The sequence below is a fragment of the Sphingomonas bacterium genome (assembly GCF_028289855.1).
In the GTDB taxonomy this organism is placed as follows: domain Bacteria; phylum Pseudomonadota; class Alphaproteobacteria; order Sphingomonadales; family Sphingomonadaceae; genus Sphingomonas.
This window is the reverse complement of the sequence record NZ_JAQGKZ010000008.1, coordinates 1-45,052: the sequence shown is the minus strand read 5'-3', so window position 1 is coordinate 45,052 and position 45,052 is coordinate 1. Positions and strand designations below refer to the sequence as shown.

Sequence of the window (45,052 nt, the reverse complement as noted above, 5' to 3'; positions counted from 1 at the left end):
GGTGCGCGCGCCGGCGCGCGACGCCGCGAGTGCGTTCGCGGAGGTGTCCAGCCCGGCGGTCGAGATGAACCCGCCCTTCGCCAGCGACGCGCGGCGTCGATAATCGCGTTCCTGGGTGCCGGCATCCGATTGGGCGCGGCTGATCGATGCCTCCGCCTGCGCCAGCGATGCCTGCGCCAGCGCGACCTGCGCGCGGGTTTGCGCGACCCGCGCCCGAAGCCGCGTGGGATCGATCTCGGCGAGCACTTGCCCCTTGGTCACCGGCGAATTGAAATCGACGAAGACGCGCGTGATCTGCCCCGACACTTCGGCGCCGACCTTGATCGTGTTCAGCGCGCGCAGCTTGCCCGACGCGGTGACGCGGCGCACGACTTCGCCCTTGTCGACGGCTTGCGTGACATATTCATAAGTCTTTGGCGTCGGGCGCAGCGCCGACCAGAGCAGCAGCGCGGTGACGAGGCCGATAAAGATCGACCACCGCGGATGGCGCCCGACCCAGCCCCGTATTCTTTGCACCATCACCGATCCCCGCCTCGCGCACATGTCGTAACCGGGCAGGACCAGCTCTCCTAGTCCAATCTCGACCGGTTGGCGTGGAGGACATCGGCGACGGCGGCGGGCGCACAAACGCCGCCGCCGCCGGAATAGCGTCAGAGCGGGCCGAGCACGCCGTGGTCGCAGGTGCCATATTGCACATAGTCGGAATATTGCGTCCACGTGCCGTCGGTCGGCTGGTCGTAGCCGATCCCGAAATAGTAGCAGACCTGGTGATCGTGCCCGACCAGCGTCGTGTGCGACGCGTCGTCGTAATAATAGATGTCGTAGATCGGCTCGGGGCCGGTGGCGTTCGCCGGAGACGCTGCGGCCAGTCCGGCGCCCAGCGCGAGCACCGCATAGGCCATCGTACGACCGATTTTCGAATTGATCATCGCTCTCTCCCTTCGCAGCCTTGGCCGCGCTGGATGCGCGCCCAGAACGAGGAAAGGCTAGGCTCGCGCCTGTCAGCGGCCAAGCACAGACGAAACCAAATCGGGGCTAATCAATCACTTGGGCCACGACCCGTGCGCGATCAGCGCCCGACCGAGGAATACGCGAACCCCGCGCGCCGGACGTCTTCGGGCCGATAGACGTTGCGCAGATCGACCATTACCGGCGCGGTCATCACCCCGGCGAGCCGCTTCAGATCGAGCGCCCGGAAAATGTCCCATTCGGTCACGATTGCCACCGCATCGGCGTCGGCCGCCGCCTCGTACGGGCTTTTGCAATAGGTGATGTCGGGCATCATCGCCTTCGCCGCTTCCATCCCCTCGGGATCGTAGGCGCGGACGATCGCGCCCGCATCGAGCAGGCTCTGGACGATCGCCAGGCTCGGCGCGTCGCGCATGTCGTCGGTGTTGGGTTTGAACGTCAGCCCCAGGATCGCGACGGTCTTGCCCTTGGCGTCCTCGCTCAGCGCCTTGATGATCTTGCGCCCCATCGCGCGCTTGCGCGTGTCGTTGACCGACACCACCGCCTCGACGATCCGCACCGGGGTCTCGTAATCCTCGGCGGTCTTGAGCAACGCCAGCGTGTCCTTGGGAAAACACGACCCGCCATAGCCCGGCCCGGCATGGAGGAACTTGCCGCCGATGCGGTTGTCGAGCCCGATCCCGCGCGACACGTCCTGGACGTTGGCACCGACCGCTTCGCACAGATCCGCGATTTCGTTGATGAAGGTGATCTTGGTCGCGAGGAACGCATTGGCGGCGTATTTGATCAGCTCCGACGTCCGCCGCCCGGTGAACAGGATCGGCGATTCGTTCATGTAGAGCGGGCGATAGACGTCGCGCATCACTTGGCGCGCGGCCTCGTCCTCGGTCCCGATGACGATCCGGTCGGGGCGCTTGAAGTCGCCGATCGCGGCACCTTCGCGGAGGAATTCGGGGTTGGAGACCACCGCGATCTCCAGGTCGGGGCGTTCCTCGCGGAGGATTTCCTCGACTCGGTCGCCGGTGCCGACCGGGACGGTCGATTTGGTGACGACCACCACCGGTCCGGTCACAGCCGCGGCGATTTCCCTGGTCGCTTCGAATACGTAGGTCAGGTCGGCATGGCCGTCGCCGCGCCGCGACGGGGTGCCCACCGCGATGAAGATCGCATCGGCGCCCGCGACCGCGCCGGCCAGATCGGCGGTGAAGGTCAGCCGCCCCGCGGCGACGTTCGACGCCACGAGCTGCTCGAGCCCGGGCTCGTAGATCGGCATCCGCCCGGCGTGCAGCGCGGCGATCTTGCTCTCGTCCTTATCGACGCACACCACGTCATGCCCGAAATCGGAAAAGCAGGCGCCCGACACCAGGCCGACATAGCCCGATCCGATCATCGTGATTTTCATGTGAGTCCTCGAAGTGCAGACGGAGCGTCCGGCTCTGCGCCAGATCGTGATGCGACGGCTCTATCGCAAGTGCGGAATTTGTCGAGGAGCGGGTGGTTTTCTAGCCCTCTCCCGCAAGCGGGAGAGGTGTAGAAGGCTAAGGCGCCGCGGCAAAGCCGCGTCGTCGGCCGAGACGCTGCGCACTCGCCGGCCGGTTGCGCGACCGGGCGGAAAATAGCGCCGCTATTTTCCTGTCGCGCAACGAAAAAGGGGCCCGGTTTCCCGGACCCCCAATTCTTGTCTGCGAAGGAAGTTCGCTTACGAACCCGAACCCGGGCCGTAGGTGATTTCCACGCGACGGTTCTGCACTTCGCGGACGCCATCGGCGGTCTCGACACGCGGGCGGCTTTCGCCGAACGCCTGCTCGGTGACCACCGCTTCGGGGATCGCATGCGCAACCATGTACGCCTTCACCGCGTCGGCACGACGCTGCGAGAGGCCCACATTGTACTGCGCCGAACCCGAACGGTCGGCGTGACCCGCCAGCATGACCTGCGCATTGCCGCAGTTCGCATACTGACCGATCGCGTTGTCGAGGATCGACGCCGCTTCCGGCGTGATATCCGACTTGTCCCAATCGAAGAACACGATGAACGGACCAGGCGAGCACGGGATCGCAACCGGCGGCGGCGGCGGCGTGGGCTCAGGCGGCGGCGGCAGCGGCGCCGGCGGCGGAGCGACCACGACCGGCGGCGGCGGCTCGCCGAAGTTGAAGGTGAAGCCGCCGAGCAGGCTATGCGAGCGGAAACGCCCGTCCAGCGTGCGACCGGAGACGTCGACCAGCTTGACGTTCTCGGCGTTGAAGAAGCGATACTTCAGCGTCGCGTCGATATGGCTGGTGATCGGCGCGCGGATACCGGCGATCGCCTGCCAGGCGAACACGGTGTCCGAATCGTCGAGGAACGAGCCGTAGGTGTTCAGCGCGTACTTGCCCGCCTTGATGCGAGCAACGCCGACACCGCCGCCAACGAAGCCCTGGATGCCGTCATCGTCGCCGAAGTCGAGCATGCCGTTGACCATGAAGCTCAACGCCGAGGTGGTGCCACCGGCATAGTTGAAGCTGCCCGGAACCGCGAACACGGCGCCACCGGCGGCATTGAATGCCGGGGTACGAAGCGTCGAGCGCCAATTGTTGATGTTGGCACTCTTGTAGGCGACTTCGGCTTCGATCCGGAACATTCCGAAATCGTACCCGACGTTACCGCCGACATCGTACCCATAGTCGTGATCGACCTGAGCGGCGTCCTTGGTCACGGTAGTACCGGTCGTGATGTCGAAATGTATGTCTTCGACAATCATCGCGCCGCCTTCGACGCCAACATACCACGCCTTGTCGCGCGCCAGCGCGGGCGTCGCAAGTGCGGTTGAAGCGAGCGCCACGGCAATGGCTAGCTTGCGCATCTATATCCCCTTTCGAAATGTCACTACGGACAGCGCAAACTCACTACTCAATGGTTGGTTTCCGCGCAAGCGAAACAAAGCGGCCCCGCTGTGGCGCTGGCGCAACACTTTTTGCCGGTTTTACGCCGCTTTGGACTTCAGCTCGCGATCAGGCCGTGCGCGCGCAACGCAGCGAGAATCGCGGCAAGCGCGGTGCGTGATTCGGTATCGACCACCGTGCCGCCCGACGGGTCCGGAATTGCCGCCTGCCGAGGGCCGACCACCGCGTCGCCACCGATGACGAGATGCGCCGCCGTCTCCTCGCCTAATGCCCAGTCGCTGTCCCGGAACCTGACCGTAAGCGCATCGGCCGCGACCCACACCGCCATGCCCTCGACCGGCGCGACGAACCGCCACCCGGACGCCGACCAGCCCGCCACATGTTTCGCCTTGCCCGCCCAGGCGCCGGTGGGCGCGTTGCCCAGAATCCACGATTGGCCCGATTCGGGTGCGCCTGGTGGCGTATCGACTCCGATCGCCTCGACTGCGGGCTGAACGACCAGGTCGAGCGCGGCGAGGGCCTCGTTGTGGAACATTTCCTTCTGCGCTTGGCCGGGTTGGAGCAGCGGCAGCGCGAAGCGGTCTGTGGTGTCGGTCATAGCAGCGGCTTTCTTCAGGGAATAACGAGTCGTGCGGCGGGCGATTCGCCGAGTGTGCCGATCTGGCGGACGTCGATGATCGTCCCGCTCGCGGCCTCGCCGGTCTCGAGCGGGCAGATCCGATCCGCCAGCGTTATGCTGCGTGGCGTCCCCGACAGTGGCACGATCGACACGCGATAGGCTTCATTTTCCTCGACCAGCGGCACATCGCCGCCGTCGATCCAGCGGAACCCGGCGCGGCTGCGGCGCGCCCAGGTCAGCACCGGCGTGCCGTCGACCGTCGCCAGCCGCAATTGGACCGGGCTCGGCGGCCGCACCGAGCCGCCAAGGATCGCACAGTCGCCCGCGGCCGGGCCGCCGGTGTCGCCGATCCCGCTCGCCAGCACGCTGACGCCCGATCCGATCGCGGCGACCGGCACGTCGATCGTGGCGACCGAATCGATCGCCAGCAGCACGAATCGGTCGCCGACCGCCTGCGCGCCCGCCGCGGCCTCGGTCCCCCGCCGCCCGCGCCACAGCACCGACAGCCGCCAGCGCGTGTCATCGATCTGTTCCGCCCGGCCGAACTGGAGCAATTCGTCGCCGGCCAGCGCGAGATTGGCGCCGTGGTCGAGCGCGGCGTCGTCGGCATCGCCCAGCACCATATCGGCGCGCGCCAGCTCGACCTCGATGACGCTGGCGCGGTCGATCAGCGTCGCGGGCGCCGCGCCAGGCGCGGTTGCGATCGTGCCGAGGATGGCGGGCGCCGCGCTGGCGCCGCCGTCGCGCCAGCTCGCGCCATCGTCGAGGCTGTAGAGGATGCTCGCGCGGCGCCAGCCGGGCTCGGTCCCGTTCGCCATCACAGACAGGCGCGGCGCGGTGTTGGGCGAATCGCTCAAAGCAGGCAGTTCGGCGACGTGGAGAATCGTCGCGCCCGCAACCAGGTCGGGGGCGGGCAGGGCGCGGCCTGGCGACGCACTCGCCACCGGCCCGGGCGGCGTGACGCGCGCGCATGTCAGCGTCGTCACCATCGCCTCGAGCGACGCCTCGGTCACGCGCCAGCGCCCCGCTTCGCCGTCGATCGCCAGCAGTGCGCCCGGTGCGATTCCGGCCGCCTCGGCGGGCAGCGCGATCGTCCGCTGCTCGCGCTCGGTCTCGGCGCGGCGGAGTAGCGTCTCGGCCAGCGCCTTGGCGGTTGCCGCGCTCAGCACGGCGGGCACGTCGACTCGCTCGTCGCGCGTCCCCGCGCCCGGCCGCCGCGCTTGCTGCACGCCCGTCTGGTAATCGCGGAGCGGGTCGTAATACGCGACGCTCAGCGCCCTGGGCACGCGCTCGACCGGCATCACCGTGCGCCGTGTCCCGGCCTGCGCGCCCGGCGCCGCGAACCCGTCATCGGCGACCGCGACAACCGGCTCGACGGCATCGGTCATCGCCAGCGCACCGCCGGCGGGAGCGAACCGCGCGCCGCTCGCCATCGCCAGCAACCCGGCGATCTCGCGCGCCGACGCGCCATAGGCCGAAAAGCCATCGACCGTCGCTGCCACCCCGGCATCGGCGATCGCGCCGCCCGCCAGTTCGGCGGCGATTGCACCGGCCCCGACCGCGCCCGCATCGGCGATCAGCTCGAAGGTCAGCGACGGGATGCGGTTGCCGAAATCGCCAAGCTGCATATTCTCGAACACCGCATAGGCGCAGCCGCGGTGCGCCGAGGTCGCGCCCGCGCCCTCGATCGACGCGATCAGCGGGTCGGGCGGCTGGTCCTCGCCGCCCGAATGCAGCCGGAAGCCCGTCGGCGTCTTGAAGTCACCCGCGCTCCCGCGCAGCAAATTGCCGTCGGCCCAGATCCGCCCCACCCCCTGGATCGCGCGCGCTGACAACAACACTGCGAAGGAAGCGGCATAGCTGTAGGTCGTGTTCGACGGCTGGCCCTTGCGGTGGCTGGTGGTGCGGCTTTCGATCAAATCGGTCGACCAGATCACGTTGCCCGCGACACGCATCGTCCCGAACACGCGCGGAATTTGGCTGCCATAACTCGACGTCTGGAGCGCGAGGTCGGTCAGCCGCGGGCCCTCGCGCCCCTTGGGCTTGAACAATTCGCCGTCGATCCGCTGCCCGACCAGCGCGCCGATCGCGCCGCCCACGGGGCCGCCGATCAGCCGTCCGACAGTGCTCAAAACCAGCGTCGCCATTCACGCCTCCCGAATCCAGCAACCCAGCACGGCCCAGGGCAAGGGCGCCGCCCGCTCGACCACGCGGCGCAGGCCCGCGTCGGCGTGGATCACGCCGCTGCCAGTTGAGATGCCGAGATGAAGCTGCCCCGGCCCCGGTGCGACCAGCACGACCGCGCCGGGGCCGCCGCCGGGGCCGAACCCCATCGCCGCCAATTCGGCCTCGATTCGCGCGCGCGGCGCGGCGCGCAATGGGTAGCCGGTCGGCACCTCTACCGCCCACGCCCAGGCGGCCAACCCGACGCAGTCCAGCCCACGCAAATCGCGCCCGTGCAACCGGAACGGCACCCCCAACGCCTCGCGCGCCCGCACGAGCGCGCGCGCCGAAGATATTGTCACGCGCCCGGATACCGCGTCAGCAGGTCGATCCCGGGCAGATACGGCTCGCCGCGGAAATTGGCAGCGTTGGCGAACCGCGCGGCGCACGTCGCGAGGCTCTTGTCGCATCCCTCGATCAGCTCGACGAGCGCGCCAGCGGGGTCGACATGCGGGGGGCTACGTAAAGTCAGCGTCGCGCCGTCGGACGCGGCGATCGCACTCTCCAGCCCCGAATTGCCCCCGCCGATCCAGCGCAGCAGGCCATTGCCATAGGCGTTCGCGAGCGGCTCGTCGGTATCGACCGTCAGCAGCGTGTCCTCGCTCGCCGTCACCCGCGCGAAGCGCCGCCGCCCCGCCATCGCCACGCGGCAGCGCGCGTCGCCCAGCTCGGCGCGGCATTCGGGCAAGGTCGCCTCGCATACCGGGCGGTCGAGCAACGCGGCGATCCCGGCGAGCTCGGCGGTGAACGATCCGTCGCGCAGCTCGACTTGCCCGATCCGCCCCTCGCCCAGTTCGGCGATGACCTCGGTCGAGATCCAATCGATCGCGCGCACCACCACGCGCGCGCCGTCCCACCGGCCCGCGAGCAAATCCGCCTCCCCAATCGCCGCGCCGCCCAGCGCACCGCTCACATCCATCGTGTCGGCATCCAAATCAGCCGAACGCCGGATCGCCGATGGCGTCATCCCGGGCGCGGCGCGATAGGCGAAGCCGTCGATCGTCAGGTCGCGCTCGTGGCTCGTGAGCCCGGCCGCGACCCCGTCGCGCCGCTCGATCCGCCAGGTGAGCGCGATGGTGGAGAGGGTGTCCATGGCGACCTCGATTATTAGATGATGTGCTCCGGCGCAGGCCGGAGCGCTGGAAGGAGAGCGATGCGGGAGCCGCCAAGGCTCCGGCCTGCGCCGGAGCACCGCGCCTGCCGCTATGCCTCGCGCACCTCGACCAGCGGCACGCTTGGCGCCGCGCCCGCCAGGAACGTCGCGAGCGACACGATCAGCCGGTCCTCGGCGACGCGTTCGGGGCGCAGCGCGAACAGCTCGCCAACGCGCCCGCGCCCGTCGTCGAGCACCTGCACGAACGCATTGCCGTGGAGCAACAGTTGCGCCGCGATGGCCTCCAGCAGTGATTGCCCCGCTGAGCGGGCACCGATCAGCGCAGCCAATTCGGGCGACGAGGCGACCAGCGGGGCATCCGCCACGCCTTCCGCGACGAGCTTCACGCTACGCTGCGCGATCGCGTTGTCGACGAACCCGGCGCGGACTTGCGCATCGTAACTGCGCGGCCAGTCGCCGACGATGGTGGCGGCACCGTAGCGCGACAACGGCGGCCGCGCGTCGGCGGGCGCCGTTTTTCGTTGGAAGAGTTTCATGATTTTCCTTCCTAATTCCTCCCCGTCCCGGGGAGGAATTCTCCATGCTTGCCCCGGCCCCGATTTCGTCGCACGCTCAAACACATGGCCGCCCGCCGACAGAAACCAGCGATCGACCCGGCCGACCCGTATGCGGTGCTCGGCCTGAAGCCCGATGCCGACCTCGTGGCGGTCCGCGCCAAGCGCCGCGCGTTGCTGCGCCAGGTTCATCCCGACACCGCCGGCGACATGCCCGACGCGGCCGATCGCACCCGCGCGATCAACACGGCTTATGCCGCGATCGCCGAACGCCTGCGCCGCGCCGCCGCGGTCGAGGAGCGCGCCGCCAATATTCCGATGGTCGATATCGCCCCCGCGCACGCCTGGGTCGCCTCGCCCTATCCGATGCCGCCGCGGCGCCATGGCGGCGCGACGCTCGGCATGATCCTGGTGTTCGTCGGGCTGCCCGCAATGGCGATGACATTGCCCGGCGTGCCCGGCCATGTCGTCCAGATCCTGCGCGGCGACGACGTCCGTGCCAGCGCGTTCGCGTCATCCGGGCTGCGCCAGGTCCGCCGGCTGCTCACGCCGTCGGGTTTCGCCGCGCCGTCGCCGCCCGCGCCCGTCGTGGCGCCCGCACCGCCGACCGTGGCCGGGATCGCCACCGACGACGTCGCGCGCGCGATCAAGCAACGCGACCGCATCGCCACCCGCGACGGCCCCGACGGGGTGATCGCCTATAGCCAGAAATGCGCCGTCCGCGCCGCGCGCCACGCGACCCCCGCGGCGATCGATTTCTGCGCCGCGTTCGACGCCGCCGCCGACCGCCTCGACGAGAGTGCGACCCGCGCCGCCTATGCCAAACTCGGCGCCGACCCCACGCGATTGGACGCGGTCAAGGCGCTGGTGAAGTAAGCCATTCCTCCCCGGCACGGGAGGAATTTACATTCGCCGCACCCCCACCTTCCGCACTCGCTTCAACAACAATTCGCTCAGCGCCCACACCAGCGCATCCGCGCGGTCGGGCGACCGCCCCGGCCCGGCATAGCCGCCGCCGGTCAGCATCCCGCACAATTGATCCTCCAGCGCGGGGAACGCGCCGGCGTGGCGCACCTTGCCCGCTTCGTAGAGCAGCGACACCGGCTCGGCGCGCGCGACCTTGCCGCGGCTGGCGTGGACCAGCACCAGCGGCAGCGTAACGTCGGCCCCTTGCAGCACCGCACGGACCATCGCCCCGCCCTGGTTCTTTTCCGCCACCACGCGGTCGGCGCCTTGCCGCTCAGCGCACTCCGCGACCGCCGCCGCCCAGCGCGCGGGGCTGACCCCCGCGATGCTGGCGTCCTCGAGCACATAGCCCAGCCCGTCCTCGCCGAGCCCGACCGCGACGATCCCGCACGCGTCGCCCTGCCCCGATCCCTCGTCCTCGCGCTCGCCCCCGGCGGGCGGATCGACCGCCACCACCACGCGCGTCGGCACCGGCGCGTCGGCGGGCGCGATCCGGCACGCCTCGATGACGCTCCGGGTCCACAGCGCACCGTCATGATCGTCGAGCAATTCGCCGTCGAGTTCCTGCCGGCCGAGCCGGGTGCCGCCATATTGGTCCATCATCGCCGCCAGAAAGCTGGCCGGCAAATGCGGGTTGTCGCGGCTCCGTCCTTGCGTGATTGCATCGGCTTTCTTCGCCAGCGCGACGACGTGGTTGACCAGCGCAGTCGAGCGCGGCGTCGTGGTTACTAGCACGCGCGCATTTTCCGCGCGGCGCAATCCCAGCATTAGATTGCTGAACGCGGCCTCGCCGCCATGGCCCCATTTGCCGACCTCATCGCACCACGCGGCGTGATGCTCCGGGCCGCGCAGCATCTCTGGCGCGCCAGCCGAATAGACCGTCATGATCGCGCCGTTGCCGAACCGCACTTCGCCGCTCGCTTTCCACCAGCGCGCTTCCAGCCCGCGCGACCGCGCCACCGTCAGCACGCCTGCGGGGCCGTCGACCATCACGCGGCGCGCATCGTGGAGCGTCGCGCCGACCAGCGCGAAGCGCCCATCCGGCACGTCCCGGGCAAGTTCGGTCACCCATTCCGCGCCAGCGCGCGTCTTGCCGAAGCCGCGCCCGGCCTGGATCAGCCAGACCAACGGTTCGCCGTCGGGCGACAATTGGCCGCGATGCGCCCAGATCGGCCAGCGCGCGATCAGCTCGCGCCGCTGGTCGAGCGTCAATTGCCGCAAGGCGCGGCCCTGCTCGTCCGGCGGCAGCGCCGCCAACTCGTCGATCAGCGCGCGGTCGTCGGTGAAGTCGCTGGATACCTCCGTCATTCGGGCTTGACCGCCATCCGCTTGCGCGCCGCCGCCAGCGCCTTGCGCAACGCCGCATTGGTCTCTTCGCGAGTCGCCGCGATCGGCCGCACGCCATGCCGGACATGCTGGCCGTCGCGCCGCCCGCGATACTGGCGCAGCACCGCCAACGCGCGGTCGAAATCGAACGGCGGCGCGTCGGCGGCCACGTGCGTCGGATCGGCCGGCTCCAGCGCCTGGCCCGCGCCGCCATGTTCGAGCACCAGCGCCTCCAGCGCGTCGTATCCCGTCGCCAGCGCATCGCGCCATTGCTCGACGAACACCGGGTCGCGCCCGCGGTTGTAATAAGCCGTCGACACGTCGATTCCGGCATGGCCGCACGCCATCCTGACGTTGCACGTATAGGCCAGCGCGTCGAGAAAACGCTGGCGCTTTTCGGGTGTAAAGGCGTCGGCCTTCGGCTTGCGCCGCCGCTGCGGCTGGCCGTCCGCATGCCGGGCAATCGCGTCGTTCTCGCCGCTATCCTTTGGGGGCGCCACGTTCTTCTCCCTCCCATGAAACAAAAAATTAGCGGTGCCAATTTCCGATTCGCCGAATGATGGCCGGCAGAACGCAGGTCCGGTCGACGGCGCGAATTCACATCGCGCCTGCTCCGTTGAAAATAATCAATGTGCACCGGCCGCCGCGGCAAAAGTCGCCCTTCGACTGCCTGCAAGGCAGGCGCTCAGGGCAGGCTCGTCGGACGAGCCTCCGGCTCGCTGGCCGGCACTCGCCGTCTCGACATTAGCGTCGCTAATGTCGTCGGCTCGTGCCCGACTCGCAATTCTTCAGCGTTCCCGATATGTACCCAAACAGCGCAACGCTGTCAAGCACAAATAACCTATCTGGATATTTTCTTACACGCCGGCTTACTCGGCCAGCGCCGTGAGCTCTTGCGCGCTCACCGACTCTATCTCCTCGAACGCCGCATTCGACAGGCGGAGCGGCGTCCGCCCCGTCGTGCGGCGATAGGCGCGCAACAGCGCCGACAGCATGTCGCCGATCGCTTCACCCTTGGCGCGCCCGACGTCGGCCTCCCCCGGCTCGCCATGCATGGCGTCGCTGGTGAGGTGCGCGGCGAGTTTGGCGAGGCCGGCGGGCATCACGGCGCCCGCGACTCCCTCGATCGCGTTGTCGGCCATGGTCCGCCCGACCGCCCCGTGCAACGATCCGGGCCCGGCATGCTCGTCCTTGAGCGCTGTCACCGCCGCCCGGTGCCGCTCGTAATCGTCGCACAGGTCCGCCCATAACGGTTCCGGCAGCGCGACCATCGCGCGCCACCCTTTCGTCGCCGACCGGCCATTGACGGTGTAGACCAGGACGGTGAACGCGATCGCGCCGGCAACCGCGATCAGGCCGAACCGGAACAGGCCATTGTCGGTGAGTCCCCCCGACCCTGGCGGCGGATCGATCTCGATGATGAACGCGATCACCACCGCCAGCACGCCCAGCATCCCGGCCAGCACCGGCGCCCGCAGGATCAGGCCGAGCCGCCGCGCCCGCGCCTTCGCGGCGAAATCGCTGAACGTCGCGAGCTTGAGGAGATAATTCACCGTCAGATAGCCGGGGATGTACGCGCCGGGCGCATCGGGGCACGGCGCGAAGCAGCCGATCGTCGTTTGGGCCATGACCCGCACCGGATCGGGCGACTCGTCGGCGTCCTGGTCGAGCAGGACCAGATCGGCGAAGGGCAGCACGGGAGGATCGGCGGGCATCAGCGCCCCAATCCGCGTGTCTCGGCGACGGGCGCGGCGGGTCGGCTTGTCGACGGATAGCCGACGATATGCGGGTCAGCCGTCGTGCGGGACATGCGGCGAGCCTAACAGCGCGGGCGCGAGGAGTCATGTCGCATTCGTAACGACGCGTGGGGCCGCAATCGGGCTGTCCGGTCCCATATCCAGGCGGTCGTGAATTTGGCGGCGATTAACACTAGACCACCCGCGCCAGCCCCGGCTGGTCGTTCAGTTCGTCAACGCGCTTCTGATATTCTTCCGCCATCTTGAGGTGCGCGGCGGTAACCGCATTGTCCTCGCACGTCGCGGCGATCTGCCGTTCCTCGTGCGCCCGGCGGCGGAAATAGTCGAGATTGTCGGTCTGCATTTTCACCTCCTTTGCGTTATGGCGACGGCAGAAATGTCGTTTCGGGCGCAGAGTTCCGCAGTCGGCGGAAGTTTTTTGCGGCGGCGGGCGGAGGCCGGTTTTTCGCGCCGCCTCGCGCAAAATCTCCTTCACCTGCATCAACCCATGCAACGACTTCGCCGCATGCCGGTTGACGCGATATGGCGCACTATTTCTTCCACCTCCACGAATGCGGCACCGTCACGCGCGACGAGGAGGGAAAGGACATGCCCGATCTGGCGGCGGCGCGGCACCATGCCGAAACCGCGGCGCGTCACATCATGTGTGCCGAGGTGGTCGACGGCGACCTTTGCCTGTCCTGTCGCATCGAGATCGAAAACCGCGACAGCGGCGAGCGGACCGAAATTCACTTCCGCGACGTCGTGAATATTACCGGCTGACTTCATAACAAAAGTTAGGTGGCCGACGAAAACGGGTATAGGGCGGCTTCATTAGCGGCCGACCCCGGCGTCCCGCTGACTGAGAGATGCGACGCGCTCCCGCCCTGACTGCGGAGCCGCCATGTCCATCCTCCCACTCTCCCCGCTCACGCCGATGCTGCGCAAGTTGCAGCGTTGGGCGGCGCTCAGCGACCCCGATCGTGCCGCGTTGCTCGATTTGCCGCACAAGATCCGCCATTTGGCCCCCAACCAGTTCATCGTCCACGAAGGCGAGAAGGCCGGCTATTCGTGCGTCCTGCTCTCTGGCTTCGCGGTGCGCCACAAGGTCGCGGGCAATGGCGGTCGCCAGATCCTGTCGCTGCACATGGCGGGCGACCTGGTCGACCTGCAGAATTCACTGCTCGATGTCGCCGACCACAATGTCCAGGCGATCGGCCGGGTAGAGGCGGCGTATATCCCGGTCGAGGCGATCACCGCGCTGGCGGCCGATCATCCCGCGGTCGGCCGTGCGATGTGGCGCGAGACCTTGGTCGAGGGGTCGATCTTCCGCGAATCCCTGCTCAACCTGGGGCGGCGCGACGCCCGCGCGCGGACCGCGCATTTCCTGTGCGAAATGGCGCTCCGGCTGGAAGCCGCGGGGCTGGCGGTGCGCGAGCGGTTCGAGCTGCCGGTGACGCAGGAGCAGATGGGCGACATGCTCGGGCTGACCTCGGTCCACGTCAACCGCACGCTGCAGTCGCTCGGCGCCGACGGCATCATCGATCGCCGCCAGCGCGACGTGGCGATCCACGATTGGGACCGGCTGGCCAAGACGGGCGATTTCGACCCGGCCTATCTCCACCTGGGCGGCGCCGTCCCTGCCCAGACGGGGGCCGCGGCGCTGTATGGCCGCGAGACGGTGCGGCCCGACGCGGCCTAGGCGATCCGATTGCGGACATCCGGATAAGTCGGCAGATCGTTCTCGATTTGCGGACATGGGGAACATCGTTACCCCACAGGTAAAAGGAGGCATGCGTGAGCAAGGAATGCGCGAAGTGCGGCGGGACAATGACGGTCGGTGTCATTGTCGGTCGCAACCACGGCTCAAGCTATCCTGAGCGTTGGCAAAAAGGCGAGGCCATCGTCAGCAAATGGTGGGGTTTGCGGGAAGACAGGAAAGCGCAGCTGGACGTTGAAACGTGGCGTTGCACGAGGTGCGGGTACCTTGAGAGCTACGCGGTCGAGAAGCCGTAATATCCTGCACAACATCGCGGGTCACAATCCACACCCGCTGCATGAGTCCAGGCTTACCTCGGCTATCCGTCCCAACGCGGCCCCTTGCACCCATCCCCCAACAAAACCTGCGATAGCCGCCCTTCGTCGGGGTGGTCCTTGTCCCGCAAGTAAATGACATCGTCGACGACGGCCCGGCCGTTTTCGCGAACCACGACCGCGGCCACATTCCAGAGCAGCTTAAATGTCGGTTCCGCGTATGTGAGTTTCACATACACGCGGGCGGAGCCGTCTTTTCCGGGCTCGGTCTTCTCGATGCGAAAAGCCTGCGGAGTCGATTCCTCATCGCTGCCCGAGTAGACGCCCATCTCCAACTGGCCGAACGGCGGCTTGTCGGTGGTGCCGGGATTCTTTCGATACCAGTCGGCGAAGCAGGCCGTGTTATCGTCGAACCGACGAAGCAGTGCCTTGCTGAAATACGGCCCGAAGACCTTTCGATCGCCCATGCCCGCAATCGGATGACGCGCCACTACTTGCTTGTAGAAACCGGCGACCGTCGCTTCGGCCTGCGCCGCCGGGACGGACGGCTTGCCCTGCGGAACAGCCTGACCGCATGCCGAAACCATCGGTAACAGCAGAAGGCAGGCACACCTTGCCGGGCCGGATGGGCCGGAGATTATCATGCCCAGCAACTATAGTTGTTCAGCAGGGGTGTCGATCTTCGGTGGCGATCCAAGCGCGGTTGCCTAACAGCGGACAGACCGGAGCCCACCACCAGCGGTCATTCGTCAGCCTCAGTCCACGCGGTACTCGATCGGCTTGAACGTCCCGCCGTTCGAGTCCGGCGCCGAGCAGGCGGTCAGCCCGATCACCAGATCCATCGCCGCGCGAAACGCGATGCTGTCCCCCGCTTTACTGATCGGCGGGAGCACGCGCAGCTTGCCCGTCTCGCCGTCGACCGGCACGTTCATGAAGCAATTGAACGCGGTCGGGATCATGTCGGGCGTCACGCCATAGGGCGCGAGCGCCTCAGCCAGATTGCCGAAGCAGCCGCGATGCACCGGCAGCGTGGGATAGAAATGCGCGAACGTGTCGACCGAGCACGGCGTCAGCAGGAAATCGTGCCGCCCGACGGTGTCGCCGACGATCTCGAGCATCGCGCGGCTGCGGTTCGAATAGAGTGTGTGCCCCGTCGTCAGGTAGATCGTCTCGGCATAATCGAGCGTCCGTCCGGATGAGATCGCTTCGCCGATATCGTCGGCGTTGAACGCGAGCAGATCGGCGACTTGCTCGCCGCGCGGGTCGATCACCGTCAGCGTCGCGCCCTTCGCGAGGGTAAACGCGGTCCCGCTCCGTTCCGGGATCGTGACCGTATCGCTCATGCGTCGCCCGCGTACCGGAACGGGCAGCGCCATTCGTCGTCGACCGCGCGCCCCGAATATTGCCGCGCCTCGCTCGCCTCGCCGTGGCGCGCGAGCATCGGGTTGCGGCTCCCCGCGACCGCCTCGTCGCGGACCATGATCTTCTCGCGCATGTTTTCGTACCGCCCCGCGGCGCGCAATTGCTCGAACTGGTCGTGCAGGTTGAACACCATCGTCGGCCGCGCGAAGCGCCGCGCCGGGCGGCTGGCGTTGGGGTGCAGGCCCACCACGAAGAACGCCTCGCCGCCGAAGCTCAGCGAGAAATGCTGGTCCATCGGGTCGGCGCTGACGCGCGCATCGTAATCCTGGCCGCGCCACACGTCCTTGTCCGACAAGGATTGCACGCGCGCCCATAGCGCGGCCTCGAAATCCGCCTCGCTCAGATCCTCGGGCCCCTCGAACACCACCGCCAGACTGCGGAACAGCCCGGGGTCGGCGCGATAGGTATGCGCCCAGCCGAGCAGCCCGTCGTGGATGCGCAGGTCGTCCCACGAACTGTCGATCGCAGTGCAGCCGAGCACTTCGAGCGTGCCCTTGGCTGCCGCCGCCTTGGCGCCGACGCACGGGAAATCGGCCGCCGCGACATGGCCTGCGAGCAATGTCTCGAGGTCGTGCTGGGCGGGGTGGGGTGCGCGGAACGGGGAGGGAAACGTCGGTGTCATCCGCTTCTATACGGCCGGGGCGGACCTTGTGTTCCGGGGATTCGTGCTAACGCAAATCAGCCTCGCCTATCGCCCCGGAACGCGCCCAAACGTCGAGCGTTCAGCCGCCGATCCACCATAAGGACGCCGGCCATGACTCTCCACAATCTGCGCTATCTCACCCCGCTCGCGCTCGCCATCGGCCTGGCGGCATGCGGGTCCAAAACCACGACCATCGACACAACGAACACCGTGACCGACGTCGCGTCGAACACCGACGTCGCGATGAACGCGACCGGGGATGCGGCCGCCGCCACCCCCGCGCAGGCGTTCGCCGACAAGGCGGCCAAGTCCGACGCGTTCGAAATCGCCGCCGCGCGGCTCGCCGCGACCAACGCCTCGTCCGCCGCGGTCAAGGATTTCGCCACCAAGATGATCGCCGCGCACACCGATTCGACCATCAAGATCAAGAAGGCCGCCGAGGGCGCCGCCCCCGCGATCGTCCCCGACGCGACGCTGACCGACGAGCAGAGTGCGAAGCTCGCCGATCTCGGCAAACTCAAGGGCGCCGATTTCGACAAGGCCTATGCCGCGGGCCAGGTCGCCGCGCACGAGGAGGCGCTGGCGCTGATGACCGACTATGCCGCCAACGGCGACGCGCCGTCGCTCAAAGCCGCCGCGGGTGAGATTGTTCCGGTGGTGAAGGGGCATCTGGTGATGGCGCGGGCGCTCCCAGCGAAATAGCGGGACGCTATTTCGCGGCGCGCCAACGGCGCGGGGAGCGCCCCGGTCGGCGAGCGGTCCTGCGCACTCGAAGGACCGGCTCGGCCGACGGCGCGGCTTTGCCGCGACGGACCTCGCTCCCCAGCGCGCCGCGGCAAAGCATATCCTGAGCGCCTGCCTTGCAGGCAGTCGAAGGGCCGCGTCGTCGGACGGGGTCGGCTTCGCCTCCCGCCGGCCGCGCTGCGGGCTGCGCTTTCGCGCACCGGAAAATAGCGTTGCTATTTGCCTGCCCTTGCGAGAAAACGCGACGAACCGTGCAACCATCGGTGATGGACGCGGTTTAGTTCGCGCTTGCCGCCTCTGTGCCATTTCCGGCATGAGGGTTGTCAGCGGGCGCAAATGATTCGACTCCGCCAAAAGGGGATGCCTTACATGAAGAAGACCTTGATCGTCGCCACCGCCGCCGTCAGCCTGTTCGCGCTCAGCGCGTGCAACAAGACCCCGGCCGCCGACAACGTCGTCGCCAATGCCGACGCCGCCGCCGACAACCTTGTCGACAGCACCGACAACATGGCCGACGCGATCGTCGACAACGCCACCAACACCGCCGACGCGATGAAGGCCGATGCCTCGAACGCCGCCGACGCGATGAAGGATCATGCGGCGAACAAGGCCGACGCGATCGACGCGAAGAAGTGATGCGATAGGCGCGGCCACGCCCGCGCCGATGCGCGCAAGCGCAATCGCATCACCGGACAGGGCACCCATGAAAGTACTGCTTTCATGGGACCCCCCGCGGACGGCTCTAGCCGATTCGGCCGACGGCTTTGCCGTCGGCACCGCCCGGTGAAAAAAGGAAAGCGGCGGGGCCAGTCTCCGCCGCTTTTCGTTTGTCCACATGCCCGTTCCACGCCGCCGGCAAAGCCGTCGGCCGGATCGAGCTACGCTCGTCCGCCATCGGGTCCGGTCGGGCGGTTGCGCCTATCGGCGCACCGGCGCGAGCGCCGTCGCGCCTACCACCCGACTCCAGGCCGCGATCTCCTCATTGAAATGCCGCTCGACCACCACATCCCCTGCCAGCGCACGGTCGAGGTCGATCGCCGCCGACCCGGCCCATTCCCACGTGGCATTCCCCGACAGCCGCACCATCCCGTCGGCCTGCGCGCAGCCATGAACCAGCCCGCCCGCGTTGCGCAGCGTCACGGCTGCGTCGAACCGCGTCCGCTCGGTCAGGCACGCCGCGAACAGCGACGCCGCCATCGCGCTGCCGCAACTGTCGGTCAGCCCCACTCCGCGCTCGTGCGTGCGGACGAACAATTCGCCCTCGCCGCGCACCTCGACGAACGACACGTTGGCGCGGTTGGGCAGCCAGTCGGGCGCCGCCTCGCAGGCCAGCCCGACCGCGACCAGCTCGGCGTCGTCCACCCTGTCGACGAACGCGATCAGATGCGGGTTGGGGATCGCCACCGCGGTAAACGCGCGCGTGCTCGGCAATCCGGAAACCGGCATCTGGACGTTCTGGTGCCGCCCGATATGCATCGGCCAGCTATCGACATCGAGGCTCGCCGGTCCCGCCAGCTCGCCGATCGTCACCACCCCGGGCGCCAGATCGGGGTCGCGCCGCACGTCGGCGCCGGAGGTTTTCAAATGCACCAGCGCCTGGTCGATCCCCAGCGCGTCGAACCCGGCGCGCGCGACACAGCGCAGCCCGTTGAGGCACGTCTCGGCTTCGCTACCGTCGCTGTTGAACATCCGCATCCCGAATGCGTGCTGCCCGTCGCCATCGGTCAGCAGCAACAGCCCGTCGCTCCCCACCGCCCCACGGCGGTCGGCCAGCGCGCGGGCGATCGCGGCCCAGTCGGCATCGCCACGCTCGACCCCGCGCGCATCGACCAGCGCGAAATCGTTGCCCGACCCGTGGCACTTGATGAAGTCGATCCGCATGGCCGGGGTGTAGCGCGGGCGGCGGGCGGGTTCAATTTGGAGGTGTGGCAACATGCTTCTTCGTCACCCCGGCCTTGTGCCGGGGTCCGCCTCGATGCGAGGCTATGACGCCAGTGGCGGAAGACCGAGGCTAACCCCAAGGTCGTTCCACGCCGGATTGTCGCGTTCGATCAGGTTGCGCTTGAACTCGCGGCGATAGCGCTTGAGTTGCTTTTCACGTGTGATCGCGGCGTCCATCGTGTCGGCGGTCTCGAAATAAACCAGCCGTTTGATCCCGTATCGCTTGGTATAGCCGTCAAATGCACCGTCGCGATGTTGGACGATGCGACCGATAAGGTTCGACATCACACCGACATAGAGCATGCCATCATACGCGTTGGCGAGGATGTAGACGCACGGGACCCGCTCTCTCATCAACGACATTGTTTGACGGACCGCGGGCCCCGGCACAAGGCCGGGGTGACGGCTAGATCGACCGCATCACCCCAACGCCGCGACCATCCGGCGTTCGCCCTCGACCATCGCGGCAAAGCTTGGCCGCGCCAGGATCGCCTCGAGATAGCCGACCGTGCGCGGCCAGCGTTCCGCGTCCACGCCGACGCCGCAATGCGCGAAATTGACGAACGGGCTGGCCACCGAAATGTCGGCCAGGCCGATCGCATCGCCGACCAGGAAGCCGCTGTCGGGGACGATCCGCTCGAGATAGTCGAGCAGCCGCGGCAAGTCGGTGTCGATCGCGCCCTGCGCCGCCGCCTCGTCGCCCGGCTGCTTCAAGAATTTGGGCGCGACGATGCGGTTGAAGAACACCTTGCCACCCGCCGCCGCGACCATCGTGTCGCCGAATTCCTCGAACCAGATCGTCCGCGCGCGGTTGGCGGGGTCGGCCGGGATCATCGCCGGCTCGGGATATTTCGCCTCGAGATAGGTGATGATCGCGGTCGAATCCGAAATGAAGAAGTCGCCCCCGTTATCGCCGCCCGGATCGCGGAACGCCGGCATCTTGCCGAACGGGCTCGCCTCGACGAATTCGGGCCCGCCCCGCCCCATGCCAGACGGCACCAGCTCGGCGCTCAGCCCTTTTTCGGACAGGTACGCCATGACCTTGCGGACGAACGGCGACAAAGTGGATCCGTAGACGATCATGATGGTCTCCCGGCGCTTGGGGTGAACACGATGTTAGGGTAGCGGGCGATCATCCGCCAGCCGATCGCGCGACCTGACAGCTAGCTCGGGCAGCGCCCGCGATCGTTGCGGGCACGATCGCCACGCGGTTGCGCAGCCTGCGCGCGCGCTCCATCGGTGCCCGGTCCTCGCTCATCGCGTCACCGGTCGCGATCCTTGCTCTCCAACGCGCTGCGGCGATTGGTCAGGTCGACCATCATCGTCCGGCGCGTCGTCTTGAAACATTCCTCCATCGCGCGGTTCGCGGCAAGCCGCATCGACCGGCGCTTGCTGGCCGACAGCGCGCGGTTGTTCAGCGCCGCGAACTGGGGCTTGGTCGTCACGAAACACTGCACCATCGTGGCGCAGCCGACTGCGTCGATGGCGGCATCACCGGTCGATTTGACCACCCGGCAGGTGGGCGTGTCGTCCTGAAAAATCAGCACCGCGCGCCAATCGTCGAGCTTGCGGATGCTGCGCACGATGATGTCGTTGGATGGGTCGGGCGGCGGCGGATCGGTCGCCGCCGTCTGACCGATCGCGAGCAACGCGAAGAGTGCGATCATCCGTCCGAATGCCCGGCGTATCAGCGCGACAACTTGACGCCGTAGCGCGCGAACCTTTCGCGTACGTCGGGATCTACCGCTTCCGCGGCAGCGACGTCGGCGTCCGATTTCACCTTATTGCCTTTACTCGCCCATGCCACCGCGCGACCGTAAAGCGACGCCGCCAGGGCGGGCGATACGCCGAGCGCCTTGTCGTAGGTCGCGATCGCATCGTCGTACCGGCCCATGCGCAGCAGCACGAACGCGCGGCTGTCGAGATAGGCGGCGACGCCGGGCTCCTTGGCCAGTGCCGCATCGCAATCCTGGAGGGCGGAATCGAGCGCGATGTTGCTTGTCGCTTTCGACCAGCAAATGCTGTTGAGGGCGTTGGCGTCGGTGGCTTTGGCGCGAACCGCGGCGAAGTCTTTTTCCGCCAGCGCGGTTTGCCCCGCGCGGGCATAGACCACGCCGCGCCCGCTCAGCAGCTCGGTTTCGTTCGGCAACCGCCCGATGGCGACGCTGTACATCGCGATCGCTCCCGCCAAATCGCCCTTGTCCGCCAGCAACTGAGCCTTGCCGCCAATCGCGTCGGCCGAGTTCGGGTCGAGTTTGAGCGCTGCGTCGAGATCGGCCAGCCGGCCCGCAACATCGGCCTTGGGGCGAACGTAGCTGCGGTTGAGATAGATGTACGATGCGGGCTTTATCGCCAGCGCCCGATCGTACGCCCGCATCGCGTCATCGGTCCGCTGGAAAGCCCCATAGATGCCCGCGGCGACGACAAAAGCGTAGGCGTTGTCGGGATTGGCGGCGGTCACCGCCGCGGCTTGCGCCAGCGCGGCATCGCGCTTTCCCTGGCCGCGCAGGATATTGGCGCTCAACAGATAGAGATCGACCGCCTTGGGCGCGAGCTTGATCGCGGCGGTCGCATCGGCGAGCGCGGCGTCCGGATCGCCCGCCGCGCGGTTGGCCACGGCGCGGTGCGTCAGCGCGAAAACGTTGCCGGGTTCGGCCACGAGCGAAGCGGTATAGGCCGCAACCGCGTCTTTCGCGGCGCCGCGGCGTTCCGCCATCAGGCCGCGCGCGCGCCAGACGACGGGATTTTTCGGATCGAGCGCGGCGGCGGCATCGAGTTCCCTGGTCGCTTCTGCCGTCGAATCCTTCCACACCAGCGCGATGCCGCGATCGGCGTGCGCCCAGACGTTGCCGGGATCGAGCGCGATCGCCTGATCGTAATCCTTGATCGCATCGTCCAGACGTCCACGCTCCATCAGCGTGTTGCCGCGGCTGAGGAACCCGGCGGCGGTCGTCGGTGCCGCCGCCATCATCGCCGTCATGTCGGCGTCGCTCGGGCGATACCCGATGGGCTTGCGGATCGAGATGCTCTGGGTTGCCAGCGCGCGGAGCGCGGCCTGATCCGCGGGCGCTTCGGCGGCGGGAAACTCCGGCGCGACGCTGCGCTCGGTCTTTTCGATCGTGAAGACGTTGCCGACGATGGCCGCTGTGCGCCGATATTCGATCCCCGCGACGGTCTTGTCGACGTTCGCCGCGGTACCGGTCGTTGCCCCGAAGTCCTTCGGCAGCAGGATGGTTTCGGTCAGTTTGGTGAAATACGGATACGGGACGGCGAAGGGCGCATCGCGGTCGGGACCCGGGTCGCGGCTGAAATCGGCGCGATAGCCGATACCGGTGCCATCGGTCTGATACGACCCGTCGCTCCAGTCCATCTTGGCCAGGCCATCCATGACGAATCGCGTCTCGCCGGTCTTCGGGTCGAACGCCGCGCTCGTCGATTTGATGTCGATGAAGTCATATTGAGCGTGCCAATAATCGCGCAGCGTGCGATCGCGCTGGTCGCCGACGAGACCCGCCAACCACAAGCTGCTGCCCATCGCCTCGTCCCCCGACAGCACGACTTCGATGTGCGTCGGTGCGGGGATCGCGATCCCGCCCTGGGCGTCGATTCTGATCGCGGTGACTTGATTGGGCTTGGCCAAAGGCGGCGGCAGCAGCCGAACCAGCTGAGCATTGCTGGCGACCAGCGGCAGGCCCCAGCCGAACGGGGGCACGGTCAATCGGTCGAGGCTGGCGTCCCCGCTGCGGGTTCCGTCCAGCCAATAGGTCCGCGCGCCGATCTGCGCACGGACCAGCACGTGGTTGAACAATCCGACCATCGGCAGCCGCGCATCGATCCCGTCGCCCGCGATCGCGTTCACCGCCACGGCGTCGGCCTTGATATCGAGCGCGTGGAGGATCGCGAGCAACAGCGCGGTCTTGGCCTTGCAGTCGCCATAGCGCCGCGTCCACGTGGCCTCTGCATCCGCCGGCACCAGCCCGCCCGCACCCATCGCCAGCGCGACATAGCGCACGCGGTCCTGCACCAGCGCGAGCGCGGCCTCCGCGCGCGCCACGGGATCGGAGGAGGCCGCCCGGATCCGCGCGATTTCGGTTTGCACCGTCGCGCTCGCCGGTACCGCGGACGCCTTGTCGTACAACGGCGCCATCAACGCGCCGAGGTCCGCCCAGGAGACAAAGTCGCTGGCTTCGACGATGCGTTGCAACTGGTAGCGCGGCGGCGCGCCCTTTGGCGGTGAAATAGGCTGAAGGTTGTCGGCCGAGAATTCGACGCTGGTCGTCGCCCCGGCTTTGACCGGCTTGAGCGCGGCATAGCTCGCGGTCTGCCGCAACCGCAGCTTGAGATCAGACGGCCACTGGATGCGCAAGTGCGCGCGGCCGATCGTCACGCCGTTCCACGCCCCCGCCATCTCCTCGACATGGTTCTTGAGCACCGGGTCGCGCGACGTAATCGATATCGCGAGATCGATGATGTCGCCGACCTGCAACCCTTCCGGCTGGATGTTCGCGGTCAGCACGCCATCGAGCGTCGCCGTTTCCAGATTGGTCTCGCGGCGCAGGACGGTGAACGTCTGGCCCGACGCCAGCACGTCGATCGCCTTGTCGCCGCGCCGGATGACGAGCTTGTGGACGGTCAGCACGTCGGTCTCGGGCCGCCAGGGAAGCGAGATGTTGCCCGCCGCCAGTCCTTGCGGCGTCTGGATCTTGGCCACGAACTCGGTGAACATCGTCGGCCGGCCCGGCGTCAGGTCGATTTGCTGGTCCGACAGGAGAATCCGGACCGGCTGACCGTCATCCTTGCCGTCGGTCGGCAGTGCGACCGGTTTCACCCAGCCAGGCGCCGGCGCAATGACCGGTTTGTCCTGCGCATGGGCTTGCCCCGCGAACGCCATGATCGCCAGCAGCCCGAACGCCTTGATCCGCATGAACTTTTCCCTCTTCACCGGCACCATAGCCGGTGCACGGGCATTTTCCACCGCCTTTGGAGGGGCGGGTTTCGCAACGCGCCAGGATGGCGGCCTATAGCTCCTTGTCAGAGTCGTCGCTGAGCTTTTGATGTCGCTCGAGCCTTTCAGCGGCGTGTCTCTGGTTGGTCAGCCAGAGGGCCAGAAACACGAAAGGTATCGCAAGCATTCGCAGGATGTTCGAGCTTCCGGACACGCCGAGGATCACGGCGGCGATGAGTATCGAAACAAGGGCCGCCATCTGCCAAATCTTCGGGGTCACTCCGGTCTCTCCACCAGCTTGTGCCGTCGCCGGCCAACCAGTCGAGCAAGCTGGATGACGACACACCCCAGCGCGCCGATTGCGATGGCAAGGGTTCCGGCAATGGCCATCGGCCAGCCGCCCATGACTAGCCCCAAGCCATAAAGCAGCAGGCTTCCCAACAGCGTCCAGCGCATCGCGGTTAGAACGGTCATTCTTTCTCCGGTACGGGCTTGTACGTCATGATCTTCACCTACGCTCGTCGATTAGCGGCCCCGCGCCCAGCGATGGCTGACGACGGCCCAGCGCACGGCCGGATCGCCGGTGCGGGCGGGCTTGAAACGGCCGCGCTTCACAATGTCGGTGCACGCGACTGCGTCGACCGCCGGCGTGCCGGTCACGACGAACAGGCGGCATCCCGTCGGTTTTCCGGCACGATCGACGCTGACCGCCGCAATCGTCAGGCCGCCCGCGCTGGTTTTCCTGACGGCGAAAGGAAGATCGCCGTCGCGGAACCACGGTATGTCGCCACCATCGGCTTCGGTCATGGCATCGGGGTCGGCGCCCCAGCTTCGCACGAGAAGGCGCTGGCAATTGAATAACGCTGCGATCGCCGCCTTGATCGGACCCGATCGCAAATCCATCCGCCTGTCGCCCACGTTGATCCGGATCTCGTCGGCGCCATCCGCCGCCGCCTCGGTCAGCCTCTCCAGATCTTCACGGTCGAGGCGAATGGACATCGAATATCGGTCTGCGGCGGTCATGCCCGACTCGGCATAAGCGGGCAGTGCGATCTCCTTGTCCGAAGGCGGGAGCACGATATGGGCAACGAGTTTCTCGATGCTTTCGCGCTTGTTCGGCTCCAGCGCCAGCGACATATTGCCGATCCCCAGCGCATCGAGTTCAAGGCCAAAATCGACGCGCCCGACGCCTTCGCCGAAGCCGCGCGTCAGCACGCAGGTCAGCGTCGTATTTTCCACCTTCCATTTTTCCGCGGGGAGTAGCGGAACCGGCGTTCGGGCCTTGGTGGGCGCCTTCAATTGGCCGTTTGGCAACGAGGCGGCGGGGTTGGCCGCCAGGGTCAGGAGAAGGATAGCCAGAAGTGTCCGCACGATCATTCATCCTAAAGCGGCCATGACCGTGCCGTAGGACATGGCGTGGCGCAATCCGCGATCCGATCGGCGTCCGCTATTGGGCCGTTAACGGACAAACGCCGCGCTCACGGCAACCCATAATGATCCGCCAGCCGATCGAGCGCCAAACCGAGCACCAGTCGCCCGGCGCGGCCGGGCCAGTTGAGCGCGCGTTCGGCGGCGGGGATCGCTTCGCCCGCGCAGATCACGCGCCACAGGATGTCGCTCAGCCCGCTGCCTGCCGCGGCGATCGCGGCGTCGAAGCGGCGCTTTGCCGCGAGGTGCGCGTGAGTCGCGTCGCCGCCGTCTCCGCCGCCCGACCCGCCATTGTCGACGCGCACATTGTCACATTGCATCGTCACGCGCGGGCCGAGTTGCGCGATTTCATAGTCGCGCCGCAGTCGTTCGCCCGCCTCGACCTGGCGCGCGTCGACCAGCCCGCGCGCGGCGAGCCATGACAGCGGCGATTCGGCGCGGTTCACCGTGACGGTGCGCGCGCGGCGCTTGCCGCCGGCCCGCGCGCGGGTCGCGGGGACGGTGACGTCCGCCGGATCGAAGTCCACTTCCACCAAATCGCGCATCGTCCCTCCAGCTTTTCTACGAGTCGCGCACCTATTGCCATATCGTCCATTCTGTAGGAAAGTGACGAACCTATTTGGGAATGAAGGGGCGTCCAGATGATCACCGCCATCCGCGAAGTCCGCCGCGCGCGGGGCATGACGCTCGACGATGTCGCCAAGGCCTGCGTGCCGCCGACCACCGCGCAGACGATCGGCCGGCTGGAGACGGGGATGCGCACCGTGTCGGTCGGCTGGCTCAACCGTATCGCCGCGGCGCTGGGGGTCGAGGCGGCCGATCTGGTCAAGCTGCCCGATCACGCCGAGCTGCCGGTCGCGGCGGTATTGGGCGCCGAGGGCGCGCACGCGCCGGGGCGGCCGATCGTGCTCCCCCCGCCGCGCGCCGCTGCGGGGATGGTGGGGATTTCGGTGACCGGCGGGATCGGCGATTACCGCAGCGGCGACACGATCTGGTGCGAGCCGCTGGCGCCCGAGGCATTCGGCGGCGCGCTCAACCGCGACGTGCTGGTGCCGCGGCCCGGCGGGCGCTTCCTGTTCGGGCGACTGATCGGGCGTGAGGGCGACCGGCTGCAACTGCTGCCGCTCGGCGCGGGGCAGCGCCAGCAAGTGGTCAGCGACCCGCCCTGGATCGCGCGCGCGGTGACCTTGATCCGCGCGTTGTAGCTCGACCGGCTCACGCCGATGGGCGGCACCGGCCCGCTACGTTCAAAGCTGGCGCGTCTCGGCGGGCGGATTCCACCAATTGTCGTGGAGGCCGTCCATATAGGTGAGCGGCGCGGCGATCAGCTCCTCGACCGGGAGATCGTCGAGCGCCGCGAGGTGGACCGACAGATACGGCCCGCCCATCGCCTCGATCGTGCCATGCCCGTGCGTCGCGATCCCGCACTTGGTGCAGAACCGGTGGTGCCCCTCGCCCCAATCGCCCGACTTGCTGTAATCGCCGAGCACGTCCTCGCCCGACAACAGGCGGAAATCCTCGGGCTTGAGTTGCCCCGCATTCCACATCCGCTGCTTCCAGCAGAACGTGCAATTGCACTTGCCCGTGCCCTGATCGAGGTCGATATCCGCCTCGAACGTGACCGCCTTGCAATGACAGCTACCGCGATAGGTCTTTTTCACGAAGCCGCTCCTCCGCGCCGGGTCTGGTGGGCGATGACGGGCTCGAACCGCCGACATTCTCGGTGTAAACGAGACGCTCTACCAACTGAGCTAATCGCCCTCACCAGCGCCTGTGCCGCGAGATGCGCGCCGGCGCAAGCCGGATCAGAGTGCGTCGAGCCCGCTTTGCCGTAGCGCCGCGAAATAGCGATCCATCTTTAGCCGGGCCTGCTCACTAAGCGCTAGAAATGCGCGACGGCGGTCGAATGGGTCGGGCTGACGCACGAACAGTTCAGCCTCGGTCATCCGCGCAATCCAGCGCAGCGCGGTGGTCGGCGCCACCGCCGCGGCGATGCACAGGCTCGACACCGATACCTGCGCGCCCTCCAGGTCAGCTGCATAGAGATCGAGCAACATATCCCATGCCGGATCCTCGAACAGGCCATCGGCGAAGAACTGATCGCGCATCCGGCGCGCGCGAATCACTTTTCGGATTTCCGATGAGGTCCAGGACGACGACCCAGGCGCAGTGGGCGGCGCGGCATAGGCGATTTGGCGATCGGCAACGCCGCCGGGGCGCTTCTCCTCGTTCGCCAGCCGCGCCAGCACGCGAGAAATCCGCGCCACCTCCTCGTTGAGCTGGCGTAATTGCGCCGACTCGCCGTCTCCTTTTTTGTCGTGCAATCTATCTTGCGACGATCCGGCGAGGCCGATGGCGAACGCCGCGGTACGATCCGCGACCGTGGGCGCACATAACAGCTCCACGCGATCCCCGAACAGCGCGGCCGTGACCAGGTCGATCTGATCGACATCGAGCGCAACGACGATGCGAGCGCCGAGATCATCGCGCAACGAGGCGATCCGCGGCAAGGCGGCGACCAACACGTCGGACGCCACATTCTGCACTTCGGCAGCGACCAGTTCGATCGGGCCGGCGTGATCGAATCGGCCCGCGATCGCGCCCTGCCAATCGGACCGTCCGCGAAATTCGGCCCCGGCGAGCACAATCGCGCGCTCCGCCTCGGCCGCAGCGGGCACCGAGTCCGCGACGATCAGTGCCAACGCGCCATCGCCTTTGCCGTAACCGGCCGCCCGCAGCATCGTCGCGCCTCGCGAAAACCCGCCGCCCCCCGGCAGGATTGTCGCAAAGTACGCAATTTACGTATTTGGCTCAGCGTTAGTCGGTCCAAAACGGCGGCATTGCCGGTTTGCTCCATTATGGAGGTATTTCGGACGAACGTAACGACGCTACCCATCCCGACTCTCCGCCGCGTTCCGCGTTCAGCCAAGCGCCTTCACGATCTCCTCGACCATCTTCTTCGCGTCGGACAGCAGCATCATCGTATTGTCCTGATAGAAGACGTCGTTGTCGACGCCGGCATAGCCGACGCCACCCATGCTGCGCTTGATGAACAATACGGTCTTGGCCTTGTTCACGTCGAACACCGGCATGCCGTAGATCGGCGATGACTTGTCGGTCTTGGCGGCCGGGTTAACCACGTCGTTGGCGCCGATGATGAACGCGACGTCGGTCTGGGCGAACTCGGAGTTGATATCCTCGAGCTCGAACACCTCGTCGTACGGGACGTTGGCCTCGGCCAGCAGCACGTTCATATGCCCCGGCATGCGCCCGGCGACGGGGTGGATAGCGTATTTCACGCGCACGCCTTCTTCCTTTAATTTGTCGCCCATCTCGCGCAGCACATGCTGCGCCTGCGCCACCGCCATGCCGTAGCCGGGGACGATGATGACCTGTTCGGCCTGCGACATAAGGAACGCCGCGTCCTCGGCCGATCCGCGCTTCCAAGGGCGGTCGGTTGCCGCCGCGGCAGTCCCGCCGCCGCTGTCGCCGCCGAACCCGCCGGCGATCACGCTGATGAAGCTGCGGTTCATCGCGCGGCACATGATGTAGCTGAGGATCGCGCCCGAACTGCCCACCAGCGCGCCGGTGATGATCATCGCGGTATTGTGGAGCGTGAACCCCATCGCCGCCGCCGCCCAGCCCGAATAGGAATTGAGCATCGACACCACGACCGGCATGTCCGCGCCGCCGATCGGGATGATCAGCAGGAAGCCGATCGCGAAGCTGAGGCCCGTGATCGTCCAGAACACCCACGGTGACTGATCCTGCGTGAAGTACGCGATCAGTCCGAGGATGCCGGCGAGCACCGCAAGATTGATGACGTGGCGACCCGGCAGCATGATCGGCTTACCGCCCATATTGCCGTTGAGCTTGAGGAAGGCGATCACCGAGCCGGAGAAGGTGATCGCACCGATCGCGACGCCGAGGCCCATTTCGATCCGGCTCTGGGTGAAGATTTGCCCCGCTTCGGCGATGCCGAACGCGCCGGGATTGAGGAATGCCGCTCCTGCGACAAGCACCGCCGCCAAGCCGACCAGTGAATGAAACGCCGCTACTAGCTGCGGCATCGCGGTCATCGCGATCCGCCGTGCAGTAACCACGCCAATGGCCGCTCCGATACCGATCGCTGCGAGGATCAACCCCACCGTCGACCAGTCTACATCTCTGCCGCCCGCACAGATGACACCAAACCCCGGATACGTGCAGGCGGATAAAGTAGATGGCACATGCGTGATCAATGTCGTCACCACCGCGATCGTCATGCCGATCATGCCAAACCGGTTGCCGCGCTGGCTCGACGTCGGGCTCGACAGCCCGCGCAGCGCCAGGATGAAGCACACCCCGGCGACCAGATAGGCCAGCGCCGCCCACGGATTCTGGGGAAGCCCCTCCATGCTCAGCGCACCTTCTTTTTATACATCGCCAGCATCCGCGCGGTCACCGCGAACCCGCCGAAGATGTTGACGCTGGCCAACACCACCGCGAGCAGCCCGAGCCATTTCGACGTCGCGCCCGCCCCCCCGATCCCGATCGCTGCGCTGGCGATCAGCGCGCCGACGATGATCACCGACGAAATCGCATTGGTTACCGCCATCAACGGCGTGTGCAGCGCGGGCGTGACCGACCACACGACGTAATAGCCGACGAAACAGGCCATCACGAAGATCGATAGGATGCCGATAAAGTCCATTCGCGCCCCTCGTTTCCGCCCCGCGCAACTTCACGAACATCGCGCACAGGCGGCATTAAAAAAAGGAAAGTTCCGTCCTTCTCGTCATGTCCCGATCATACCGATTCTCGACCGTGTAGGACAGCGCGATCATGCGCCGAGCAGTCTCGCGTTCACGACCCTGCCGCCCTGCGTCAGCCGCACCGCGTCGCCGATTTCCTCGTCGAGCACGGGCCTGCCCGCTTCCTTGTCCCAGAAGGTCGAGAGAAAGTTGTAGAGGTTGCGCGCGAACAGCGCCGAAGCGTCGGCGGCTAGCCGGCTGGCGACGTTGCGATGGCCGACGATCTTTACTCCGTGCCGCTCGACCACCTGGCCCGCGACCGCGCCTTCGACATTGCCGCCGGATTCGACCGCGAGATCGACGATCACGCTGCCCGGCTTCATCGTCGCGATCTGCGCGTCGCTGATCAGCCGCGGCGCGGGACGCCCCGGGATCAGTGCGGTGGTAATGACGATATCCTGCTTGGCGATGTGCGCCGATACCAGTTCGGCCTGCGCTTTCTGATATTCTTCGCTCATTTCGGTGGCGTAGCCGCCCGATCCCTCGCCCTCGATCCCGGCGACGTTCTCGACGAAGATCGGTTTCGCGCCGAGCGAAAGAATCTGTTCCTTGGTCGCGCTCCGCACGTCGGTTGCCGAGACTTGCGCGCCCAGCCGCCGCGCGGTGGCGATCGCCTGGAGGCCGGCGACGCCAACCCCCATCACGAACGCTTTGGCCGCGCTGATCGTGCCGGCGGCGGTCATCATCATCGGGAAAGCGCGGCCATATTCGGCCGCCGCGTCGAGCACCGCCTTGTAGCCCGCCAGATTGGCCTGACTCGACAGGATGTCCATCGACTGCGCGCGGGTGATGCGCGGCATGAATTCCATCGCCAGCGCTTCGTAACCGGCTGCGGCATAAGCATCGACGCGAGCCCGCTCACCGAACGGATTCATCCCGGCAACAATCCAAGCCCCGGAGTTGACTCCCTTCAAGCTTGCCGCGTCCGGCCCCTGAATCCCGAGCACGATATCCGCGCCCTTCAGCGTTGCGGCGCGCGCGCCGACGCTGGCACCCGCCCCCGCATAATCGGCATCGGCGATGCTCGCGGTGCCGCCCGCCCCGGTCTCGACCGCGACCTCGGCGCCCAGCGCGATGAATTTCTTGACGGTCTCCGGCGTGGCGGCGACGCGGCGTTCGCCCTCGGCGGTTTCCTTGAGGACGGCGATCTTCACGCGGGGCGGTTTACTTGGCGCCGCCGGAGGAGATCAGCCAGATCACGATCGCCGCGATGATCAGGCACCCGACCGCGCCCCATTTGAACAGCGCGATGACCGAGCTGTACGTCTGCTCGTGCGGTTTCATGTCGGTATCGCCGGCCATGGTGCAATTCTCTCCCGTGTTGCCTGACGGTCTTAACCGCCGCCGCGCCTGCCCTCAAGCCCGCGCGGCGCACTTAATCCGGCCTTTACCTGGAGCCGCTAAAGGTACCGCCTGACTACACGCGAACAAGAGGGCGGGGATGACGCGCAACGGCCAGCGCCTCCTGATGTTGATCGACGACGAACCCGCGCAGCGCCGCCTTGTTTCGGCGATCGCCGCGCGGCGCGATTGGCGTTCGGTGTTCGCCGCGGACGGCGAAACCGCGATCGCGATGCTCGGCACGCAGGACGGCATGCAACTCGACGCGATCCTGCTCGACAGCTGGGGGCCGGAGGATAACGCGCAGGCGCTGATCACCGAGCTTCGCCTGCGCCGCCCGCAACTGCCGATCCTGATGCTCACCGCCAACGGATCGGTCGCAGAGGCCGTCGCCGCGATGCGCGCGGGGGCGACCGATTTTCTGGTCAAGCCGTTCGCCGCCGACCGCCTGCTCGCCGCGCTCGATTCGGTCGCGGCGGGGACCGATGCCGGCGAACTCCGCCCGCTGACCGAAAAGATTCCGGCCTTGCTCGGGTTCGACGAGATCGTCGGTGCGTCGCCCGATTTCCGCGCCGCGCTCGCCATCGCCGCCAAAGCCGCCCGCGCCCGCGTCCCCGTACTGATCGAAGGCGAGAGCGGGGTCGGCAAGGAAGTGATGGCCGAAGCGATCCACGCAGCGTCCCCACGCGGCAAGAAGCCGATGGCCGTGATCAATTGCGGCGCGATTCCCGCCAATCTGGTCGAAAGCGAATTGTTCGGGCACGAAAAGGGCGCGTTCACCGGCGCATTCGAGCGCAAGATCGGCCGCTTCCAGGACGCCGATGGCGGCACGATCTTCCTCGACGAAATCGGCGAGATGCCGCTCGACGCGCAGGTCAAATTGCTCCGCGTGCTGCAATCGGGCGAAATCCATCCGGTCGGCGCGCGGCACATGCGCGAGGTCGATGTCCGCGTGATCGCGGCGACCAACAAGCGCCTGATCGAGGAAGTCGAGGCGGGGCGGTTCCGCGAGGATCTCTATTACCGGCTCAACGTCGTCCAGGTGACGATCCCGCCGCTTCGCGAGCGCACCGGCGACATTCCGGCGCTCGCCCGCCACTTGCTCGCGCGGATCGCCGACCAGCCTGGCCTACGCCCGCTGGGCATCACCGACGATGCGCTGGCCTTGCTCGGCCGCTACGATTGGCCGGGCAATGTCCGCCAGTTGCAGAACGCCCTCTTCCGCGCCGCCGTTCTGTGCGACGGCGACGCGCTGACGCTCACCGACTTCCCGCAAATCGCCGCGCTCGGCAGCGGCCGCGTGCCGACGCCGGTCGGTCAGATGGCAACCAGCGGCGGGGTCACTTTATTCAAGGCCGACGGTAACATGCGCGCGCTCGAGGATATCGAGGCCGACGTCATTCGCCTCGCGATCGGCCATTATCGCGGCCGCATGACCGAAGTCGCGCGGCGGCTGGGGATCGGGCGGTCGACGCTTTACCGCAAGCTCGGCGAGCTCGGGATCGACAACGCGGCGTAGATTACCCGACCGGACTAATCGTGGTGATGGATGTGCCCTTCGCCGGGATCGCTACTCGATGGCTTGCTGGTGCCTGACGCCGAACTGGTCGGAGTTCCCGAAACGGTATTTTGCATCGAACCGAATGCGGGGTCCTTGGTCAACTTTGTCACCGCATCATTGGTGTTGACGTTCGCGGTGCCTTTATTGTCCGTACTCGTCAGTCTGTCCCATTGCTCCTTGATCCATTCCCACATCTTCATTTTCCTCATCGCAGTCGACGCCAAGTGTTACGGAGTCGAAACGGTATATCACCGATGTCGGTTCGCGACTAACCCCTGATCGCGCAGGCCGCGCCAAACTCTCAGTGCCTGCACCGTCTCCGCGACATCGTGAACGCGAAGCATTTGCACACCGGCTTCCGCGCCCTTCAATGCCAGCGTCAGCGACCCGCCGAGCCGCTGGTCGGCGGGAGCTTCGTTCGACAGCGCGCCAATCATTCGTTTGCGGCTGGCGCCGAGCATGACCGGGCAGCCGAGGCCGTGGAACATCGCCAGACCGTTGAGCAGCGCGAGGTTGTCGGCCAGCCGCTTGCCGAAGCCGATGCCCGGATCGACGATGATCCGGTCGCGCGCCACGCCGCCCGCGACCACCGCCGCGACGCGATCCTCGAGCCAGTCGAACACCTCGGTCAGGACGTCCCAATATCCGGAACCGCCATGCGGTCCCTTGGCCGGATCGGGCGAGTGCATCAGCACCACCGGACAGCCGGCCTTCGCCACCACCTCCATCGCGCGGTCGTCCCACACCAGCGCCGAGACGTCGTTGACGATCGCCGCGCCGCCCGCCAGCGCCGCTTCCATCACCGCCGCCTTGCGCGTGTCGATCGACACCAACGTTCCCGCCTTGGCGAGACCGCGCACGACCGGGTCGGTCCGCTCGATCTCGTCGCCTTCCCACACCGCCTGCGCGCCGGGCCGGGTCGATTCGCCGCCAACATCGATCAACGCCGCGCCCTCGCCCGCCATCGCGACGCCTGCAGCAACGGGGTCGTCGGACGCGCCTCCCGAAAAGCTGTCCGGCGTAACGTTGAGAATGCCCGCGACTTGCGGCTGGTCGAAGCGCAACGTGCGCTCGCCGAGCACCAGCGCCGGGCGGGGCGCCGTGATAGCCGCGTGAAGTTTGGCGGCGCGCTCGTCGTTCGCGCCCAAGGTCTTGTCGAATTCGGCGACCGAAATCGTAAGCCTCTTGTCGTCCTCGATCACGTCATACGCGGCGAACCATTGCATCCCGCCCGCGATCCGCGCGACCTCGCCGTCGCGATCGACCGGCGTATCGACGAACTGGACCGGGCGAAGGTGCACTAGGGCTGCGTCGCGAGCAGATACGTCTGCCGCAACGCGTCGATTGGCTTGAGGCCGTCCGCCGCCTCATAATGCCAGAAGGTCCAGCCGTTGCACGCCGGCGCATTCTGGAGTGTCGCGCCGAGCTTGTGAATCGAGCCCGCGCTGCCGCACGCCGATTTGAGCGAACCGTCGGCACCGACCGTCGCCTTCCAGCGGCGCTTGGCGTCGGTCAGCATGCTGCCGGGCACGAGCATGCCGTTTTCGATCAGCGACCCGAACGCGACGCGCGGCGCGGCCTTGGGACTCTGCATCGTCGTCAGCGCCGATTCGTCGAGCGGCAAGGCCGCAGCGATTCGTTCCCGCGCCGCCTCGATATACACCGCCTCGCGCTCGATCCCGATCCAGCGCCGGCCGAGCCGCTTGGCCACCGCGCCGGTCGTGCCGGTGCCGAAGAACGGGTCGAGCACCACATCGCCCGGCTTGGTGCAGGCGAGCAGGATGCGATAGATCAGCGCCTCGGGCTTCTGCGTCGGGTGGACCTTCACGCCGTCCTTCTTGAGCCGCTCGGGCCCGCCGCAGATCGGGAATTCCCAGTCGCTGCGCATCTGGAGCTCGTCGTTGAGCGTCTTCATGCTGCGATAGTTGAAGGTGTAGCGCGCCTTCTCCCCCGTCGACGCCCAGATCAATGTCTCGTGCGCGTTGGTGAAGCGCGTGCCCTTGAAATTGGGCATCGGGTTGGCCTTGCGCCAGACGATATCGTTGAGGATCCAGTACCCCAGATCCTGGATCGCCGATCCGACCTTGAAGATGTTGTGATAGCTGCCGATCACCCAGATCGCGCCATTGTCTTTCAGGATACGCCGCGCCTCGGTCAGCCAAGCCCGCGTGAATTTGTCGTAGACCGACAGCGAATCGAACTTGTCCCAATCGTCGGTCACCGCGTCGACATGGCTGCCATCGGGGCGCGACAGGTCGCCGCCGAGTTGGAGGTTATAGGGCGGATCGGCGAAGATCAGGTCGACCGACTTGGCCGGCAGCGCACGCATCGCCGCGATGCAGTCGCCCATGATAATCTGGTCGAGCGGCAATTTCCCCACTGCCGCGACCGGCACAGGCGCGCGCTTGACCTTCTCGATGATCCCCATCGATTCCCCTTCCCCCGAATTGGCGCCCACGAAAACCGGGCGCGCGGACTCCGGTCAAGCAGAGTTTAGTTAACGGTTCCGGTTACCAAATCGTTAACAAAGCGGAACATTTCGCGACGTCGACCAGATGTTGAGTCCGGGCGCCTCACCGGACTCAACCTATGGGGTGTGGCGCAAAAGACTCAGAACGGCAGAACCGTCTGCGCGACCGGCGCGAAGCTGCGCCGATGCAGCGGACACGGCCCATGTTCGCGCAACGCGCGCAAGTGATCGGGGGCGCCGTATCCCTTGTTCGCGTGCCAATTGTACTGCGGATACGATTCGGCGTGCGCGATCATGATCGTGTCGCGGGTGTGCTTGGCGACGATCGAGGCGGCGGCGATCGACAGGCTGATCGTATCGCCCTTGACGATCGCGGTCGCGGCATAGCCCCAGCGCGGCAGCCGGTTGCCGTCGACCAGCACATGGCCGGGATCGCAACCGAGCGCTTCGACCGCCAAGGTCATCGCCTTCATCGTCGCCCAATAGATGTTGAGAACGTCGATCTCCGGCGCCTCGACGATACCGATCCCGACCGCCGCGCAGCCCTGGAGCCGGTCATGCAGCCGCGCGCGCTCGGCAGACGGGAGTTGTTTCGAATCGTTGATCCCGCGCGGGATGCCGCGCGCCGGCAGGATCACCGCGGCGGCGACCACCGGCCCGGCGAGCGGCCCGCGTCCGGCCTCGTCGACCCCGGCGACGGGGGCGAGACAGAGCTTTTCGTGGCGCAGCGACGGCATGATCAGCCCTCTAGCTCGTCGAACGGCACGTAGCCAAGATGATGCCCGATCGGGCCGTTGCCTTCGCCCAGGCCGGGCGCCGCGAGAATCGCGATGCGGACGAAACGCACCGCTTGCTCGAACGCTTCCTTGATCGGCTTGCCGCTACCCAGCCCGCACGCCAGCGCACTAGCCAGCGTACAGCCGGTGCCGTGCGTATCTTCGGTATCGAACCTTTTCCCTTCGAGCCGGGCAATTTCCCCGTTCGGCGACAGCAGCCGATCGACGATCCAGTGCCCCTCGGCATGCCCGCCCTTGGCGACCAGATGCCCGCCATGCGCCAGCACCGCGTCCTCGCCGCCCAGCGCCGCCAGCTCGGGCAGGTTCGGCGTGACCATCGACGCGATCCGCATCAGCCGCTCGAACGCGGCGATCGTATCCGCGTCGGCCAGCGCATCGCCGCTGGTCGCGACCATGACGGGATCGAACACGATCGGCACGTCGAGCCCCTCGAGCACAGTCGCTACCGCATTCGCCGTTTCGGCCGATCCGATCATCCCGATCTTTACCGCATCGACGCCGATATCGCTGAGCACCGATTCGATCTGCGCCAGCACCATGTCGGTCGGCACCGGCATCACCGCCTGGACCCCCAACGTGTTCTGCGCGGTGATCGCGGTGATCGCGGTCATGGCGTGGCCGCCGAGCATCGTCACGGTCTTGATATCGGCCTGGATACCCGCGCCGCCGCCCGAATCGCTGCCGGCGATGATGAGGATGCGCGGGGTCATGTCAGCGGCGAATGTTCCGAATGTTCGCAGTGGCCATGGGGTTCGACTGGAACCCGAAAATTGGCGGTGCCGTCATGGCGCTTCATGCCACGCGGCCTCCTCTGTAGGAAAGCATTATCCGCGCTTTCTCGCCTGCGGATAGCTGCCGAGAACACGCAACCATTTGGAATGAAACCCCAATTCCTCCAGTGCGCGGTCGAGGTTCTCGTCGCCCGGGCGCCCTTCGACATCGGCGTAGAAATCGGTCGCGGCGAAGCTACCGCCCTGTTGATAGCTTTCGAGCTTGGTCATGTTGACGCCGGTGGTCGCGAACCCGCCCATCGCCTTGTAGAGCGCGGCGGGGACGTTCTTAACCTCGAAGATGATCGTCGTCATGAACGGACCGTCGCCGGTCAGCGGGCGCGAACCCCGCGCCAAGGTCACGAAGCGCGTGGTGTTGTGTTCGGCATCGGCGATGTCGCTTTCCAGCGTTTCGAGTCCGTAGATCGCCGCCGCCGCCGGGGGCGCGAGCGCAGCGATGGCCGGGTCGTTCAGCTCGGCGACCAACGCGGCAGCGCCTGCGGTATCGGGATAGGAAACGGGTACGATGCCCCGCGCCTTGAGCCAATGGCGGCACTGGCCGAGTGCCTGGGGGTGGCTCATCGCCTCCTTGACGCCGTCGATCGGCCCCAGCCCCATCAGCGCGTAGCGGATCGGCAGGAAATGCTCGCCGGTGATCACCAGCCCCGATTCGGGGAGCAGGAAATGCATGTCGGCGACGCGGCCGTGGAGCGAATTCTCGATCGGGATCACCGCGCAATCGGCCTGGCCCTGCTTCACCGCGTCGATCGCGTCCTCGAACGAAAAGCACGGCAGTGGCAGCCCGTCGGGGAAGGCTTCGAGCGCGGCGACATGGCTGTTCGCCCCCGGCGCACCCTGAAACGCGACCGCGCGTTCGGGCGCCTTGGCGGCGGCTTCGGCCATCGCGGCGACGATGGGGCGGGCGGGGGCGGCGAAATTCTCCATGGAGAAGCGCGCTTAGTGGCGCGTTGTTGGTCGGGCAAGCTGGCGCTTGCCCGTCGCGTTTCGCATTACTAAAGGGTCAGCACTCATTTCAGGGGCGTCGCCGAAACCATGAACGACAACAGCAACACGATCGCAGGCTGGACGCTGGCCGGGTGCTTCGCCGCCCTGAGTCTGACGATCGTGGGCGGCATGATCTATCACAGCGGTGAGCCCAAGAAGGAAGGCTATCCGGTCGAGGCGGTCGATGAAGGCGGCGGGGACGGCGCCGCAGCCGAAGTGCCGATCGCCAGCCTGCTCCCCACCGCCGACGCGGCAAAGGGCGCCGAGGTCTTCAAGAAGTGCGGCGCGTGCCACACGGTCAATTCGGGCGGTGCCAATGGTATCGGGCCGAATCTCTACGCCACGGTCGGCGAAGCGGTCGCGACCGGCAAGGCGGGGTTCGCCTTTTCCGACGCGCTGAAGGCCAAGGGCGGCAAATGGGGCTTCGACGAGCTCAACGCCTGGCTGACCAGCCCGCGCAAATACGCGCCGGGAACCAAGATGACGTTCGCAGGCCTGTCGAACCCGAAGGATCGCGCCGACGTGATCCTGTACCTCAATATGCAAGGGTCGAACCTGCCGCTTCCGCCGCCGCCAGCGGCCGGCGCGGCCCCTGCAGCGGGCAACGCTGCGGCGCCGGCCGAGCCCCCCAAGGGTGACGCTGCGGGCAGCAACGAAACCGCGGGCAACCCCTCGGCCGCCGCCGGCGCGCCGTCCAAGGATCCCGAAGCCGCCAAGCGCGCGCCGAAATAGTCGGTCGCCGCGCGAAGCGGCCGACCGATCAATACCCCGGGTCGTCACCCCGCGCGGTCGGGGCGTGCGCCGCGACCTGCTCGGCCGAGTGGCGCTCGGCCTCGGATTTGCCCTGTTCGAACGAGCGCCCGCGATAGAATTCTTCGACGTGCGCCCAGCCTTCCTCGGCGGTCTCGCAATAGGTGAAGATGCCCAGGTCCTTGGCCGACACCACGCCTTCCTCGACCAAAGCCTCGAAATTGACCACGCGGTCCCAGAATTCACGGCCGTAGAGCAAGACCGGGATCGGCTGGATCTTGCCGGTCTGGATCAGCGTGAGCAGCTCGAACAATTCGTCGAACGTCCCGAAACCGCCGGGAAACGCCGCCAGCGCGCGCGCGTGGAGCAGGAAGTGCATCTTCCTGAGCGCGAAATAGTGGAATTGCAGGCTCAAGCCAGGCGTGACGTAGGAATTGGGCGCCTGTTCGTGCGGCAACAGGATATTGAGCCCGATCGATTCGGCGCCGACGTCCGCAGCGCCGCGATTGGCCGCCTCCATGATCGACGGCCCGCCGCCCGAGCACACGACGAACTGGCGCTTGCCGTCGGTATCGCGCGGGCAGTTGCTGGCGATCCGCCCGAGCTCGCGCGCGACGTCGTAATATTTGGACTTGGCGACCAAGCGCTCGGCGATCTTGCGGCTGGCGTCGTCGGTCGCCGCCGCCAGCATCGCCTGCGCCTTGACCGGTTCGGGAATCCGCGCCGAGCCATACATCACGAAAGTCGAGGCGATCCCCGCTTCTTCGAGAATCAACTCCGGCTTGAGCAGTTCGAGCTGGAAGCGGACCGGGCGCAAATCCTCGCGCAACAGGAAATCCATATCCTGAAACGCGAGGCGATAGGCCGGGTTTTCGGTCTGCGGGGTGGAGACGCCTAGCTTGGCGCGGTCCGCCTCTTCCTTTGCTTGCGGGAAGACGCGCGATGGGATGCGGGTATCGGTCATCGCTTGCTCGTAGAGCAAGCGGTTATGCGTCGGCAAGGCGGCACCGGCCCGCTCATTCGCGTAAGCGGATCAAAAAGCGCCTAGCGGCAGAATGCCTTGTGATCGTCCTCGAGATGGAGGTGATCGTGGTGGGCCGCGTTGTAATCGGGGCTGAGCACCGTGCCGAAGCGCTTGCATGCCGAGGCGTGGATGAGCTTCCAGAAACGCTGGGTGTCCGCGTCGTCGGTACGCCAATTGTCCTGCACCGAAATCCGCCGGCCGTCGGCCAGGATGAACGCCGAGACATCGACCGCATTGGCCAGCGCGTGGCCCGACAGCCGCGCGACCGCGGTGCCGACGGTATTGCGGCAAGCATAGGTGCCCATCGTCTCGATCCGCACCAATTTGCTGCCGAGCACCTGATACGCCGCGGGCGCGACCGCGTTGCGCGTCCAGCCGATGAATTCCTCGGCAAGCCCACAACGCATCGCCTTGATGCCGGTCACCGGCACGCCGATGTCGATCAACTGCACCGCACCGATTACCTGGCACCCGCCGCCATAATCGCGGTCCGGGAGCGGCGAGAAGCGCACCTCCTCTCGGCTGAGGTCGGCGAAGCACGCCTGCGTATCGCGGCTGGTCGGCAGATTGAGCGTGACGGGGGGTGACCCCATCGGCCGCGTTGGCGGGACGCGCTCACCCCCACCGCCGAACACGCAGCCGGCGAGGAGCAAACCGATCAAGGGAACCAGGTGCTTCACGCGACTGAGTGTCGCGCAACATGGTTAACGATCGGCAAATGCCGCTGGGCGACAGCCTAATCGAAAATGGTTGAATCGACCGCGCGCAATTGCAGTTCGGCCACATGACGGATGATCGTCGCCAGGCACCAGGCGGCGGCGATGCCCAGCGCGCCGCCCAGGATCAGGAAGAGGCCCTGCGCCACGCTGAACACGATTCCGGGATCGGTGTTGCCCGGGAGAAAGGCTTGTATCGAGCCCAAAATTCCGCGGCCGATCCATGCCGCCCACCACCAGCCAATCAGATCGCGCACGAAGGCCCATTGCCCGGGGCGGCGGGCACCGCTGCTCTCGACGATTTCGACCATTGCTTCGTACGGCTTCCACAAGGCAGCGACAGGCACGAAATACCAGCCGACCGCCCAACCGGGACTGATCGTCAAATCGGGATGGGTCAGATGCGCGACGGTCATCGCGCGATAAATCCAGACAGAAACGACAATGGCGGTAAGCAGCGTGGCGCCAAGAACGGCCAACGCAGCCACCGCCACGATCCGGCCGCTCGCGAACCACACATCGACCCCGCCGCCGGCGACGAAATCCAGATCGATGATGATCTCGACCGCAACAATCGCGATCCAGCAATAAAGTGCAATCCTTGCCGCAAATCCTGCCTGCGCAGCGCGTTGTCGCTGGTCCATTTCCCACCCCCAATTGCGTGTGATCTTACAGCGCCCCCACCACCCGTCCACCACTCGGCCGCTTGACGCACTGCACAATATCCTTAGGGCGGTTGACGGGCCACGCGGTCCCAACGCCGCGCGTGCTCTCTGCAAGGAGAGACTGACATGACTGAACTGACCGTTGCCGACGCCACCATTGCGTCCACTGCCAAGCCGAACACCAGGCCGGCACGCCCCCATTTTTCCAGCGGACCCTGCGCCAAGCCCCCGGGCTGGGACGCATCGAAGCTCGCGACCGCGGTGCTGGGCCGCTCGCATCGTTCGAAGCTCGGCAAGCAACGCCTGCAATACGCCATCGACCTGATGCGCGAGTTGCTCGGCCTGCCCGATACGCACCGCATCGGCATCGTCCCCGGCTCCGACACCGGCGCGTTCGAGATGGCGATGTGGACGATGCTCGGCGCGCGGCCCGTCACCGCGCTGGCGTGGGAGAGCTTCGGCGAAGGCTGGGTGACCGATGCGGTCAAGCAGCTCAAGATCGAACCGACGGTGATCCGCGCCGATTACGGGCAGCTGCCCGATCTCGGCCAAGTCGATTGGTCGAACGACGTACTGTTCACCTGGAACGGCACGACCAGTGGCGTTCGCGTGCCCGACGGCGAGTGGATTCCGGCCGACCGCGAGGGGCTGAGCTTCGCCGACGCGACCAGCGCGGTGTTCGCCTACGACTTGCCGTGGGACAAGATCGATGTCGCGACCTTCAGCTGGCAGAAGGTGCTCGGCGGCGAAGGTGGGCACGGTGTCCTGATCCTCGGCCCGCGCGCGGCCGAGCGGCTGGAAAGCTATACGCCGGCCTGGCCGCTGCCCAAGGTGTTTCGGCTCGTGTCGAAGGGGGCGCTGACCGAAGGCGTGTTCAAGGGCGAGACGATCAACACGCCGTCGATGCTCGCGGTCGAGGATGCGATCCTCAGCCTCGAATGGGCGAAGTCGCTGGGTGAAGGCGGGTTGATTGCGCGGAGCGATGCCAATGCGGCGGCGCTCGACAAGATCGTCAAGGAACGAGATTGGCTTCATCACCTCGCTAAGGAACCTGCGAACCGTTCCAAGACCAGCGTTTGCTTGGTCGTGTGGCTCGCGGATGAAGCGATGATCAAAAAGATGGCATCGCTACTCGAAGCCGAAGGTGCAGCCTATGACATCGCCGGATATCGGGATGCCCCCGCAGGGCTGCGCATCTGGTGCGGCGCGACGGTCGATACGGCCGATATCGTAGCGCTCGGCCCTTGGCTGGATTGGGCTTACGCAACCGTGATGGCCGAAGAAACAGCCGCCAATTCCTAATCCGTCACCCCCGCGAAAGCGGGGGCCCATCTCCCACCCGGCTCCTCGCGCTGAAACCGCAGAAGCTGGGTCCCCGCTTTCGCGGGGATGACGAAAGTAAGAGACATGCCAAAAGTACTCATCAGCGACAAAATGGACCCCAAAGCCGCGCAGATCTTCCGCGAGCGCGGGGTCGAGGTGGACGAAATCACCGGCAAGACCCCCGACGAGCTCGCCGCGATGATCGGCGACTATGACGGCCTCGCGATCCGCAGCTCGACCAAGGTGACCAAGGCGATCCTCGACGCGGCGACCAATTTGAAGGTTGTCGGCCGCGCCGGGATTGGGGTCGATAACGTCGATATCCCCGCCGCCAGCGCCAAGGGCGTGGTCGTCATGAACACGCCGTTCGGGAACAGCATCACGACCGCCGAGCACGCCATCGCGTTGATGTTCGCACTCGCCCGCGATTTGCCCGAGGCGGACAAGTCGACCCAGGCCGGCAAGTGGGAGAAGAACCGCTTCATGGGGGTCGAGATGACCTCCAAGACGCTGGGGCTGATCGGCGCGGGCAATATCGGGTCGATCGTCGCCGATCGCGCCCATGGCCTCAGGATGAAGGTGATCGCGTTCGACCCGTTCCTGTCGCCCGAACGCGCGGTCGAGCTGGGGGTCGAGAAGGTCGACCTCGACGATCTGCTCGCGCGCGCCGATTTCATCACGCTCCACACGCCGCTGACCGACCAGACGCGCAACATCCTCAGCCGCGACAATCTGCTCCGCACCAAGAAAGGCGTGCGCATCGTCAATTGCGCGCGCGGCGGGCTGATCGACGAGGCGGCGCTCAAGGAATTGCTCGATTCGGGGCATATCGCCGGCGCCGCGCTCGACGTGTTCGTGACCGAGCCGGCGACCGAATCGCCTTTGTTCGGCACTCCGAACTTCATCTCGACCCCGCATCTCGGCGCGTCGACCAGCGAGGCGCAGGTCAACGTCGCGATCCAGGTCGCCGAGCAGATGGCCGATTATCTCGTTTCGGGCGGGGTCACCAACGCGCTCAACGTGCCGAGCCTGTCGGCGGAGGAAGCGCCGCGGTTGAAGCCGTACATGGCGCTCGCCGAAAAGCTCGGCAGCCTGGTGGGTCAGCTCACCACCGGGTCGATCGGTCGCATCTCGATCCATTCTGAAGGCGCCGCCGCCGAGCTCAACCAGAAGCCGATCGTCTCGGCGGTGCTCGCCGGGTTCCTGCGCACCCAGACCGACACCGTGAACATGGTCAACGCGCCCTTGCTCGCCAAGGAACGCGGAATGGAGGTGCGCGAAGTCCGCACGCAAGGCGAGAGCGATTACCACACGCTGCTCCGCGTCTCGGTCAAGACCGACGCCGGCGAGCGGTCGGTCGCGGGCACCCTGTTCGGCGACGAAGCGCCGCGGCTGGTCGAATTGTTCGGGATCAAGGTCGAGGCCGATCTGGCCGGGCACATGCTCTACGTCGTCAACGAGGACGCGCCGGGGTTCATCGGACGGCTCGGCACGCTGCTGGGGACCGAGGGCGTCAATATCGGCACATTCCACCTCGGGCGGCGGAGCGCGGGCGGCGAGGCGGTGCTGCTGCTGTCGGTCGACGAGGCGGTGACGCCGGACTTGATCGCCAAGGTCCGCGGGCTGGCTGGGGTCAAGACTGTGATGGGGCTGTCGTTCTGAGCGGGAATCGCTAAGGGGCAAGCGTGACCTACGCGCTTCTTCCCTCGGGCTTCCACGACCGGTTGCCGCCGGACGCCGATGCCGCGGCGCGGCTGGAGGGGCGCGTGCTCGATGCCGCGCGGCTCCACGGCTACGAGCGCGTCGATCCGCCGCTCGCCGAGTTCGAGGATGCGCTCGCGCACCGGCTCAAATCGGCGCGCGCGCAGGATTCGGTCCGCTTCGTCGATCCGGTCAGCCAGCGCACGCTGGCGATCCGCCCCGATATCACCGCGCAGGTCGGGCGGATCGCGGCGACGCGGATGGGCCATCACCCGCGCCCGGTGCGGCTGAGCTATGCCGGGTCGGTGCTGCGGCTGCGTGCGACCCAGCTCTCGCCCGAACGCGAGCGGCGCCAGGCCGGGTGCGAGCTGATCGGGCTCGACACCGTCGCGGCGGCGCGCGAGATCGTGCTCGTCGCGGTCGAGGCGCTCGAGGCGGCGGGTGTCACCGGCCTGTCGATCGATTTCACGCTGCCCGACCTCCTCGCGACCATGAGCGCAGGACCATAGCCGCTCGGCGACGCGTCGCGCGAAGACTTTGCCGACCGGCTCGACGCCAAGGATTCCGGCGCGTACGCCGCGCTTGCTCCC

The 45,052-nt window shown here is 66.9% G+C and carries 50 protein-coding genes, 1 tRNA gene and 1 pseudogene; 11 read left to right on the top strand and 41 right to left on the bottom strand.

Going from position 1 to position 45,052, the window contains the following annotated elements; genetic code table 11:
* The 9 genes from JWM94_RS00555 to JWM94_RS00515 all read right to left on the bottom strand — a co-directional run.
* A partial coding sequence (locus tag JWM94_RS00555; protein WP_299419638.1) for an efflux RND transporter periplasmic adaptor subunit occupies positions 1 to 519 on the bottom strand: 519 nt, incomplete at its 3' end.
* 131 nt (positions 520 to 650) lie between these two features.
* On the bottom strand, positions 651 to 929 hold the full coding sequence (locus JWM94_RS00550) for a hypothetical protein (RefSeq protein WP_299419630.1): 279 nt from the start codon (positions 927 to 929) through the stop codon (positions 651 to 653).
* 140 nt (positions 930 to 1,069) lie between these two features.
* On the bottom strand, positions 1,070 to 2,371 hold the full coding sequence (locus tag JWM94_RS00545) for a UDP-glucose/GDP-mannose dehydrogenase family protein (RefSeq protein ID WP_299419626.1): 1,302 nt from the start codon (positions 2,369 to 2,371) through the stop codon (positions 1,070 to 1,072).
* A gap of 297 nt (positions 2,372 to 2,668) precedes the next feature.
* Entirely contained in the window at positions 2,669 to 3,811 is a 1,143-nt protein-coding gene (locus JWM94_RS00540) for an OmpA family protein (protein ID WP_299419623.1), read from the bottom strand.
* Between the two features lie 137 nt (positions 3,812 to 3,948).
* On the bottom strand, positions 3,949 to 4,449 hold the full coding sequence (locus JWM94_RS00535) for a DUF2793 domain-containing protein (RefSeq protein ID WP_299419619.1): 501 nt from the start codon (positions 4,447 to 4,449) through the stop codon (positions 3,949 to 3,951).
* 14 nt (positions 4,450 to 4,463) lie between these two features.
* Complete coding sequence (locus tag JWM94_RS00530) at positions 4,464 to 6,617, bottom strand: phage tail protein (RefSeq protein WP_299419615.1); 2,154 nt, start codon at positions 6,615 to 6,617, stop codon at positions 4,464 to 4,466.
* A complete protein-coding gene (locus tag JWM94_RS00525; RefSeq protein ID WP_299419611.1) occupies positions 6,618 to 6,995 on the bottom strand; it encodes a peptidoglycan endopeptidase in 378 nt (125 codons plus the stop codon).
* A complete protein-coding gene (locus tag JWM94_RS00520) occupies positions 6,992 to 7,786 on the bottom strand; it encodes a DUF2163 domain-containing protein (RefSeq protein WP_299419607.1) in 795 nt (264 codons plus the stop codon). The genes JWM94_RS00525 and JWM94_RS00520 overlap by 4 nt, the downstream gene beginning before the upstream one ends.
* A 110-nt stretch (positions 7,787 to 7,896) precedes the next feature.
* On the bottom strand, positions 7,897 to 8,343 hold the full coding sequence (locus JWM94_RS00515) for a hypothetical protein (protein ID WP_299419604.1): 447 nt from the start codon (positions 8,341 to 8,343) through the stop codon (positions 7,897 to 7,899).
* 84 nt (positions 8,344 to 8,427) lie between these two features.
* On the opposite strand from JWM94_RS00515, the gene JWM94_RS00510 reads away from it, so the two are divergent.
* A complete protein-coding gene (locus JWM94_RS00510; protein ID WP_299419601.1) occupies positions 8,428 to 9,237 on the top strand; it encodes a J domain-containing protein in 810 nt (269 codons plus the stop codon).
* Between the two features lie 27 nt (positions 9,238 to 9,264).
* Here the strand turns inward: JWM94_RS00510 and JWM94_RS00505 are convergent, their stop codons facing one another.
* From JWM94_RS00505 to JWM94_RS00490, 4 genes are all read right to left on the bottom strand, one after another.
* Complete coding sequence (locus JWM94_RS00505; RefSeq protein WP_299419597.1) at positions 9,265 to 10,635, bottom strand: terminase family protein; 1,371 nt, start codon at positions 10,633 to 10,635, stop codon at positions 9,265 to 9,267.
* Positions 10,632 to 11,153 (bottom strand): hypothetical protein, encoded by a 522-nt coding sequence (locus JWM94_RS00500; protein ID WP_299419594.1) that lies wholly within the window; start codon positions 11,151 to 11,153, stop codon positions 10,632 to 10,634. The genes JWM94_RS00505 and JWM94_RS00500 overlap by 4 nt, the downstream gene beginning before the upstream one ends.
* A 369-nt stretch (positions 11,154 to 11,522) precedes the next feature.
* Positions 11,523 to 12,368, bottom strand: a complete 846-nt coding sequence (locus tag JWM94_RS00495) for a hypothetical protein (RefSeq protein ID WP_299419585.1) — start codon at positions 12,366 to 12,368, stop codon at positions 11,523 to 11,525.
* Positions 12,369 to 12,582: 214 nt separating this feature from the next.
* Complete coding sequence (locus JWM94_RS00490; protein ID WP_299419581.1) at positions 12,583 to 12,753, bottom strand: hypothetical protein; 171 nt, start codon at positions 12,751 to 12,753, stop codon at positions 12,583 to 12,585.
* A 179-nt stretch (positions 12,754 to 12,932) separates the two neighbouring features.
* Here JWM94_RS00490 and JWM94_RS00485 point away from each other — a divergent pair, with 179 nt between their 5' ends.
* The gene (locus JWM94_RS00485) at positions 12,933 to 13,172 is read left to right on the top strand and encodes a hypothetical protein (protein ID WP_299419578.1); all 240 of its coding nucleotides are present in this window, start codon (positions 12,933 to 12,935) and stop codon (positions 13,170 to 13,172) included.
* A gap of 121 nt (positions 13,173 to 13,293) precedes the next feature.
* Positions 13,294 to 14,091 (top strand): Crp/Fnr family transcriptional regulator, encoded by a 798-nt coding sequence (locus JWM94_RS00480; protein WP_299419574.1) that lies wholly within the window; start codon positions 13,294 to 13,296, stop codon positions 14,089 to 14,091.
* Positions 14,092 to 14,467: 376 nt separating this feature from the next.
* On the opposite strand, the gene JWM94_RS00475 is transcribed toward JWM94_RS00480, so the two are convergent.
* The 3 genes from JWM94_RS00475 to gntA form a co-directional block, all read right to left on the bottom strand.
* Complete coding sequence (locus tag JWM94_RS00475) at positions 14,468 to 15,010, bottom strand: hypothetical protein (RefSeq protein ID WP_299419571.1); 543 nt, start codon at positions 15,008 to 15,010, stop codon at positions 14,468 to 14,470.
* Between the two features lie 168 nt (positions 15,011 to 15,178).
* Complete coding sequence (locus JWM94_RS00470) at positions 15,179 to 15,766, bottom strand: urea carboxylase-associated family protein (RefSeq protein WP_299419568.1); 588 nt, start codon at positions 15,764 to 15,766, stop codon at positions 15,179 to 15,181.
* On the bottom strand, positions 15,763 to 16,467 hold the full coding sequence (gene gntA / locus JWM94_RS00465; protein ID WP_299419565.1) for a guanitoxin biosynthesis heme-dependent pre-guanitoxin N-hydroxylase GntA: 705 nt from the start codon (positions 16,465 to 16,467) through the stop codon (positions 15,763 to 15,765). Before gntA ends, JWM94_RS00470 begins: the two co-directional genes overlap by 4 nt.
* 132 nt (positions 16,468 to 16,599) lie before the next feature.
* Between gntA and JWM94_RS00460 the strand changes: the two genes are divergently transcribed.
* Together JWM94_RS00460 and JWM94_RS00455 are read left to right on the top strand one after the other, a co-directional pair.
* Positions 16,600 to 17,190, top strand: coding sequence for a DUF4142 domain-containing protein (locus JWM94_RS00460; RefSeq protein WP_299419562.1), 591 nt, complete (start codon positions 16,600 to 16,602; stop codon positions 17,188 to 17,190).
* A gap of 411 nt (positions 17,191 to 17,601) precedes the next feature.
* Positions 17,602 to 17,868 carry a hypothetical protein gene (locus JWM94_RS00455; protein WP_299419559.1) on the top strand — a complete coding sequence of 89 codons (267 nt, stop codon included), beginning with the start codon at positions 17,602 to 17,604 and terminating at the stop codon, positions 17,866 to 17,868.
* 282 nt (positions 17,869 to 18,150) lie between these two features.
* Here the strand turns inward: JWM94_RS00455 and dapF are convergent, their stop codons facing one another.
* The 9 genes from dapF to JWM94_RS00410 all read right to left on the bottom strand — a co-directional run bounded on the left by dapF (position 18,151) and on the right by JWM94_RS00410 (position 26,091).
* The gene (gene dapF, locus JWM94_RS00450; protein ID WP_299419634.1) at positions 18,151 to 19,113 is read right to left on the bottom strand and encodes a diaminopimelate epimerase; all 963 of its coding nucleotides are present in this window, start codon (positions 19,111 to 19,113) and stop codon (positions 18,151 to 18,153) included.
* A gap of 102 nt (positions 19,114 to 19,215) precedes the next feature.
* Positions 19,216 to 19,527: a GIY-YIG nuclease family protein gene (locus JWM94_RS00445; protein ID WP_299419555.1), complete on the bottom strand. Its 312-nt coding sequence runs from the start codon at positions 19,525 to 19,527 to the stop codon at positions 19,216 to 19,218.
* 66 nt (positions 19,528 to 19,593) lie between these two features.
* Complete coding sequence (locus tag JWM94_RS00440; protein WP_299419552.1) at positions 19,594 to 20,256, bottom strand: glutathione S-transferase family protein; 663 nt, start codon at positions 20,254 to 20,256, stop codon at positions 19,594 to 19,596.
* A gap of 179 nt (positions 20,257 to 20,435) precedes the next feature.
* Positions 20,436 to 20,840, bottom strand: coding sequence for a hypothetical protein (locus JWM94_RS00435; protein WP_299419547.1), 405 nt, complete (start codon positions 20,838 to 20,840; stop codon positions 20,436 to 20,438).
* Between the two features lie 20 nt (positions 20,841 to 20,860).
* Positions 20,861 to 24,097: a tetratricopeptide repeat protein gene (locus JWM94_RS00430; RefSeq protein WP_299419544.1), complete on the bottom strand. Its 3,237-nt coding sequence runs from the start codon at positions 24,095 to 24,097 to the stop codon at positions 20,861 to 20,863.
* A 94-nt stretch (positions 24,098 to 24,191) separates the two neighbouring features.
* Positions 24,192 to 24,398, bottom strand: a complete 207-nt coding sequence (locus JWM94_RS00425) for a hypothetical protein (protein WP_299419539.1) — start codon at positions 24,396 to 24,398, stop codon at positions 24,192 to 24,194.
* Positions 24,395 to 24,592: a hypothetical protein gene (locus JWM94_RS00420; RefSeq protein ID WP_299419536.1), complete on the bottom strand. Its 198-nt coding sequence runs from the start codon at positions 24,590 to 24,592 to the stop codon at positions 24,395 to 24,397. The genes JWM94_RS00425 and JWM94_RS00420 overlap by 4 nt, the downstream gene beginning before the upstream one ends.
* Positions 24,593 to 24,643: 51 nt before the next feature.
* Positions 24,644 to 25,489 (bottom strand): hypothetical protein, encoded by an 846-nt coding sequence (locus JWM94_RS00415; RefSeq protein ID WP_299419533.1) that lies wholly within the window; start codon positions 25,487 to 25,489, stop codon positions 24,644 to 24,646.
* A 107-nt stretch (positions 25,490 to 25,596) separates the two neighbouring features.
* A complete protein-coding gene (locus tag JWM94_RS00410) occupies positions 25,597 to 26,091 on the bottom strand; it encodes a DUF6456 domain-containing protein (protein WP_299419530.1) in 495 nt (164 codons plus the stop codon).
* A gap of 96 nt (positions 26,092 to 26,187) precedes the next feature.
* On the opposite strand from JWM94_RS00410, the gene JWM94_RS00405 reads away from it, so the two are divergent.
* Entirely contained in the window at positions 26,188 to 26,751 is a 564-nt protein-coding gene (locus JWM94_RS00405; protein ID WP_299419526.1) for a helix-turn-helix transcriptional regulator, read from the top strand.
* Between the two features lie 42 nt (positions 26,752 to 26,793).
* On the opposite strand, the gene JWM94_RS00400 is transcribed toward JWM94_RS00405, so the two are convergent.
* The 7 genes from JWM94_RS00400 to JWM94_RS00370 all read right to left on the bottom strand — a co-directional run bounded on the left by JWM94_RS00400 (position 26,794) and on the right by JWM94_RS00370 (position 31,641).
* Complete coding sequence (locus tag JWM94_RS00400) at positions 26,794 to 27,207, bottom strand: GFA family protein (protein WP_299419522.1); 414 nt, start codon at positions 27,205 to 27,207, stop codon at positions 26,794 to 26,796.
* 24 nt (positions 27,208 to 27,231) lie between these two features.
* A tRNA-Val gene (locus tag JWM94_RS00395) sits at positions 27,232 to 27,307 on the bottom strand.
* 44 nt (positions 27,308 to 27,351) lie between these two features.
* Complete coding sequence (locus JWM94_RS00390; protein ID WP_299419518.1) at positions 27,352 to 28,287, bottom strand: MarR family winged helix-turn-helix transcriptional regulator; 936 nt, start codon at positions 28,285 to 28,287, stop codon at positions 27,352 to 27,354.
* Positions 28,288 to 28,467: 180 nt separating this feature from the next.
* The gene (locus tag JWM94_RS00385; RefSeq protein ID WP_299419515.1) at positions 28,468 to 29,943 is read right to left on the bottom strand and encodes an NAD(P)(+) transhydrogenase (Re/Si-specific) subunit beta; all 1,476 of its coding nucleotides are present in this window, start codon (positions 29,941 to 29,943) and stop codon (positions 28,468 to 28,470) included.
* Between the two features lie 2 nt (positions 29,944 to 29,945).
* The gene (locus tag JWM94_RS00380) at positions 29,946 to 30,239 is read right to left on the bottom strand and encodes a proton-translocating transhydrogenase family protein (protein ID WP_299419512.1); all 294 of its coding nucleotides are present in this window, start codon (positions 30,237 to 30,239) and stop codon (positions 29,946 to 29,948) included.
* Positions 30,240 to 30,368: 129 nt separating this feature from the next.
* Positions 30,369 to 31,493, bottom strand: coding sequence for an NAD(P) transhydrogenase subunit alpha (locus JWM94_RS00375; protein ID WP_299419508.1), 1,125 nt, complete (start codon positions 31,491 to 31,493; stop codon positions 30,369 to 30,371).
* A gap of 10 nt (positions 31,494 to 31,503) precedes the next feature.
* The gene (locus tag JWM94_RS00370; RefSeq protein ID WP_299419505.1) at positions 31,504 to 31,641 is read right to left on the bottom strand and encodes an aa3-type cytochrome c oxidase subunit IV; all 138 of its coding nucleotides are present in this window, start codon (positions 31,639 to 31,641) and stop codon (positions 31,504 to 31,506) included.
* 139 nt (positions 31,642 to 31,780) lie between these two features.
* On the opposite strand from JWM94_RS00370, the gene JWM94_RS00365 reads away from it, so the two are divergent.
* Positions 31,781 to 33,199, top strand: a complete 1,419-nt coding sequence (locus JWM94_RS00365; RefSeq protein ID WP_299419501.1) for a sigma-54 dependent transcriptional regulator — start codon at positions 31,781 to 31,783, stop codon at positions 33,197 to 33,199.
* A gap of 14 nt (positions 33,200 to 33,213) precedes the next feature.
* Here the strand turns inward: JWM94_RS00365 and JWM94_RS00360 are convergent, their stop codons facing one another.
* The 6 genes from JWM94_RS00360 to JWM94_RS00335 all read right to left on the bottom strand — a co-directional run bounded on the left by JWM94_RS00360 (position 33,214) and on the right by JWM94_RS00335 (position 38,223).
* Complete coding sequence (locus JWM94_RS00360) at positions 33,214 to 33,450, bottom strand: hypothetical protein (RefSeq protein WP_299419497.1); 237 nt, start codon at positions 33,448 to 33,450, stop codon at positions 33,214 to 33,216.
* Between the two features lie 39 nt (positions 33,451 to 33,489).
* On the bottom strand, positions 33,490 to 34,542 hold the full coding sequence (gene folP / locus JWM94_RS00355) for a dihydropteroate synthase (protein ID WP_299419493.1): 1,053 nt from the start codon (positions 34,540 to 34,542) through the stop codon (positions 33,490 to 33,492).
* Positions 34,542 to 35,669, bottom strand: coding sequence for a site-specific DNA-methyltransferase (locus JWM94_RS00350; RefSeq protein WP_299419489.1), 1,128 nt, complete (start codon positions 35,667 to 35,669; stop codon positions 34,542 to 34,544). The genes folP and JWM94_RS00350 overlap by 1 nt, the downstream gene beginning before the upstream one ends.
* A 182-nt stretch (positions 35,670 to 35,851) precedes the next feature.
* Positions 35,852 to 36,448, bottom strand: a complete 597-nt coding sequence (locus JWM94_RS00345; protein ID WP_299419485.1) for a ribonuclease HII — start codon at positions 36,446 to 36,448, stop codon at positions 35,852 to 35,854.
* A gap of 2 nt (positions 36,449 to 36,450) precedes the next feature.
* Positions 36,451 to 37,218: a bifunctional hydroxymethylpyrimidine kinase/phosphomethylpyrimidine kinase gene (gene thiD / locus JWM94_RS00340; protein WP_299419481.1), complete on the bottom strand. Its 768-nt coding sequence runs from the start codon at positions 37,216 to 37,218 to the stop codon at positions 36,451 to 36,453.
* Between the two features lie 114 nt (positions 37,219 to 37,332).
* Positions 37,333 to 38,223, bottom strand: coding sequence for a prephenate dehydratase (locus tag JWM94_RS00335; protein WP_299419476.1), 891 nt, complete (start codon positions 38,221 to 38,223; stop codon positions 37,333 to 37,335).
* Positions 38,224 to 38,331: 108 nt separating this feature from the next.
* On the opposite strand from JWM94_RS00335, the gene JWM94_RS00330 reads away from it, so the two are divergent.
* Positions 38,332 to 39,015, top strand: coding sequence for a cytochrome c family protein (locus JWM94_RS00330; RefSeq protein WP_299419472.1), 684 nt, complete (start codon positions 38,332 to 38,334; stop codon positions 39,013 to 39,015).
* 28 nt (positions 39,016 to 39,043) lie between these two features.
* On the opposite strand, the gene JWM94_RS00325 is transcribed toward JWM94_RS00330, so the two are convergent.
* The 3 genes from JWM94_RS00325 to JWM94_RS00315 form a co-directional block, all read right to left on the bottom strand.
* On the bottom strand, positions 39,044 to 39,997 hold the full coding sequence (locus JWM94_RS00325; protein WP_299419467.1) for an LOG family protein: 954 nt from the start codon (positions 39,995 to 39,997) through the stop codon (positions 39,044 to 39,046).
* Between the two features lie 80 nt (positions 39,998 to 40,077).
* A complete protein-coding gene (locus tag JWM94_RS00320) occupies positions 40,078 to 40,650 on the bottom strand; it encodes an extensin family protein (protein WP_299419464.1) in 573 nt (190 codons plus the stop codon).
* Positions 40,651 to 40,793: 143 nt separating this feature from the next.
* Positions 40,794 to 41,417, bottom strand: coding sequence for a DUF4328 domain-containing protein (locus JWM94_RS00315; RefSeq protein WP_299419461.1), 624 nt, complete (start codon positions 41,415 to 41,417; stop codon positions 40,794 to 40,796).
* A gap of 147 nt (positions 41,418 to 41,564) precedes the next feature.
* Here JWM94_RS00315 and JWM94_RS00310 point away from each other — a divergent pair, with 147 nt between their 5' ends.
* The 3 genes and pseudogenes from JWM94_RS00310 to JWM94_RS00300 form a co-directional block, all read left to right on the top strand.
* Complete coding sequence (locus JWM94_RS00310) at positions 41,565 to 42,740, top strand: phosphoserine transaminase (RefSeq protein WP_299419457.1); 1,176 nt, start codon at positions 41,565 to 41,567, stop codon at positions 42,738 to 42,740.
* Positions 42,741 to 42,845: 105 nt separating this feature from the next.
* Positions 42,846 to 44,423, top strand: coding sequence for a phosphoglycerate dehydrogenase (gene serA, locus JWM94_RS00305; RefSeq protein ID WP_299419454.1), 1,578 nt, complete (start codon positions 42,846 to 42,848; stop codon positions 44,421 to 44,423).
* 23 nt (positions 44,424 to 44,446) lie between these two features.
* Positions 44,447 to 45,052 (top strand): annotated as a pseudogene (locus JWM94_RS00300) (ATP phosphoribosyltransferase regulatory subunit); the annotation flags it as partial.

What these genes read in the sequence shown, in the direction of transcription:
- serA (WP_299419454.1), top strand. Translation starts at nt 42,846, where the DNA reads ATGCCAAAAGTACTCATCAGCGACAAAATGGACCCCAAAGCCGCGCAG.
- JWM94_RS00320 (WP_299419464.1), bottom strand. Translation starts at nt 40,650, where the DNA reads ATGGGGTCACCCCCCGTCACGCTCAATCTGCCGACCAGCCGCGATACG.
- JWM94_RS00410 (WP_299419530.1), bottom strand. Translation starts at nt 26,091, where the DNA reads ATGCGCGATTTGGTGGAAGTGGACTTCGATCCGGCGGACGTCACCGTC.
- JWM94_RS00530 (WP_299419615.1), bottom strand. Translation starts at nt 6,617, where the DNA reads ATGGCGACGCTGGTTTTGAGCACTGTCGGACGGCTGATCGGCGGCCCC.
- JWM94_RS00460 (WP_299419562.1), top strand. Translation starts at nt 16,600, where the DNA reads ATGACTCTCCACAATCTGCGCTATCTCACCCCGCTCGCGCTCGCCATC.
- JWM94_RS00435 (WP_299419547.1), bottom strand. Translation starts at nt 20,840, where the DNA reads ATGATCGCACTCTTCGCGTTGCTCGCGATCGGTCAGACGGCGGCGACC.
- JWM94_RS00510 (WP_299419601.1), top strand. Translation starts at nt 8,428, where the DNA reads ATGGCCGCCCGCCGACAGAAACCAGCGATCGACCCGGCCGACCCGTAT.
- JWM94_RS00430 (WP_299419544.1), bottom strand. Translation starts at nt 24,097, where the DNA reads ATGCGGATCAAGGCGTTCGGGCTGCTGGCGATCATGGCGTTCGCGGGG.
- JWM94_RS00495 (WP_299419585.1), bottom strand. Translation starts at nt 12,368, where the DNA reads ATGCCCGCCGATCCTCCCGTGCTGCCCTTCGCCGATCTGGTCCTGCTC.
- JWM94_RS00520 (WP_299419607.1), bottom strand. Translation starts at nt 7,786, where the DNA reads ATGGACACCCTCTCCACCATCGCGCTCACCTGGCGGATCGAGCGGCGC.
- JWM94_RS00380 (WP_299419512.1), bottom strand. Translation starts at nt 30,239, where the DNA reads ATGGACTTTATCGGCATCCTATCGATCTTCGTGATGGCCTGTTTCGTC.
- JWM94_RS00385 (WP_299419515.1), bottom strand. Translation starts at nt 29,943, where the DNA reads ATGGAGGGGCTTCCCCAGAATCCGTGGGCGGCGCTGGCCTATCTGGTC.
- JWM94_RS00420 (WP_299419536.1), bottom strand. Translation starts at nt 24,592, where the DNA reads ATGACCGTTCTAACCGCGATGCGCTGGACGCTGTTGGGAAGCCTGCTG.
- JWM94_RS00345 (WP_299419485.1), bottom strand. Translation starts at nt 36,448, where the DNA reads ATGCCGTCGCTGCGCCACGAAAAGCTCTGTCTCGCCCCCGTCGCCGGG.
- JWM94_RS00490 (WP_299419581.1), bottom strand. Translation starts at nt 12,753, where the DNA reads ATGCAGACCGACAATCTCGACTATTTCCGCCGCCGGGCGCACGAGGAA.
- JWM94_RS00365 (WP_299419501.1), top strand. Translation starts at nt 31,781, where the DNA reads ATGACGCGCAACGGCCAGCGCCTCCTGATGTTGATCGACGACGAACCC.
- dapF (WP_299419634.1), bottom strand. Translation starts at nt 19,113, where the DNA reads ATGCGGATCGACTTCATCAAGTGCCACGGGTCGGGCAACGATTTCGCG.
- JWM94_RS00485 (WP_299419578.1), top strand. Translation starts at nt 12,933, where the DNA reads ATGGCGCACTATTTCTTCCACCTCCACGAATGCGGCACCGTCACGCGC.
- JWM94_RS00350 (WP_299419489.1), bottom strand. Translation starts at nt 35,669, where the DNA reads ATGGGGATCATCGAGAAGGTCAAGCGCGCGCCTGTGCCGGTCGCGGCA.
- JWM94_RS00455 (WP_299419559.1), top strand. Translation starts at nt 17,602, where the DNA reads ATGAAGAAGACCTTGATCGTCGCCACCGCCGCCGTCAGCCTGTTCGCG.
- JWM94_RS00335 (WP_299419476.1), bottom strand. Translation starts at nt 38,223, where the DNA reads ATGGAGAATTTCGCCGCCCCCGCCCGCCCCATCGTCGCCGCGATGGCC.
- thiD (WP_299419481.1), bottom strand. Translation starts at nt 37,218, where the DNA reads ATGACCCCGCGCATCCTCATCATCGCCGGCAGCGATTCGGGCGGCGGC.
- JWM94_RS00475 (WP_299419571.1), bottom strand. Translation starts at nt 15,010, where the DNA reads ATGGTTTCGGCATGCGGTCAGGCTGTTCCGCAGGGCAAGCCGTCCGTC.
- JWM94_RS00330 (WP_299419472.1), top strand. Translation starts at nt 38,332, where the DNA reads ATGAACGACAACAGCAACACGATCGCAGGCTGGACGCTGGCCGGGTGC.
- JWM94_RS00440 (WP_299419552.1), bottom strand. Translation starts at nt 20,256, where the DNA reads ATGATCGTCTACGGATCCACTTTGTCGCCGTTCGTCCGCAAGGTCATG.
- JWM94_RS00310 (WP_299419457.1), top strand. Translation starts at nt 41,565, where the DNA reads ATGACTGAACTGACCGTTGCCGACGCCACCATTGCGTCCACTGCCAAG.
- JWM94_RS00540 (WP_299419623.1), bottom strand. Translation starts at nt 3,811, where the DNA reads ATGCGCAAGCTAGCCATTGCCGTGGCGCTCGCTTCAACCGCACTTGCG.
- JWM94_RS00370 (WP_299419505.1), bottom strand. Translation starts at nt 31,641, where the DNA reads ATGGCCGGCGATACCGACATGAAACCGCACGAGCAGACGTACAGCTCG.
- JWM94_RS00470 (WP_299419568.1), bottom strand. Translation starts at nt 15,766, where the DNA reads ATGAGCGATACGGTCACGATCCCGGAACGGAGCGGGACCGCGTTTACC.
- JWM94_RS00550 (WP_299419630.1), bottom strand. Translation starts at nt 929, where the DNA reads ATGATCAATTCGAAAATCGGTCGTACGATGGCCTATGCGGTGCTCGCG.
- JWM94_RS00325 (WP_299419467.1), bottom strand. Translation starts at nt 39,997, where the DNA reads ATGACCGATACCCGCATCCCATCGCGCGTCTTCCCGCAAGCAAAGGAA.
- JWM94_RS00390 (WP_299419518.1), bottom strand. Translation starts at nt 28,287, where the DNA reads ATGCTGCGGGCGGCCGGTTACGGCAAAGGCGATGGCGCGTTGGCACTG.
- gntA (WP_299419565.1), bottom strand. Translation starts at nt 16,467, where the DNA reads ATGACACCGACGTTTCCCTCCCCGTTCCGCGCACCCCACCCCGCCCAG.
- JWM94_RS00445 (WP_299419555.1), bottom strand. Translation starts at nt 19,527, where the DNA reads ATGAGAGAGCGGGTCCCGTGCGTCTACATCCTCGCCAACGCGTATGAT.
- JWM94_RS00535 (WP_299419619.1), bottom strand. Translation starts at nt 4,449, where the DNA reads ATGACCGACACCACAGACCGCTTCGCGCTGCCGCTGCTCCAACCCGGC.
- JWM94_RS00505 (WP_299419597.1), bottom strand. Translation starts at nt 10,635, where the DNA reads ATGACGGAGGTATCCAGCGACTTCACCGACGACCGCGCGCTGATCGAC.
- JWM94_RS00315 (WP_299419461.1), bottom strand. Translation starts at nt 41,417, where the DNA reads ATGGACCAGCGACAACGCGCTGCGCAGGCAGGATTTGCGGCAAGGATT.
- JWM94_RS00405 (WP_299419526.1), top strand. Translation starts at nt 26,188, where the DNA reads ATGATCACCGCCATCCGCGAAGTCCGCCGCGCGCGGGGCATGACGCTC.
- JWM94_RS00545 (WP_299419626.1), bottom strand. Translation starts at nt 2,371, where the DNA reads ATGAAAATCACGATGATCGGATCGGGCTATGTCGGCCTGGTGTCGGGC.
- JWM94_RS00360 (WP_299419497.1), bottom strand. Translation starts at nt 33,450, where the DNA reads ATGAGGAAAATGAAGATGTGGGAATGGATCAAGGAGCAATGGGACAGA.
- JWM94_RS00515 (WP_299419604.1), bottom strand. Translation starts at nt 8,343, where the DNA reads ATGAAACTCTTCCAACGAAAAACGGCGCCCGCCGACGCGCGGCCGCCG.
- JWM94_RS00480 (WP_299419574.1), top strand. Translation starts at nt 13,294, where the DNA reads ATGTCCATCCTCCCACTCTCCCCGCTCACGCCGATGCTGCGCAAGTTG.